Annotated in this window: 46 protein-coding genes, 1 tRNA gene, 1 pseudogene and 1 riboswitch (1 of these 49 running past the window's edge); of the genes and pseudogenes, 24 read left to right on the top strand and 24 right to left on the bottom strand. The window is 58.1% G+C overall.

Annotated elements, in window-relative coordinates; genetic code table 11:
* Nucleotides 1–287, bottom strand: partial view of a tRNA (adenosine(37)-N6)-dimethylallyltransferase MiaA gene (gene miaA, locus FYK55_RS22250; protein WP_150078825.1) — the 5' portion only. 694 nt of this gene lie to the left of the window's left edge; 287 of the gene's 981 nt are visible here — the first part of the coding sequence; the start codon lies at nt 285–287; its stop codon lies beyond the left edge, outside the window.
* A 110-nt stretch (nt 288–397) separates the two neighbouring features.
* On the opposite strand from miaA, the gene FYK55_RS22245 reads away from it, so the two are divergent.
* On the top strand, nt 398–976 hold the full coding sequence (locus FYK55_RS22245; RefSeq protein ID WP_150078824.1) for a GNAT family N-acetyltransferase: 579 nt from the start codon (nt 398–400) through the stop codon (nt 974–976).
* Nucleotides 977–1,054: 78 nt separating this feature from the next.
* Here the strand turns inward: FYK55_RS22245 and FYK55_RS22240 are convergent, their stop codons facing one another.
* The 4 genes from FYK55_RS22240 to FYK55_RS22225 all read right to left on the bottom strand — a co-directional run bounded on the left by FYK55_RS22240 (nt 1,055) and on the right by FYK55_RS22225 (nt 6,750).
* Complete coding sequence (locus tag FYK55_RS22240; protein WP_150078823.1) at nt 1,055–3,097, bottom strand: hypothetical protein; 2,043 nt, start codon at nt 3,095–3,097, stop codon at nt 1,055–1,057.
* Complete coding sequence (locus FYK55_RS22235; protein ID WP_235908895.1) at nt 3,094–3,585, bottom strand: RNA polymerase sigma factor; 492 nt, start codon at nt 3,583–3,585, stop codon at nt 3,094–3,096. The genes FYK55_RS22240 and FYK55_RS22235 overlap by 4 nt, the downstream gene beginning before the upstream one ends.
* A 209-nt stretch (nt 3,586–3,794) precedes the next feature.
* Nucleotides 3,795–5,069 carry a DUF1501 domain-containing protein gene (locus FYK55_RS22230; protein WP_235908894.1) on the bottom strand — a complete coding sequence of 425 codons (1,275 nt, stop codon included), beginning with the start codon at nt 5,067–5,069 and terminating at the stop codon, nt 3,795–3,797.
* A 106-nt stretch (nt 5,070–5,175) separates the two neighbouring features.
* Nucleotides 5,176–6,750 (bottom strand): DUF1549 domain-containing protein, encoded by a 1,575-nt coding sequence (locus tag FYK55_RS22225; RefSeq protein WP_235908911.1) that lies wholly within the window; start codon nt 6,748–6,750, stop codon nt 5,176–5,178.
* Between the two features lie 659 nt (nt 6,751–7,409).
* Between FYK55_RS22225 and FYK55_RS22220 the strand changes: the two genes are divergently transcribed.
* Nucleotides 7,410–7,886, top strand: a complete 477-nt coding sequence (locus FYK55_RS22220; RefSeq protein WP_150078821.1) for a hypothetical protein — start codon at nt 7,410–7,412, stop codon at nt 7,884–7,886.
* Nucleotides 7,887–8,232: 346 nt separating this feature from the next.
* Here the strand turns inward: FYK55_RS22220 and FYK55_RS22215 are convergent, their stop codons facing one another.
* The 3 genes from FYK55_RS22215 to thrS all read right to left on the bottom strand — a co-directional run bounded on the left by FYK55_RS22215 (nt 8,233) and on the right by thrS (nt 13,167).
* Nucleotides 8,233–10,095, bottom strand: coding sequence for a sulfatase-like hydrolase/transferase (locus FYK55_RS22215; protein ID WP_150078820.1), 1,863 nt, complete (start codon nt 10,093–10,095; stop codon nt 8,233–8,235).
* Between the two features lie 152 nt (nt 10,096–10,247).
* Complete coding sequence (locus tag FYK55_RS22210; RefSeq protein WP_161604682.1) at nt 10,248–10,913, bottom strand: hypothetical protein; 666 nt, start codon at nt 10,911–10,913, stop codon at nt 10,248–10,250.
* A gap of 22 nt (nt 10,914–10,935) precedes the next feature.
* Complete coding sequence (gene thrS / locus FYK55_RS22205; protein WP_150078818.1) at nt 10,936–13,167, bottom strand: threonine--tRNA ligase; 2,232 nt, start codon at nt 13,165–13,167, stop codon at nt 10,936–10,938.
* A 190-nt stretch (nt 13,168–13,357) separates the two neighbouring features.
* On the opposite strand from thrS, the gene FYK55_RS22200 reads away from it, so the two are divergent.
* Nucleotides 13,358–16,246: a serine/threonine-protein kinase gene (locus FYK55_RS22200; RefSeq protein WP_161604681.1), complete on the top strand. Its 2,889-nt coding sequence runs from the start codon at nt 13,358–13,360 to the stop codon at nt 16,244–16,246.
* 91 nt (nt 16,247–16,337) lie between these two features.
* Here FYK55_RS22200 and FYK55_RS22195 read toward each other — a convergent pair whose 3' ends face one another.
* Complete coding sequence (locus tag FYK55_RS22195) at nt 16,338–18,701, bottom strand: polysaccharide biosynthesis tyrosine autokinase (RefSeq protein WP_150078816.1); 2,364 nt, start codon at nt 18,699–18,701, stop codon at nt 16,338–16,340.
* A 385-nt stretch (nt 18,702–19,086) separates the two neighbouring features.
* Between FYK55_RS22195 and FYK55_RS22190 the strand changes: the two genes are divergently transcribed.
* From FYK55_RS22190 to FYK55_RS22175, 4 genes are all read left to right on the top strand, one after another.
* Complete coding sequence (locus tag FYK55_RS22190; protein ID WP_150078815.1) at nt 19,087–20,289, top strand: deoxyribonuclease; 1,203 nt, start codon at nt 19,087–19,089, stop codon at nt 20,287–20,289.
* Between the two features lie 516 nt (nt 20,290–20,805).
* Nucleotides 20,806–20,904, top strand: a riboswitch (cyclic di-GMP riboswitch).
* A 60-nt stretch (nt 20,905–20,964) separates the two neighbouring features.
* Nucleotides 20,965–21,612, top strand: a complete 648-nt coding sequence (locus tag FYK55_RS22185) for a hypothetical protein (RefSeq protein WP_150078814.1) — start codon at nt 20,965–20,967, stop codon at nt 21,610–21,612.
* A 47-nt stretch (nt 21,613–21,659) separates the two neighbouring features.
* Nucleotides 21,660–22,868, top strand: a complete 1,209-nt coding sequence (locus FYK55_RS22180) for a pilus assembly protein TadG-related protein (RefSeq protein WP_161604680.1) — start codon at nt 21,660–21,662, stop codon at nt 22,866–22,868.
* 36 nt (nt 22,869–22,904) lie between these two features.
* A complete protein-coding gene (locus tag FYK55_RS22175; protein WP_150078812.1) occupies nt 22,905–23,321 on the top strand; it encodes a TadE/TadG family type IV pilus assembly protein in 417 nt (138 codons plus the stop codon).
* A 345-nt stretch (nt 23,322–23,666) separates the two neighbouring features.
* Here the strand turns inward: FYK55_RS22175 and FYK55_RS22170 are convergent, their stop codons facing one another.
* The gene (locus FYK55_RS22170) at nt 23,667–25,100 is read right to left on the bottom strand and encodes a RecQ family ATP-dependent DNA helicase (RefSeq protein WP_150078811.1); all 1,434 of its coding nucleotides are present in this window, start codon (nt 25,098–25,100) and stop codon (nt 23,667–23,669) included.
* 126 nt (nt 25,101–25,226) lie between these two features.
* On the opposite strand from FYK55_RS22170, the gene FYK55_RS22165 reads away from it, so the two are divergent.
* Nucleotides 25,227–26,519, top strand: a complete 1,293-nt coding sequence (locus FYK55_RS22165) for a GspE/PulE family protein (protein ID WP_150078810.1) — start codon at nt 25,227–25,229, stop codon at nt 26,517–26,519.
* On the opposite strand, the gene FYK55_RS22160 is transcribed toward FYK55_RS22165, so the two are convergent.
* A complete protein-coding gene (locus tag FYK55_RS22160) occupies nt 26,493–27,611 on the bottom strand; it encodes a ThiF family adenylyltransferase (protein ID WP_150078809.1) in 1,119 nt (372 codons plus the stop codon). The genes FYK55_RS22165 and FYK55_RS22160 overlap by 27 nt on opposite strands.
* Here FYK55_RS22160 and epmA point away from each other — a divergent pair.
* Both epmA and FYK55_RS22150 read left to right on the top strand, forming a co-directional pair.
* Nucleotides 27,610–28,569 (top strand): EF-P lysine aminoacylase EpmA, encoded by a 960-nt coding sequence (gene epmA / locus FYK55_RS22155; RefSeq protein WP_235908893.1) that lies wholly within the window; start codon nt 27,610–27,612, stop codon nt 28,567–28,569. The two genes, FYK55_RS22160 and epmA, sit on opposite strands and share 2 nt — an antisense overlap.
* A 151-nt stretch (nt 28,570–28,720) precedes the next feature.
* Entirely contained in the window at nt 28,721–29,227 is a 507-nt protein-coding gene (locus tag FYK55_RS22150) for a hemerythrin domain-containing protein (protein ID WP_150078807.1), read from the top strand.
* A gap of 66 nt (nt 29,228–29,293) precedes the next feature.
* On the opposite strand, the gene FYK55_RS22145 is transcribed toward FYK55_RS22150, so the two are convergent.
* The 5 genes from FYK55_RS22145 to FYK55_RS22125 all read right to left on the bottom strand — a co-directional run bounded on the left by FYK55_RS22145 (nt 29,294) and on the right by FYK55_RS22125 (nt 31,569).
* Nucleotides 29,294–29,734 (bottom strand): ATP-binding protein, encoded by a 441-nt coding sequence (locus FYK55_RS22145; protein ID WP_161604679.1) that lies wholly within the window; start codon nt 29,732–29,734, stop codon nt 29,294–29,296.
* 240 nt (nt 29,735–29,974) lie between these two features.
* Nucleotides 29,975–30,343: an STAS domain-containing protein gene (locus FYK55_RS22140; RefSeq protein WP_150078805.1), complete on the bottom strand. Its 369-nt coding sequence runs from the start codon at nt 30,341–30,343 to the stop codon at nt 29,975–29,977.
* A 97-nt stretch (nt 30,344–30,440) separates the two neighbouring features.
* The gene (locus FYK55_RS22135; protein ID WP_150078804.1) at nt 30,441–30,692 is read right to left on the bottom strand and encodes a hypothetical protein; all 252 of its coding nucleotides are present in this window, start codon (nt 30,690–30,692) and stop codon (nt 30,441–30,443) included.
* Nucleotides 30,693–30,710: 18 nt separating this feature from the next.
* Complete coding sequence (locus FYK55_RS22130) at nt 30,711–31,151, bottom strand: hypothetical protein (protein WP_235908892.1); 441 nt, start codon at nt 31,149–31,151, stop codon at nt 30,711–30,713.
* A gap of 121 nt (nt 31,152–31,272) precedes the next feature.
* Nucleotides 31,273–31,569, bottom strand: a complete 297-nt coding sequence (locus FYK55_RS22125; RefSeq protein ID WP_150078802.1) for a hypothetical protein — start codon at nt 31,567–31,569, stop codon at nt 31,273–31,275.
* A gap of 387 nt (nt 31,570–31,956) precedes the next feature.
* On the opposite strand from FYK55_RS22125, the gene FYK55_RS22120 reads away from it, so the two are divergent.
* The 3 genes from FYK55_RS22120 to FYK55_RS22110 all read left to right on the top strand — a co-directional run bounded on the left by FYK55_RS22120 (nt 31,957) and on the right by FYK55_RS22110 (nt 34,626).
* Nucleotides 31,957–32,030: transfer RNA gene (locus FYK55_RS22120), tRNA-Val, on the top strand.
* 74 nt (nt 32,031–32,104) lie between these two features.
* Nucleotides 32,105–33,103, top strand: a complete 999-nt coding sequence (locus FYK55_RS22115) for a tyrosine-type recombinase/integrase (RefSeq protein ID WP_201743778.1) — start codon at nt 32,105–32,107, stop codon at nt 33,101–33,103.
* 701 nt (nt 33,104–33,804) lie between these two features.
* Complete coding sequence (locus FYK55_RS22110; RefSeq protein ID WP_150078801.1) at nt 33,805–34,626, top strand: alpha/beta fold hydrolase; 822 nt, start codon at nt 33,805–33,807, stop codon at nt 34,624–34,626.
* Between the two features lie 44 nt (nt 34,627–34,670).
* Here the strand turns inward: FYK55_RS22110 and FYK55_RS22105 are convergent, their stop codons facing one another.
* Both FYK55_RS22105 and FYK55_RS22100 read right to left on the bottom strand, forming a co-directional pair.
* Nucleotides 34,671–37,547: a protein kinase domain-containing protein gene (locus tag FYK55_RS22105; RefSeq protein WP_150078800.1), complete on the bottom strand. Its 2,877-nt coding sequence runs from the start codon at nt 37,545–37,547 to the stop codon at nt 34,671–34,673.
* Nucleotides 37,544–38,161, bottom strand: a complete 618-nt coding sequence (locus FYK55_RS22100; protein ID WP_150078799.1) for a sigma-70 family RNA polymerase sigma factor — start codon at nt 38,159–38,161, stop codon at nt 37,544–37,546. The genes FYK55_RS22105 and FYK55_RS22100 overlap by 4 nt, the downstream gene beginning before the upstream one ends.
* Before the next feature lie 109 nt (nt 38,162–38,270).
* Between FYK55_RS22100 and FYK55_RS22095 the strand changes: the two genes are divergently transcribed.
* The 10 genes and pseudogenes from FYK55_RS22095 to FYK55_RS22050 all read left to right on the top strand — a co-directional run bounded on the left by FYK55_RS22095 (nt 38,271) and on the right by FYK55_RS22050 (nt 52,208).
* Nucleotides 38,271–39,035: a hydrolase gene (locus FYK55_RS22095; protein ID WP_235908890.1), complete on the top strand. Its 765-nt coding sequence runs from the start codon at nt 38,271–38,273 to the stop codon at nt 39,033–39,035.
* Between the two features lie 32 nt (nt 39,036–39,067).
* A pseudogene (locus FYK55_RS30155) lies at nt 39,068–39,295 on the top strand (antibiotic biosynthesis monooxygenase); the annotation flags it as partial.
* Between the two features lie 335 nt (nt 39,296–39,630).
* Nucleotides 39,631–41,415, top strand: coding sequence for an amidohydrolase (locus FYK55_RS22085; RefSeq protein WP_150078796.1), 1,785 nt, complete (start codon nt 39,631–39,633; stop codon nt 41,413–41,415).
* A 178-nt stretch (nt 41,416–41,593) separates the two neighbouring features.
* Nucleotides 41,594–42,556, top strand: coding sequence for a zinc-dependent alcohol dehydrogenase family protein (locus FYK55_RS22080; protein WP_150078795.1), 963 nt, complete (start codon nt 41,594–41,596; stop codon nt 42,554–42,556).
* 934 nt (nt 42,557–43,490) lie between these two features.
* Nucleotides 43,491–44,489: a hypothetical protein gene (locus tag FYK55_RS22075; protein ID WP_150078794.1), complete on the top strand. Its 999-nt coding sequence runs from the start codon at nt 43,491–43,493 to the stop codon at nt 44,487–44,489.
* A gap of 12 nt (nt 44,490–44,501) precedes the next feature.
* Nucleotides 44,502–44,585, top strand: a complete 84-nt coding sequence (locus FYK55_RS30150) for a PEP-CTERM sorting domain-containing protein (RefSeq protein WP_150078886.1) — start codon at nt 44,502–44,504, stop codon at nt 44,583–44,585.
* Between the two features lie 652 nt (nt 44,586–45,237).
* Nucleotides 45,238–46,224, top strand: coding sequence for an AAA family ATPase (locus tag FYK55_RS22065; protein ID WP_150078793.1), 987 nt, complete (start codon nt 45,238–45,240; stop codon nt 46,222–46,224).
* A 30-nt stretch (nt 46,225–46,254) separates the two neighbouring features.
* Nucleotides 46,255–48,720 (top strand): S8 family peptidase, encoded by a 2,466-nt coding sequence (locus FYK55_RS22060; RefSeq protein ID WP_150078792.1) that lies wholly within the window; start codon nt 46,255–46,257, stop codon nt 48,718–48,720.
* Nucleotides 48,721–48,892: 172 nt separating this feature from the next.
* Entirely contained in the window at nt 48,893–51,772 is a 2,880-nt protein-coding gene (gene mobF, locus FYK55_RS22055; RefSeq protein ID WP_150078791.1) for a MobF family relaxase, read from the top strand.
* A 22-nt stretch (nt 51,773–51,794) separates the two neighbouring features.
* Entirely contained in the window at nt 51,795–52,208 is a 414-nt protein-coding gene (locus tag FYK55_RS22050; RefSeq protein WP_235908889.1) for a hypothetical protein, read from the top strand.
* A 297-nt stretch (nt 52,209–52,505) separates the two neighbouring features.
* Here the strand turns inward: FYK55_RS22050 and FYK55_RS22045 are convergent, their stop codons facing one another.
* The 6 genes from FYK55_RS22045 to FYK55_RS22020 form a co-directional block, all read right to left on the bottom strand.
* The gene (locus FYK55_RS22045; protein ID WP_150078790.1) at nt 52,506–52,838 is read right to left on the bottom strand and encodes a type II toxin-antitoxin system RelE/ParE family toxin; all 333 of its coding nucleotides are present in this window, start codon (nt 52,836–52,838) and stop codon (nt 52,506–52,508) included.
* Nucleotides 52,838–53,101: a hypothetical protein gene (locus FYK55_RS22040; RefSeq protein ID WP_150078789.1), complete on the bottom strand. Its 264-nt coding sequence runs from the start codon at nt 53,099–53,101 to the stop codon at nt 52,838–52,840. The genes FYK55_RS22045 and FYK55_RS22040 overlap by 1 nt, the downstream gene beginning before the upstream one ends.
* An 83-nt stretch (nt 53,102–53,184) precedes the next feature.
* Entirely contained in the window at nt 53,185–53,484 is a 300-nt protein-coding gene (locus tag FYK55_RS22035) for a hypothetical protein (RefSeq protein ID WP_150078788.1), read from the bottom strand.
* Between the two features lie 210 nt (nt 53,485–53,694).
* Nucleotides 53,695–54,504, bottom strand: a complete 810-nt coding sequence (locus tag FYK55_RS22030; RefSeq protein ID WP_150078787.1) for an N-6 DNA methylase — start codon at nt 54,502–54,504, stop codon at nt 53,695–53,697.
* A gap of 163 nt (nt 54,505–54,667) precedes the next feature.
* Nucleotides 54,668–55,372 (bottom strand): site-specific DNA-methyltransferase, encoded by a 705-nt coding sequence (locus FYK55_RS22025; RefSeq protein ID WP_161604678.1) that lies wholly within the window; start codon nt 55,370–55,372, stop codon nt 54,668–54,670.
* A gap of 273 nt (nt 55,373–55,645) precedes the next feature.
* The gene (locus FYK55_RS22020; protein WP_235908888.1) at nt 55,646–56,185 is read right to left on the bottom strand and encodes a JAB domain-containing protein; all 540 of its coding nucleotides are present in this window, start codon (nt 56,183–56,185) and stop codon (nt 55,646–55,648) included.
* A 745-nt stretch (nt 56,186–56,930) separates the two neighbouring features.
* Between FYK55_RS22020 and FYK55_RS22015 the strand changes: the two genes are divergently transcribed.
* Nucleotides 56,931–57,671: hypothetical protein (locus tag FYK55_RS22015; protein ID WP_150078785.1), on the top strand; the 741-nt coding region annotated here is incomplete at its 3' end.

Here is a 57,671-nt window from a genome sequence, read left to right as displayed (position 1 = left end):
ACGCAACGGTGCGCCGCCTGCAGGTAGCACGCGACGCTGAAATCCTGGTCGGGGGACGCCAGATCCAGCAGGTGGTGCGGCACGCGTCCACGCTGCTCCGGGGTCGGTTTTGCGGTGCCGATGTCCATGCCGCGGTAGACCGCGATCGAATCCAGTGACAGGATTTCCCCGTCGATCCGCTCTGCCAGTTCGATCGCCAGGGCACTTTTTCCCGACGCCGTCGGGCCGGTCACGACCACAGCCTGATCGACCAGGCTGGCAAACGTGGGAAACGAAGAATCGGTCATGCGGCGAAATGCAGCGGGTCGGTTGGTTTTGCGGGCTCGCCATCAGGATAGAAACTTGGAAAGTCGTCGGCGAGCGGGTGCAAAACCCGGGGCCGTGGTAGAATTCCGGTATGGGCATGACCTACTTCAAACGGTACCGGATGGAGTTCGATCTCCGCACCTGGTCCGGTGGCGCAAACGCACCTCCGGCAGGATACGAATTGGTGCCCTATCAGCCCGGTTTGCTTCACGAGCACGCGACCGCCAAGTACCACAGTTTTCGCGAGGAATTGGACGCCGACGTGTTTCCCTGCCTGTCGCGTCGCGAAGGCTGCTTGCGTCTGATGCGAGAGATCACCTCGCGGAAAGACTTCGTGCCGGAGGCCACGTGGCTGATCCGCTATCTCGCCGTGCACCCGCAAACCGGAGAACGTTTTTCGTTGGCCGTGGGCACCATTCAGGGGCTGGCCCAGGAGGGATGGGGAGCGATCCAGAACTTGGGCATCGCCCCCGAACATCGGGGCCGCGGCTTGGGGTCGATTTTACTGGCCCACGCCGCTGCCGGCTTCCGCCAGGCCGGCCTGCGGCAGATGCATTTGGAAGTGACCACCGAGAACACGGGGGCAATCCGGTTGTATGAACGTTTGGGCTTCAAACGTTCGACCGTCGTTTACAAGGCTTCCGAAGTGGCGGGAGCGCGGGGGGCGTGAAAAAGTTTTCCCGCGTCTCGGCTGGATCCTGATTGGTCCGTGCCGAGTGGCGAAAGTCGCCACGCGGCCCGACCGCCGCTACTTTCGCAAGATCCACCACAGCCGGCTGAGTGCCGATTCTCGTGATCCGGATTCTCTGAGTTGCTTGGCGATCGATGCGATGTCATCGGTCACTTTCTCGCCACCGCTGAGATACACCAGGTGCTGCACCTGATCATCGTAATCGTTGATCGATCGCAGCCACGAAACAGGCAACTCGGCGTCGTTGCCCGGGAAATCGGTGCTCAACAGTTGTTGAAAACTGGGGGCCGCATCCGAGGACAGTGATCCCGGAGTTCCGCTGGCGGAATCCTTCAACATGGGCTGCGCCAAAAGCGATCCCGTCCCGTCGTCCTGGAGCTTGCCACCGGTGCGACGCAGCGCCAATTCGATTCGCTGACGGCGCGACGAGTCCGGTGTGTCGACGGCGGCGGCGAACGCGTTGACACGCTCCAATGCCTCGGCCCTTTGTTGGTCCGTCGTGGTCAGCAAGTTCTCCGCGAGCAGCGCCTCGGGAACCGTGCGACGCACGGTCGGCGATGAAAGAATCAAAGCCAGCGTGCGAGTCACGTCGAAACGACTTGCCCGCAGGTCGTCGGACAATTGGTCGTGCAGTTCCTGCAAGCTTGCATTCATTGGTGGAGCAAACGCGTCCACCGGATTCGGGCTCAAAGGTCGCCCATGCACCAGTTCCCAAAGCGAATCGACGATGCTGTCGGCCAATTGGTCGCTGTTGCCCAAAGCGGCTGCCCAGGACTTCAGGTCGGTTTGGCCGGCCGAAGGTCCCGGCAGAAAACGTTCGCTGACGCCGGCGTGTGCCATTCTTTGACGGCCGTCCGGCAACTCAAAAAAGGTCGACGCTTGGCTCGGTTCGTCTTTGACCGTCCATCCGTTCTCACCGCGCTCGATCGAATTTCGGACCAACGCGACAAACGACCAATAATCGTCCTGCGTTCCGGCTCGCCCGATCATCGAATCGTGGCACCGCACGCATCGCATGTCGGCGTTCATCGAGACGCGGGCCAATCGCCGGGCAATCCGTTCTGGACCGCCCCGACCCACCGCTCGATACCAATCGTTCGAATGGGGATTCGAACCGTCGATCAGCGAAACAAGTTTGGTCTGCAGGGTTTCGCTTCCGGAAAACCCTTCGGCAACCTCGCCGACCAGACCACCGTACTGCTCCCCTTCAAAGACGGTCAGCGGAGTCTCGGTGACGGTGGCAAGCCAGCGTTTGGCGATTTCGGCCGCTTGATCCGACTTCGCCAGTTGCGATTGGATGTGTGTGGGGTCGTTCAGCCGGTCTTCGCTGAGGGACACACCGAGCCGGTCGGAGATTCGCTCAGCCACCTGGCTGGGCGGAGCTTCCGCGGTCGGTTCAATGCCCAACGTCGTCCAGTAGCGATTCGTCGCCGCTTGCAGCCGGGCGACCGATGCGTCCAACGGCACCAGTTCAAGCATGTTCGGATGATCGTTCGGATCGACTGCGATCAGATCCAGCCCGCTACGCTGGGGCGACACGGCCACGTTCGGATCATTCAGGGGAATTCCCTTGATCCGCTTGCGGGGCTGTTCCGGGGCCGGTTCTTCGTCGGCTCCGACTTCTCCGGAATCGGCGATCAAATCGTTGGTCGGGATCTCGGGCTCTGGCTGCGGTGCGACAGCTGGATCGGAGGGACCACCGGCCAAAAGCGGCTCGGAATCGTCCGAAGGTGTTGCGGAATCATTGCCCGCCAGCCAAACCGCCACCGCAAGGCAGGCGGCAATCGACACAATCAGCGTCGCAATGCGCGCGACCGCCGGACGCGAACCGGCCGAAATCGATGCGGGCGCGGGCTTCTCTGCCGGAGCGGGACGCGGGGCCGACGTGCGGGTCGACTTGCCCGCCGAAGCCGACCGCGTGGAGGCGGTGCGATGGGATTCTGAAATCGCCTCCAACTGCGTCATGATTTGCCGGGAGAGATCGGGCGGTGGTCTCCGCTGGTTGGGATCACTCGGCAGGAATTCGGCCAACAAAGCATCGATCATCGGATCGGCATCGCCGGGTTGGTTGGACGTTTCGCGTTTCGGGAAGCTAGTCATGATTCGTTTGCGATCTGCATCTTTTCGTCGACGCAACTGCGAAGCTGTTGCTTGGCGCGTTGCATCAGGTTGCGAGCTCCGTGGTCGGTGATCCCCAAGGCTTCACCGATTTCGACGCGGCTGGCATTCGAATCAAATCGCATTCGAAGCGCCAGTTGCGCCCGCTCGGTCAGTTTGCTAAAGCATTGCCGGAGGGCTTCGACCGCGGCGTCGCCGGTCAGGTCTTTGCCGGCCCAGCGGTCCCAAGTTTCATCCAGCAGGGTTGGTTCGGCGATGGTCTGGATTCGGCCCAGTTTTCGGTGGCGGGAAACCAGCAAGTTGTACGCGGTGCGGCGGAGGTACCCGGCCGTCGCGCTGTCGTTGTGTTGAACGAAATCGTCTCGCCGCAACACGCGCAAGAACGTCTCCTGCGTCAGGTCGTCGGCGGTGGCATCGTCACAGCCGAGCATCCGCAAGTAACGCCAAACGCCACGTTGATGGCGAAGCACCAGTCCTTCCGCGTCGCGCGCTTCCGCTTGGCAGTCCTTGGCCTGCGTCTCGCACCGCTGCCGGTCCGTTTGATTCTTCTCAGGCCGATCGCCAGCGGGCTCGTCACCGGCTGGTGACGAAGCGTCGTTGCGATGAGGTGACCGGGGCTGCGGACCGTCGTCCGGCCCGGCCGAGCTTGGCGATCGATCGCCGATTTTGTCTACCAAACTCAAGCCAAAAGTTCTTCTATCAGTTTTCCACCGTTTGCAATCTTCATCGGTCGTCGGTTCTTGCTCATGAACGTGGTCTCCGTGGAGATCCCCAGGCCTTTGCAGACCGTCGCCATCAGGTCCTCGCTGCTGAAGGGCTCCGATTCGACTGCGGTGCCGTCGCTGCTGGTTTCTCCGACGGCCAAGCCGCCTTTGATACCGGCCCCGCCGACCACGCAGGACCAGGCGCGAGCCCAGTGGTCGCGGCCGGCGTTTTGGTTGATCCGCGGTGTCCGACCAAACTCGCCCATCCAGATCACGGCGGTGTCCTGCAACAATCCCCGCTGCTGCAGGTCTTCGACCAGGGCGCTCATCGCCTGGTCCAGTTGCGGCAGCTTGGTGTCGGCAAGCGTTTGGTGGACGTTCTGGTGCAAATCCCAACCACCCAAATCGACTTCGATGAACGGAACGCCGGCTTCGACCAGGCGTCGCGCGAGCAGGCAACCCTGCCCGAATCCGTTGGTGCCGTAACGTTCCTTGGTCTTTTCGTCTTCGGTCTCGACCCGAAACGCTTCCATTTGCGAGCTGGTCATCAGGTCAAAGGTTTTCTTCAGGACCTTGCCGTGTTCCTCCGCCGGCAGCCCTCGCGTGCGCTTGGCGAACCCGGACTCGATCTCCCGCAGGGCGGCCATCCGCTGCATCAGTCGTGCATCGTCCAGCTGCATGTTCAAGTTGCGGATTCGCCCGCTGCTGGTGACCGCGAACGGTGACCAAGCCATGCCCAGGAAACCGGGTCCTTCACTGGCACCGCCGATGGTGACGAACGGAGGAATCTCCAGTTCGGGCCGTTGTCCGATCAATTCGTGGGCGATCACCGCGCCGTAGCTCGGGTGTTCGATATTCGGGTTCGGGACAAATCCCGTGTGCATGTAATAGCGTCCGCGGTCGTGATCGGCTTCCCGCGTGGACATGCTCCGCACGACCGACAGGTGCTGCATCTGCTCCGCGACCTTCGGCAGGTGCTCGCAGATTTGCATGTCGCCCGTGGTGGAAATCGGTCGGAAGGGGCCGCCCGTCGGCGCTCCCGGTTTCAAATCCCAAAGGTCAATGGTCGGCGGTCCACCACCCATCCACAGCATGATCGCCGACTTTCGGTTGCGGCGCATTTCTTCGGCATTGGCTTGGATCGCGCCACCGAGCGTCATCGCGGCCGAGACGGCAGCGGATGAACCGACCAGGTGATTCATGAAGTGCCGCCGCGTCATCCCGCGAGGCGTTTTCCAAGTTGAAATCATTGTGTTTGCCTTCCGAAGATAAGTCAGGACCGGTCAAAGTGTAGGACGCGATCCAGGGTTAGAACGCAGATGCAGACCGAATGAACCCATGGCCCGCCGGGGGGGGTCAGTGCTGCATGATGAATTCGTTGCTGTTGAGGATGGCCCACCACATGTCCTGCAACATCTCTTTTTCGTTTCCTTTTCGGGCACGATACAGTTCTCCCGCCAGACCAACTTCGCGTTTGCTGGGCTGCCGGGCCAAGCCGGCCAGGTACAGTCGCGTCAATCGTTCCCGCGTCGACTTTCCTGATTGCGAAAGCCGATCCAGGAAGCTGCCCGGCTTCAAACTGATCGCCCGCTGAGTCAATTCGCCGTTGAACAGCATCAACGCCTGCGGAATCGATCCGTCAAAGGTGGTTGCTTCGTCGCCCTCGTCGGTTCCGAACGTGACCACGAACTGCCGCAACCATTCCCGACGCTTTTGTTCTTGTTGCTCGTACGTGCCCTGGGCCGACGCACCGGACGCCGAAACCAATGATTGATACAACTGTTCGGCACTCATTTGACGCAAGTAAAACCGCGAGAACTTGGGAGTCTCCCCGATCGACGGGTCGTCGATCTCGTTCTGGCTGGTCATCACCGAAGCCAACGAGTAAGGCCGACTGAGGGTGATCCAGAAAATCAGTTCCTTCAGGTCATAGCTGGAACCGCGGAACGAGGACGCCAGGCTGTCCAGCAGTTGCGGGTGCGTGGGCAGGTTGTGAGGCCCCATGTCGTCGAGCGGTTTGGTAAATCCGTAACCCAGGAACATCGACCAATATCGGTTGACCGCCATGCGATCCAGTTGCGGACTGTCCAGCATCAAACGCCCCAACTCGTTTCGGCGATTGACTTCGTCGACGTACCCGCTTCGCGAGATTTCCGTTCCGTCGGTGAAGACGGGATACGCCACTCGCGTCAGCCCGTTTCTCATTTCGTAGAACACCAACGCGTCGTTGGGGTCACCCGCTTCGCCCGCGTAATCTTCGTTCACCAATTCGGCGTGGCTGATGTCGCGAGTTCCGTCAACGAAACGTCGCAGGGAGCGCGTTTGACGGAAGAAGGAATTGAATTCCCAAAACTTCTGTTGTTTCCAGTCGTTGAACGGGTGGTTGTGGCACTGCGTGCATTGGACTTGCTGGCCCAGAAAGATTCGCGACACGCTGCTTGCCGCCAGGACCGCTTTGTCGTCGTTGACTTTGCCGACCAAAAAGTTGACTGCGCCGTTGAAGCCCGGGGTGCCCGGCTTGGTCGATCCTTCGGCGGTGACCAACTCATACACCATCCGGTCGTAGGGGCGATTCTCCGCGAACGCGTCGCGCAGGTATTTCATCATGCCGTCGCGATCGGTCAGGTCGCGTCGGTCCATCCCGCCGCTACGCCCGATCAACAGGTTTGCCCAAACGGTTGCCCAGTGGTTGGCGTATTCTTCGGTGTATCGGTCGTCGTGCAGCAAACGGTCGACCAGCTTCGCCCGACGGTCGTTATCGCGATCCGCCAGAAACGTTTCCAACTCATCCAGGGTGGGGATGCGGCCGATCACGTCCAGGAAGACACGGCGACACCAAATGGCATCGTCGGCTTCCGGGGCCGGGCTGATTTCGTAGTCATGCCAACCCTGCTCAATCGCGTCATCGATCATCCGGATCTGAGGCGGCATGACCGGCTCGGATCTGGCAACGTCGCCAATGCCGAGGGCGAGCCACAACAGTGCCGCCAGGGGGGCGATCCGGCGCGTGGCGAGGAGTTGAATCGTTAGCATTTGGCGAACCATTTGCACGGAACACTTGCAGAAGAAGAGGGAGTGACGACGAGCGGTTTCCCGCGCCGTCTGTATCAGAAACGGAATCAATTCTCGATGGTACCTGACCGAATCCCGTGTTTGTGAATTCGCAGGCGGATTCCGTCACGGGCGTCGTTTCCGCCGCCCTTCGCCGAGCAGATTGATCACTTGAAGCGGTTAAAACCACCCTCATGGCGGAAAAATCGTTCCAATCGGGCTGCGTTGTCTGGCGGTTTCACGACGGGCCTGCAAATTCCGGCGGATCCATCGCTCGCGACGGGAACCGGTCGGAACAGTCGCGGCGCTCGCCAGAGCATGGCTTTCCGCCGCCAACGCCACCGCAGCTGCCGGGTTTTGCCAACGTTCAGACAGGGACTCGCGTGTCAGGCGTCTCTCAACCAACACCGGCCTCAGGATCGATCGCCCGGTCAACCGATCGCCCAGCCGGATGGTTTGACCAAACGTGTCCACGGGATCCAGCACGCTGAATGCTTCGTCAATCGAACTTTCAATGGCCTTTTCTACCAACGCGTAAAATGAACGAGCTATCCCGCACCGACGTGGCTGAGCGTTTGACGTGGACCGCGGCCCGCGCACACGGCACCACCCTGGATTCCCTCGGCCTGAATCCCCTCGGCCTGAATTCCCTCAGCCAGAATGCTCTCGGCCAACATCCACCGGTTCGTCACGATGCGAGCGGAAACCGACGAAGTCGCCGAGTTCCGTTGGCCCGGTCGCAGGGTGCTGCGGCCTCCCCGCCAGAGACCACGCCCGGATTGAAATTCGGCTGGTTGATCGCTCGGCCGATCCGTCCTCGCGATGTCCGCGTCGCTGTGGGCGTTTCTCCGTCAGGCCCTCGAATTGAATGTTTGCAGATCGCCACCGGTCAGTGGTGCCCGCCCGAGTACGCAACCTGGTTTCCGGTGCGAAGCGCCGCCGTGATGTACGCCCATGACATGGGCTATCAGCTGCGGCAAGACGTCCAGATCCTGTATCGAATCCGCGAACGCTAAAACCGGTTCAGTTCTCGCACCAACCCGGCTAGCGCGCGTTGGCTGGATCGGCTAGTGGCTCATCCAGCTCCCGCTTGGAGGTCGTGCAGCTTTCCGAGCCAGGAAAAAGCGTGCTTTTCTGAAACTCACCCTCCCTCCGGGAGGGTCAAAGGCGAGGCACGAACCTTTGGGGAGGGTGTGTTCGTGAACCCACTGAAATCAATCGGGCCGGACAACCCTCCCCGCGTCGTCGCGGGGCTCCTTCGCGACCCTCCCGCTCGCGGGAGGGTGAACCAGACGACGCCTGACATTGATCGCTAGATGGATCTCTGCGGAATTGACCCACAAATGCAGAGCAGTTGATCCGCTATTTGTCCTTGGTCATTTTGTCCAACAAGCGACCGACGTATTTGCCGACTCGTGCGGGCGGCTTGGGCAGCTGACGCGGCAATTCGCTCAGACGTTGACGCAACGCATCGTCCATCGGTGCCCGCATGTCCAACACGTTCAGCGCGGCGACGGCAACGAAGTGGCCGGCCGTTTCCACATTGGCCAATTGGATCAGGCGGTCGATCGCGTGCGGCTGCTGATCGTTTTGATCCGCCATCAGGATTCCGTCGCAGGCGGCAATCGCGACACTGGGGTTTTCATCCTCCATCAGATCCACCAGCGGCTGGGTTTCACCTCTCAATGCCAGCCCCCGTGCGGCCCAAAATCGGACGCGACTGTCATCGTCACCGGAAAGCTTTGCCAGCGAGTCGGTGGTCATCTTCCCGTTGACATCAGTCGCCGCAAAAGCCAACCGGACGAGCTTCGGGGCCGGATAGTCTTCGCTGGTCGCATAGGCTCGCGGTGCAATGTCTTGTGTGCGGGCATGCATCTCCGCTTCGGTCATCAGTCCGGTGTCGGCGGTATCGATCATCCACTGGGCCAGCACGGAACGCATTTTTGCCACTCGATCGGCCTGGGCCGGATCGTTCGCCAAGTTGTTGACTTCGTCGGGGTCCTGACTCAGGTCAAACAATTCTTCGGCCGGCTTGTTGTTCCAAAACTTTGCCTGAGCTTCGTTCAGCTTCCCGTCGTCGAACAGTTGTTTCCAGACGCGCGTCGTCGGCGTGATGAACATGTAGTCGACATGTTTCAGGTAGGGGCGATCCGGATAGAAGTGCCGCATGTAAATGAAGCGGCCGTCGGTGCAACTGCGGACCATGTCGATGCGTTCATCCATGCGGCCACGGAAACCGAACAGGTAGTCTTTCTTCGGACCCTCGTAGCGGCCCGCAAAGGCAACTCCCTGCATTTCAGCCGGGGGTTCGATCCCGGCCAGGCTGAGCGCCGTCGGCGCCAGATCCACGAACGAAACCAGACGGTCGGTCACTCCGCCGTCCTGATAATCTTCCGGAGCCAAGCTCTGGAACTTTTCGGGGATGGAAACCAGCAGCGGCACTCGCAGCCCCGAATCGAACGGTTGCCGTTTGCTCCGCGGCATTCCGCTGCCGTGATCACCGTAGTAGAAAACGATGGTGGAATCACGCAGTCCGGCGTCGTCAAGTTCCTTGAGAACCTTCCCGACCTCGCGGTCCATCTCCGTCACCTTGTCGTAGTACTGTGCCCAGTCGTGCCGCACTTCCGGCGTGTCCGGGTGGTACGCCGGCAATGGAGCCTCACTGGGATCGTGAACCAACGTGTGTGGACGCGTTCGGATTTTGCTCTCGTGACTGACGGTGATGTTGAACACCGCAAAGAACGGCGTGTCCTCCGTTGGGCGGTTCTTGTAGCTGGCTTTCCGGCTGGAGTCGTGCCAGCCGACATCGTTCCGCGTGAAGTTGTAGTCGGTCTTGGTGTGATTGGTGCAGTAGTAGCCGGCATCCCTCAGGATCTTGGGATACAGCTGCACGTCATCCGGCAATGCCACACCGCTTCGCATGTGTTGGCCACCGGTGCTGGTGGCGTACATCCCGGCGATGATCGTGGTCCGCGCCGGAGCGCACACCGGCGCATTGGACCAACAGGTGCGGTAACGCAGCGAGGTTTCGGCCAGTTTGTCCAGGTTCGGCGTGTCCGCGTAGGAGTCTCCGTAGCATCCCAGTTGCTGCCCGTTGTCTTCACTGGTGATCCACAAGATGTTCGGTCGCGTCGATTCAGCAGCGATCGACGTCACGCAAAACAGACTCAGCAACGCGATCACAAGGCCCGGTCGGAGGGTCACGGCCAATGGGGAAAACTTCATGGCGAGCAAGGGGAAAGCGGGGAGGGAAAAGATGGAGACGGTGCGTCATTCAATCGTTTCCCAGTCTACTCGCTCGCGTCGTCGCCCGCGCGGACGTCTCTTTCCCTCGCGGACAACCGTTGCCTGTCCAGACGCGCAAGGCGATCCAGCGATCAGGGGACCAGCCAACGCGACAGCGGGGACTTTCCGGCGTACACGGTCGCCATCCGCAGATGCCCCTGCGGCCGCAGGTACAACCAGTCACTGCGGTCGATCACCGTCCGGACGATTCGAAAGGACGCTCGTCCGCGTTCCGACGCTTCGTCGGACACGATCCGATCGTCGGTGCTGGGAGGAAGGACCGATGGAACCTCCGTGCCCGGGGTGGCGATCGACAGGTAGGAAGACCGGCTGGCCAACGGCGTGTCCTTCCAGGCGACGTCGGCGGAGGCGTCGTTGATCACCTGCGCCCTTCCCTGCAGTCGCAGCTGAATCTTTGCCGCCGGGTCGTAGAACAGCCAGGCAATTCTGGAGGGGAGATCCGACGGAGTTGGCGAGTGGCGGCAATCCTGGATCTGGTGGACCTTGCCGCTACGAACGTCCGTGTGGCACTCCAGGGTGCGGCGGGCGGTCACGACGTTGCGCAGCACGACCATGCGTCCATCAGGAACCGGCTGCCCCGTCGGTGATCCCGCGTCGGTCGTGATCAGCGTTCCGACGCTCCACGGGTGTTCGGGATCGGTCACGGCCAGCGTCAACTGCTGCCAGAGCACCGCATCCAGCCGGGAAATCGCGTGCGGCGTTTCCAGAACCGATTCGAATGCACGTTGCAGGCTCACGACCGTCCGCCTTCGATTGCCATCAGGTGACCGGCGAAGCGACTTGTCGAACAATTCTTTCGTCAACCTCGTTCCGCAACCGGGCGATCGCTTCGGCGACCGGCATCGATCCCAGGTCCCCGTCGATGCGATCACGGAGCGCGATCTGTCCGGTCTCGGCTTCCTTGGGACCGACCACGGCCATGTAGTTGACCAGGTCCAATTGCGCGTTGCGAATCTTGGCTTGGACTTTGCCACCGCTGGAATCGACAGTGACTTTCAAGCCAGCCTCGTCCAATTGCTTGGCAACCGCGACGGCATATTCCAGTGATTTGTCGCTGAGCGGTAGCACGCGGATTTGTTCCGGCGACAGCCACATCGGAAACGCGCCCGCGAAGTGTTCGATCAGCATCCCGGTGAACCGCTCCAGCGAGCCGAACGGTGCGCGGTGAATCATCACCGGGCGGTGGGCCGCATTGTCGCGACCGTTGTATTCCAACTGAAAACGCTCCGGCAGGTTGTAGTCCAACTGGACGGTTCCCAGTTGCCAGGATCGACCGATGCAATCGCGGACCATGAAGTCTGCCTTTGGACCGTAGAACGCCGCTTCGCCGGGTTCCTCGTTGAAATCCAGACCGCTCTGTTCCAGCACGCCACGCAACGCCGATTCGGCCGCATCCCATTGGCTTTCGCTGCCGACATACTTGCTGCTGTCGGGATCCCTCAGTGACAGCTGAATGCGGTAGTCATCCAGCCCGACGGACTTGAGCACAAATTTGGTCAGCTCGATGGTCGCGCGGAATTCCGCTTCGACCTGATCTTCGGTGCAGAAGATGTGGGCGTCATCCTGGGTCAGCCCGCGGACCCGCAACATGCCGTTCAGCTCGCCGGTTTGTTCGTGCCGATACACGGTTCCGAATTCGAACAGCCGCAACGGCAGCTGGCGATAAGATCGCGATTGGGCTTTGAAAATGTGGCAATGGTGGGGGCAGTTCATCGGCTTGAGCAGATAACGCTCGTGGGCCAATTGCCATTGATGGAGGACGTCGCGTTTGCGTTCGGCAGACATCGACGGCTTGTAGTCGGGCAGTTCGACACCGAGCACCTCGACGGCGGCCATCAGCTTGTCTTCGCCATCTTTGTCGATGGTGCCTTCTTCCAGTCGGCGGCTCCAGGAATCGAGCAGCCCGCCCACTTCGCTGCCGAACAGCGGGGGAAACTGGCTGTCGCGGTAGTACGGGAAGTGTCCGCTGGTCTCGTACAGTTCCACGCGTCCGATGTGGGGGCTGAAAACCGGATCGTAGCCTCGGCTGAGGAGTTCCCTGCGAAGGAAGTCTTCCAGGGTCACTCGGACGCGGGCGCCCTTCGGAAGCCACAGGCAAAGCCCCTGGCCGACTTCGGGATTGATCGCGAACAGTCCGTGTTGTTTCCCCAGCACGCGATGGTCCCTGCGCTTCGCCTCTTCGATCTGCGCCAGGAATGCCTTGAGTTCTTTTTTGTCGAAGAACGCGGTCCCGTACAAGCGTTGCAGCGGTCGGTTGGAGACGTCGCCTTTCCAGTGCGATCCGGCAACGCTCATCAGCTTGATCGCTTTGATCTTGCCTGCATCGGGGATGTGGGGGCCACGACACAAGTCGACGAATTCACCTTGGCGATAGAAGCTGACGGTCGACTGATCAGCCAACCCGGTGTCGATGTGTTCGACCTTCAGGTCCTGGTCCAGGTCGTCGCACAGTTTTCGGGCTTCCTGTCGGTCCAGGATGAACCGCTCGAACGGTTCCTTCTTCTTGATGATCTCCTTGATCTCGGCTTCGATCTTGGGGAAATCGTCTTCGCTGATCGGGACGTCCAAATCAAAGTCGTAGTAGAAGCCGCCCTCGGTGGTGGGGCCGAATGCCAGGGACACGCCGTCGTAGAGTCGCATCACGGCGCGGGCCATCACGTGCGCGGCGCTGTGCCGGAGGACGTCCAGGGCTTCGGTGTCGCGGCTGGTCAACAGGCGTAAGTCCAGCGGCTCGCCTTCGGCTTTGTCGGCAACCAACTCGCCCAACGGGCGACTGGAATCAACGATTCGTCCGTCCACTTCCGCGGCCACCACGCTGCGGGCCAAGCCCTCGCTGATCCCCGCGGCAATGTCCATCGCGGTGGTGTGTCCGGGATGACGGTGTTCGCTGCCGTCGGGCAGGCGGACCAGGACGGGGCTGAGCGGAGCGGCGTCGGACGCGGCGGCATCGGACGGGGCGGCCGAAGACGGGCCGGAGGCGGATTGGCTCATTTTGGTGCGATTGGATTCCAGGTAGGGGGGGCTGCCTCGAAACGAATGAGGGTGGCCTACTGCAAAGGATGATGGGGCCGGCGTCGAACCGTCAATCCCGTTTGAATCATCGATCCGTGATATACTGCCGATGGTGTCCGCGACACCCGTTTCGCGCTTCTCGTTCACTCCCGGCCACAGTTTTTCTTTGATGGCGCCGTCGAATCCCGAATACGAATTCCTGGATCCGCCGAAATCGGCATCCGAGGGCGGACAGGCTCTGGGCACCCTGGGCCATTACCGGGTCATCCGGGAACTCGGCAAGGGCGGCATGGGCTACGTCTTTTTGGCGATCGATTCGCGGCTCAAACGGGAAGTCGCGCTGAAGGTCATGAACCAGAAGATCGCGTCCACCCCCGGCAGCCGAAAACGTTTCATCAGCGAAGCTCGTGCGATGGCCGCGGTCCACCACGACAACGTGGCCACCATTTTTGAAGTGGGCGAACAGAAAGGGACGCCCTACATGGCCATGGAGCTGCTGCAGGGCGAGACGCTGGAATCTTTCAAGGACCAAGCCCAGCGGCCGGACTACCAAACGCTGATTCGATTCGCCCAACAGATGGCTCGCGGTTTGGCCGCTGCCCACGCCCAGGGCATCGTGCACCGCGACATCAAACCGGCCAACATCTGGCTGGACGCCAAGACCGGGCGGATCAAGATCTTGGACTTCGGGCTGGCCCTGGCGCAAACTCCGGTGGACCAGCTTTCCGGTCGCGGCGCCGTGATCGGTACGCCCGGCTACCTGTCGCCCGAGCAAGCTCGTAGCGAACCCCTGGATGATCGCAGCGATCTGTATTCGACCGGTGTCGTGTTGTACGAACTGGCGACCGGAAGATTGCCTTTGAAAGCCAAGACGGTCGCCGAGCAACTGATCGCGATTCTGGCCCATGATCCCAAGCCGATCGTCCAGCTTAACGACCAGATTCCCAAGCCGCTGGCAAATCTGATTCACCGCTTGTTGGCCAAAGAGCCGCGTGACCGAGTTGCCAGCGCCGCGGAATTGGATCGAATTCTGGATGACGTCGCGGTCGAATGTGAGTCGACGTCGGAGGTTGCTCAAGCGATCAACCAATTGCAAGCAGGTTTGCAGGAAGTCGTCGCCAAGAAGGAAACCGGCGCGGACTTCGATGAAGCACCGATGGGCGATTCTGGACCCAGCGTTTTTGATACGTTGCCCGACGCAATGCCGGTCTACGATCCGTTGTCCAGTTCGAATGCTTCCCTGCCAGCGATCCAAGTGCCCAACGCCGGCGGAAACGCCGTCCTGCAGAACTCCGCTCTGGGCGTCAGTAAACCGGGCGTCGGTAAACCGGGCATCGGAACACCCGCCGCCCAACCCGGTCCGAAGAAACCGGAGGCTGGCTCGTCCAGCCGGATCTGGATTTGGGGAGCCATCGGCGCCGTCGCGCTCATCATTCTGCTGTGGGTGCCACTGTACGTGTTTTGGAGCACTTCCAGCGAGTTGGGGCGGCAAGAGTCGATTTCCATCGAAGGTTCCGACATGAACCCCGGCAGTGGCTCTGAGGCTGGCGGCCCTGCCAGTCGTGATGACGGTTCGGCGGTGATGGCCAACCAGGGCCGTCCCGCCGTTTCGCCCGCTGCCCCGGAAGTGAATTCACGCAGGCCCGATCGAGAGACTTCGAATCAAGCGAACCAGACTCCCCCGTCGCAGACGGACGACACACCGGTTGAATCAGAACTGGTCAGCGGTCCGTTGGTGACCGCGGTCAACGCCAAGGCGGTGGAAAACCCCAACGTGAATGGAGCGACATGGCTTCTGAACGCCAATCAGGGCAATGGGTCGTTTGATGCCACCGAACCGGCCAAGTCCGAGGACCGCATTCCGGGATGGACCGTTCGCCGTTCGGGCAACCAGGCCGGATGGCAGCAGGCCAAGAATGCGAGCACGGGAAAGACGTCCACGTTTGCGTTCGCCGGCCCCAACAGCGAATTGGTTCTGACCGGTGATCCGCTCGATCACGTCACGCGGAAAGGCGATGTCTTTCGCGTCGGGATGGTCGTGGGCGGTGAAGGTCCCGGTCAAACCGACTATCGCGTCGTTCTCGGTTTTCGCTCCGATTCGGGACTGCCGGTTCGATACCAGTTGGACCAGTTCGCCGACGGGTCCGCCTGGAAGGGGCGAAACCGAAGCCGGCACGTGTATCAGTACACGGCCGACGAGAGCGTCGCCGGAAAACGACCCTTCGTGGAGTTGCTGGTTTCCAACGTCAACCGAAAACGGAAGCGGGGGATGTTGGATCAGGTCGTGATGACCGTGCAGGCGCCCGAGGCACCTCGCGTGGCCCAAGACAACACGGACACGCCGCCCAAGCCAGATGAGTCCATGGTGTCCGCCAATACGCCCGACCGGTCTCCGCAACCGGACCCGGAATCCGGCACCGATCAACCCGATCCAAAGACTCCCCCGGTTTCCTTGCGACAGGTCGTCTTGAGCACGGCCGACGAAGGGGGCGCCGATGCGACCGTCAAACGTGGGTTGGGGAGCAATGATCCGCTTGGCGAAAAACCGATCCTGGCGGTACAAACGCGTGGCGGAAAGCAAATCCAACACGTGTACTTGCGATTCATGCTGGATCCCCTGCGGCCCGCGGGAGCCAGGTCCAGCCAGCCGCGTCCATCCGGCGGCAACGCCCCGAAATCGCCTCCGCTGCCGATTGAAGAAGCCGCCTTGCAACTGGAACTGGCCATGCCAGAGCGACCGGCGGCCGGGGCCCTGCGTCTGTATGGTTTCAACGATCCAATCAGCGATGTTTGGTCGGAAGATCGGCTTTACTGGAGCAGATCCCTTTCAGAGAACGGCTTGGACGACTTGCCACTGCTGGCGGAGACTCGGTTGGGAAGTGGAGGACAGACCGTGACGATCTCCACCCCGCAGCTGGCCAAATTCCTCGCCGGCGTCGATCAAAAGTCGGTCACTTTTGTGCTTGTCGGTGTGAACGGTAACGAGCCCATCATTTTCTCCGCTAAGGAAGACAGTGATGGGGCACCGCCCAAGCTCAAAGTCGGATTGGCGGAATAGGTACCCGCACCTGTGACGTCCGACCTTCCTTGACTTCAATCGCGAAGCGACGGCCGCCGCCTGCCGTCGGCGCAAGCCGATAAAATCGGCGTCAGGAGTCCGTCTTGCGAGCAGAAAGCTGACGTCCCGCTTTAGCGCGGCCGTTGACCGCCTTGCCGTTTCGCGACGACTTGCGGGTGTAGTCGCTTTCGTAGTAGCCGCTGTATCCGCCGGCGCTGTCGAATTTGGTTCCGGCGCCCAACGAGTTCAGCATCCAGCCGACGAAGTTGCCTCCGGATTCGCGGATGCGACGCATCGTGTTGAGCACTTCGTCGCGTCGGGCCCGCGAGACGCGGATCACCAGCACGCTTCCATCAATTCGCGGCAGAACGACGACGGGATCGGAAACGGCCAGCACCGGCGGCAGGTCCAGCAGGATGACGTCGAACTCTTGTTTCAGCTCATCCAGGATCTCGTCCAGTCGCGAGGTCTGAAGCAGTTCCGCCGGCGTCTTGGTGCTGGACCCCGCCGTCATCACGGAAACGTTGTCGATCGCGGTGCTGCGAATCGTCTCTTCGATGCTGGTCTCATTCTCCAGCAGGTCCGACAGACCGAGTTCGTTTTCGACACTGAAGTATCGGTGCACGGTCGGTCGACGAAGATCGGCGTCGATCACAAGCACTTTCAGATTTACCTGCGCGAACGAGACGGCGAAGTTGGACATGATGGTCGATTTGCCATCGCCCTGCAGCGGACTGGTGAAGCCGATCGTCTTCAGCTTGCCGGCTTTGATGTCCATCAGCATCATGGTTCGGCCCAGGCGGAACGCTTCAGCGTCCGGCGAAAGCTCGGCCGAGATCAGACCGTTGACCCCTTGATTGATCGACATCATTTTGCCAACGCGGCCGAGGTTCGGCAGCCCGATCATCTCGTCCAGTTCCGCGGCGGAGCGGAATCGGCGGTCGCGGACATCGGTCCCAAACGCGAGGGCCAGGCCGCCACACAGGCCCAACGCCAATCCGCCGACGGCGCACAACGGCAACTTCGGCCACACCGGTTCGCCGACGCGTGGCACTTCCAGAAATTCGTACAGGTAGCCGCTGAGACTGCTGGCGGTGTCCAGTTCACGCAACTGCGTCACGATGCCGTCAAACAGGGCCTCCTGACGTTCGATGTTCTTTTGCAGGACCAAGTCGCGCAATTCATACTCGATCAATTCTTTGGCCTTCTTTTCGGCATCGGCGGTCAAGAAGCCCAGCTCTTTGCGGCGTTCGGCCAACGCCGCCAGATCGTTTTGCAGGAACCCGGTGTACGCATTCAGCAGGCCCTCGGGGGTCAGCATCGTGTCGGCCATCAGGCCATCGGGGTTGGTCAACTCTTCATTGTCTTGCAGGAATTGCTTGACCAGTTCGATCTCGCCCTCGATCTCCTGGACCTTGGGGTGCCCGGGGCCAAAGACGGCATTGAGGCGTTGTTTTTCACTGTTCAGCTGCAACAGGTGCGTGAATTGCGTGCGGGCTTCTTCGATTTTGGCCGGCATCGCTGCCTTGAATTCCGCCGTGTTCGACGAGTTCATCTGCAGCCCCGTGAACAGTCCCAGTCGTTCCAGCGACTCGCTGTCGATCAACGACAGCTTGTCCAGGTTGTCGACCGGGTCGTTGGACTCTTCCAGTTCCGCCAAGACGGCCTGAACGCGGTCCAATCGGGTGCGCAGGGTGGATTCCTGGATGTCCAGGTCCAGCATCTCGTCCTGCAGGCGACGAAAGCGGTCTTGATAGACGTTGCTGCTGCCCTCGCCTTGAAAGAACAGCGGTGCTTCCTGTCTCGCTTTCAACTGTTCCTGCTCGGCGGTGGCCAGTGACTCTTCGACGTCGCTCTTGGCCTTTTGGACCAGTTCGTTGGCGCGACCCATGACTTGTTCGACCTGGGCCACGATGAACTTTTCGTATTGCTTCATCACCGCGGTCAGAATCAGACGTGCGTCCTCCGGATCCGGGTGGGAAAAGGAAATGTTCAGCGTGCGGGCGGTCTTGGCACCGCCGCTGCCGCCTTTGACGATTTCCAAGTGTTCGATGACGTATTCGGCAGCGTCTGTTTCCGGCGACACTTGCGACTGCAAGGATTCGATTTCGGTCAAGCCGTTGGTCTTCAACGCCTCGTCGACGATCATCCGGCTGGAAATCAGTTCGATGTGGTTGGCGAGCGTGTCTTCCTCCACCATCCCCGTCCCGGTGCCGGTGCCTCCCAAGCCGGCTGTTCGTTCGGAAATCAGCAGCTTCGCACGCGATTCAAACCAGACGGTCGCGTTCAGGGCATACAGGATTCCCGCGGCCAGTCCCAGGACCGCCAGGAAGATGATCATCCAACGTTGCCGCCGGAAGATATCCAGCAGGTCCAACGAATCAGGTTCGGGAGCCACGGGGCGACGGGGGCGCGTCGAACTGGACTTGGCCGCTGGCATGGGAAGTTGTCTCATCACTGAGGTCGGTCTGGCGTACGATGGTCGGTGGGAACGCTGCAGGTAGGGAAAGCGCCGGGGATGGCCGTCGAAAGTCCTGCGAAAAAGGTTAGCCCGCCAACACTGCAACGCGGAAAAACAATTCGATTCCAGGACAGTTGACGCTGACGGTTGACGCTCGGGCTGGGACGCGGGCGGCCCAATCGGAGGGTCAGGGCTACCATATTAGTTGTCCGAACCGAGGCGTTCGTCAAGCGATTCCGCATTGGGGCTGCATTTCGTCCCGTCCAGGTCGGTTGGTGATGAATACGCCGACACCAGCGAACGGCGACGCCGCGGATTGCCACAAATCGGGCTCCCTGAGGCCGTTTTGTTTGGCCGTGTCGGATCAGGCTTGTCGGCCGTGTCAGAAATCTTCTATAGCCAACGCGGATTTCGGGAGTTGGTCCCGGACAACTCTCCCGCGGCCCGAGGCGATGCCGACGGTCGGTCAGCAGCCACGGAGATCGAGTTGGGCATCTTCTCCAAACGTCGTCGAAAAAGTGCGCTCGCCCCGAACCGTTCGGTGCTGCGCTGGCTGGGACCTGCGGCGACCCTGTTGGGCTTGCTCTACATCGTTTTTTTGATGCTGACCGGAGGCCTGGATTTTGCCGCACTGGATACGCTCCGCACGTCGGACGACCCGTCCGGGGGACGGCCGGTGTCTTTGGCGGCCGATCCGACTCGGCCCGCCGAGAGCCTCCGCATCGCTTCGTTTCGAATTCGCGAGTTTTCTGAAGAGGGCGTGGCGGCGCGGTCCCGCCAGTCCGGTGTCGACGTGATGGACGCCATCGCGGCGGCGGTCACCCGGTTTGACGTGATTGCGATTCAAGACGTCCGCGGGCCTTCCGGCGCCGCCGTGAAGCAATTGATCCAGCGCATCAACCAGGCAGGCGGCCAGTACGCCGCGACACTCAGCGATCCCATCGGCGAACAAGACCGTCCGGAGTCTTACGCCCTGCTGTGGGACCAGTCCCGCGTGGAACTGCTGCCGGGCAGCTCCTATGTTGTCCGTGACGACGCCGATCGGATGTACCGCGAGCCGATGGTTGCTTCGTTTCGGGCACGACTACCCAATGGTCATCCCGGACGCCCGTTTCGATTCACGATCATCAACGTGCGCACCGATCCACAACGTGTTGATCCGGACTCGGCGGATAATGAGATTCGCGTCTTGGCGGACGTCTTTCAACGCGTCCGGCAATACGAATCCGAGCAACACGGTGAGGATGACTTTCTGCTCGTCGGCAACTTGAACTCCGGCGCGGCCGCCATCGCGGACCTGCTGCAGATCCCCGGAGTGGTTTCACTGGTTGGGGTGACGGACTTGGACGCGTCTGGAGGCGAAGATTCACCGGACCACATCCTGATCGACCGCGGGGTGACCGCCGAGTACACCGAACGGACCGGTCAAATGGATCCGCAACGTGACTTGGGTCTGACGCCCGAACAGGCGACCGCGGTCAGCGATCGCTTTCCGGTTTGGGCGGAGTTTGGACGATATGAGATCCCGCCGATTCTGCACGCGCAATCGGCAGGCAAAATCCAGACGCGTCTGATTCGCTAAGCCCTGACTGGATACTCGCAAAACTCCGTGGCTGCCGTCACGTGGCTAAGCTCGCCAGAGCGTGGCTTTCCGTCGCGATACTCGTTTCCAGACAAAGCCTGTCAGTCAATGCCTTCCCGAGTGGCGACGGAGTGGATTCTGGTGCTCTCCGTGATCTCCATGACCTCGGTGGCTTTCTTTTCATCCTCCGAACTTGCCACGCCCACGACGCACTGAACTGACGCGGCCCGGGAACCTCCCGTGCGGCGTGTTCGGTAGGCCGCATAAGACTCGTTTCGTGAATCGAATCCCTTCCCTAGCTCGGAAATTGGTCGGTCCGGGCCGGTTCGATCCGCCTGTGCCGGATTTTCGGTCGCATCAATTCCGGGGGCCATCGCTACAGGCAGCACAATCGCTACAGGGCGTCGACTCGGTGGCCAGGTTGTTGAACCAATTGGATGGTTTTTGACCGTTCCCGGTCGGAATCGGACATAGGTTTGCAAAGTCCAATCCCAGTGCGAAGGGTTCCCCTCGAACCCTCGACAAAGGCAAACCGCGTGTGAGCGTGGGACGCAAAGTCATGGGTCCGGTCACTCTTGGGGGAGAGTGGCGACGCCGGATCGCCAGACTGCCGAAGGGGCCTAATCGTACCGATTGGCGTCGCATCAACTTTTGCATCACAGCTAGGGAACCGAAATGTTAAAAACCCAACTGCCGAGCGTTTTCACCCGCTCCAAGATTCTCTTCGGCGGAATCTGCTTCGCCGCAATGCTTTGTTCGTCCGCAACGGCTCAAGAAACATCACCCGTCTTCATGGTGGAAGAGAACTGGGAAATGGTCATCAATGAGCCTGACGTGGCGATCAACTCGCCCCAAGTCGCCTTCTTCCTTTACCCGGACGCGGACTGTTCGACCTGCTATTTCCAATTGCAGATGAACTATGCGGCCGAAGCCGGCTACTCCAGCGGCGGATTCCGCGTCGGTGCTTTCGTCGATGAACAACCCGTTGACGACGAACGCAGCCAAATTCAACAGTGCCTGGCGTGGGATGGCGACACGATCCGCTGGACCAGTGCTGTGGCCGTCTTTGACGGCAAGGTCATGATGGCTGTGAAGGACGGATTCGGATGGCAGTGGGGCGCATTCGGAGGCCCGGAATACCTGGTCGAAATGTCTGGACAAGACATTCACGACCTGAACCACTACACACCCGAGACGAGCGCCGCATCGGTGGACATCGGATTCGGAAAGAATCGTGTCGCATCGATTCATCTGAAGTCGGTGCGGATCACGCTGGCTGACGGAACCGTGCGAACGATCAACGTTGATCAGCAAGTGCACTGATCCGACGGACCGTTGAGAACAGACAATGAACATTTATGGGTGTGAATATGATTACCAATGAAACTTTCCGCCGCTCCGTCGGCAAATCGGGTCGCCGTCGTGCGACCACCTTGAATCAGAAGCGTCGGGGATCGGCTCTCGTGCTGAGCGTGTTCCTAATCGCGACTTTGTTGATGGTTGCCGCCGTGGCAATTGACTTCGGTCACATCAATGTTTCCCGATCGGAAGTCAAGCGAACGGCGGACGCCGCCGCGATGGCTGCCTGCTGGGAACTTTTTGACGGAGTGGTCGCCGGGACGCCAGCGTTGGAGCAACGACCGTTGATCGCCACCGCCGCTGATGACATCGCCGGTTTGAACCTGGTTTCGTCTCGGTCGCCGTCACTCAACAAGGACGACGACATCGAAATCGGTTACTACACGACCCGGGAACCCGGTGTGTTGAGCCCCGCCGGAAGCTTGGAACCCAACGCGGTTCGCGTGCACCTGCGTCAAACCGATGCCGTGAACTCCGCGATCCCACTGTTCTTCGGTGCAGTGACCGGACGGCACCAACAATCGCTGGAAACGCACTCGACCGCCGCCATGTTCAAGGCCGTTGCCGGGTTCCATGTTCCCGATGAAGAAGGGGAATGCCTGGACATCCTTCCCATCACCCTGGATCTAGCGACCTGGGAAAAGGTTTGTGCCAAGCAAACCGAAGATAAGTTGTCCTGGGATCCCCAGGCGAACGAAGGTCGAGGCGGTGTCGTCAATAAGGGCGATGGCTTCTGTGAATGCTCATTGTATCCCGAACCGACCGACGATGCCGCGGGCAACCGCGGGACCGTCGACATCGGCGGTGGGGCAAACTCCACCACCGATATTTCGAGACAGATCATGACTGGGATTTCCGCCGCCGACATGGCAGCGTTTCAAGCCGAAGGTGGCACGCTGGAGTTCGATAGCAATGGAGAATGTGTTCTCAATGGCGATACAGGGATCAGCGCGGCCATTAAGGATGAGCTACATAGTATCGTCGGCCAGACGCGAATCATTCCCATCTTTAAAGAGGTCGGTGGCAACGGGGATAACGCCCAATTCACCATCGTCGCGTGGGAAGGGGTGCGCATCCTGGGTGTCAAGCTGACCGGTCCGATGCATAAAAAGCACTTGACGATTCAGCCCGCCAGGATGGTTGCCAAGCATGCGATCTATAGCGAAGACGAGTTCGCCGAGACCGACTTTTTGTATACGCCGGTCATGCTGGTTGACTGAGCGACCATTTAACGCATTACCAATAGTATCAAGAACATGAGAAAGCATCGAAAAAGGCAACGGCAGCGTCGCGGAGCGGCGGTCGTCGAGTTTGCCTTGATCGTTCCCGTCATGCTGACGTTTACCTTTGGCATGATCGAACTCAGTCGCATGAGCATGGTCAAGGAATCCTTGACTCAGGCGACACGGGAAGGAGCCCGGGTCGGGGTTCGTCCCACCGCCGATTCCGCCGATGTGGTTGCCCGTGTCAACGAGGAACTGGACATCATGGGATTGAGCGGCGCGACGTTGACCATCACGCCGCAAGTGCTCGAACAAGCGGAACCAGGCGACTACATCCATGTCAAGCTGACCATTCCGATCAGCGAGACCAGTTGGATTCCTGACGTGTTCAGCTTTGAAGTCTTGGACATCGAAGCGGAAACCGTCATGCGACGCGAAAGTACTGGGTGATTGCACGAGGCAATCGATGCGATAAAGCTGACGATGAAAACGGGCTGCTCTTCCGGGAGCGGCCCGTTTTTTGTTTGAGACGCGCGTCTTTCAACGCACTTCCGTAGGTCAGGCCGTGCCTGACGACCGACCGTTCAGGTAGCCACGCTCGCCAGAGCATCGCTGTCCGCCACGCTTGCGGTGGCAGCGACGGGGGCTTGCGAGTTTTGAGATAGGGCGTCGCTGGACAGCGTCACTTTCAATCAAGAATACGGTGATCTGCAATGCAATGAGCGGCAAGACGCTAGCCGCCGGTTGAGGCGAGAAGACCCGCGGCTAACGCCATGCGGCTCACCCAAAGTGGCGTTAACCAGCCGCATCCATGAAGTACTGGTTCAGGAATTCCTTGCGGTCACCCGTTTCGGCAGCTAGCTGGACCATCGCGTACAGCCGCTGTTGGTCCCGCAGCTTTTTTGTCGACAGGATTGCCTCGTCCTGGAGTGCCACCGGCAAGTCATCGATGACGTGGAAACAATCCGGAGGACGCGGTCCGGCAACCACGCCATAGCGATCCAGCATTCCCAGTGCCGTTGCCAGACGATGGTCGTGCTTGCTGCGTCGTTGGAGTTGCCCGTTGACCCACTCCAGCCCATACGCTTCGCATTGCTCCCGACGTTCGACCAGCAGCCGGTACAGCCGCGTATAAAACGCCGCGTCGGGGTTGGACCATTCGATGAACTGCATTTGCGTCATCAAATCTTCCTGGGCGTACAGCCACAGACAGCGGCTGGGCAATCCGTCGCGTCCGGCCCGGCCGATCTCCTGGTAGTACGATTCGATCGAACCGGGGGTTTCGGCGTGCACGACAAGCCGGATGTCTTCTTTGTCGATCCCCATGCCGAACGCGCCGGTCGCCAACACCAGATCTGCCCGGCCGGACATGAAGGCGTCCTGCAATTCCCGCCGCCTCGTCCGTCCAAGGTCTCCGTGGTAGCAGACGTGATCGATCCCCCAACCCGTCAGCTGCTCACTGAAGCGTTCCAGCGTTTTGATCAGCGCGAAGTAGACGATCGCACTGCCGTGCTCCCAGGCGGGATCGCTCAACACCTCGCGGAGCCCTTCCAGCTTTTCTTCTTCGTCGTAGACCTGAAGTACGTCCAGCGTCAGATTGGGACGCTGGATTCCCCAGTGAAAGAGCCGGATGTCTGCTTCATCGATGCCAATCTGTTGGTAGATGTCTCGTCGACACTCTGCCGTGGCCGTCGCCGTCAAAGCGATCGTGGTGGGACGGTCCAGTTGTTCTCGGATCTCTGCGATGCGGGTGTAGTCGGGGCGGAAGTCGTGTCCCCATTGGCTGACGCAGTGGGCCTCGTCGATGGCCAGCAGTTGGACCTTTCGACGGGCGATGACCTGGCAGAATTCCTGCTTTCGAAATCGTTCCGGCGTGACAAACAGCAACTGGAACTTGCCGTCGGCGATTTGTTGATAGCGTTCGTTGCGGCTGGATCGGTCTAGCGAAGAATTGATGTAGGTCGCATCAATGCCCCGGCTTTGCAGGGCGTCAACTTGATCTTTCATCAGCGCAATCAGTGGCGAAAGCACCAGCACCAGCGCCCCGGTATCCGGCGGTTGCAGCAGGGCCGGAAGTTGGTAACAGAGTGATTTTCCCATCCCGGTGGGCATCACGACCATGCAGTGCCCCCCGTCCATCACCCGGGAAATGATCTCCGCCTGTCCGGGACGAAAATCGGCGAATCCGAAGTACTGGCGAAGCAAATTGCGGGCGCGATCGAGTCTCATGGGCACAATGTTTGCACGGCCCCCGGCCCATGGGAACCCGCTGATTTTTGCGTTGTTCCCTCCGATCGGCCATATTGGGGCTCGCCAAGATCCATCCCACCAAGCTTCACTCCCACTGGTTCCCACGTGAATAACGAGTCGACCATCGATTTCAAACAGCTCGAAACCGAGTCCGGCGAGACCGAATTGTCTCCCCCTGAAATGTTCGCGGCCCACCTGATTGAGTGGGCGCTCGAACGCCACGCCAGTGACCTGTTTGTGTCCGATGTCGACAACGCGGTGATGGTCTCCCTCCGCCGTCTGGGAAAAATCGAACCGGTTCGAAAGCTGGCCCGGGCCTACGGCCACCGCCTGCAAGGTCACCTCCGAGTGCTGGCCGGAGCCGACGCGGGAGAAACGGTGCGGCCGATCGAGGGCCGCGGCGTGATCACGACGCCCAGCGGATCGCAAGCACAGCTCCGGCTCAGCAGTGTGCCCACGCTGTTCGGACAGGACGTCGCGCTACGGCTTTTTGATCCCGCCCGCGGGGCCATGCGGTTGGACGAACTGGGCATCGATGAAGAAGACGTGCAAACGCTGCAGATGCTGCTGGAGCGACCGAGCGGGCTGATCCTGGTCACCGGGCCGGTGGTCAGCGGAAAAAGCTGCACGCTGTACGCCATGCTGGCGGCGCTCAATGACGGGACGCGAAAGATTCACACGATCGAGGATCCGATCGAATACTCCCTCTCGGGCGTCATGCAGTCTCAGATCAATAGCAGATTGAGTATCGACTTTCCCGATCTGCTATCCGCTGTTTTGCGACACAGTCCCGATGTGGTCATGATCGGCGAGGTTCGCGACCAGGAGACGGCGCGGACCGCCATTCGCGCGGGCGCCAGCGGCCAGTTGGTGCTGGCTACCGTGCATTCCAAGACCGCGGCCGAAGGCGTCGAAATGATGCTGCAGTACGAGGACAAGCACAAATTCCTTTCTACCGCCCTGATCGGAGTGATCAGCCAGCGGCTCGTCAAGCGGCTCTGTCCGGAATGCCGCCAGGAGGTCTCGCTCGGACAGCCGGTCGCCGTGCCCGATCGAGTCGCCCCGCGATTGCACGGTGCCGAGCCAAAGCTCTATCGTCCTGGCGGTTGTGAAGTCTGTCACGGCGACGGGTTCGATTCGTTGAAATGCATCCCCGAAATCATGGTGGTCGACCAGGCAATCCAGGACGCAATCACCAACCGCGCCGAGACCTCGCAGCTGGAAGCATTGGCCGTCCAAAACGGCATGCTCCGGCTGCCCGAAGTCGCACTTAGTTACGTGCTTCGCGGCTACACGACAGCCGAAGAGGCATTTCGGGTGGTCAACGATCCGGAGCTTGCCACGCTGGCGGGCCGGATTGCCGCAGCGGAATCACCTGCCGATGAATCGGTCAACTAGGCCCCGGGCACGCGACACTTCGTCGGTTCCGTGAACGATCACCCGCCCATCACGGAACAGCGTCAGCTGGATCCCATCGTCCAAATTCAGCCGAATGAAAAAACGGGTGCGTTGCGTCGGGCCAACCGGTTCCCAACGACGCTCCATCTCGCGGAGATCTACGTCGGCCCGTCCATCGGGCGGATTCACCTGGACGGCATCGCGACCACACAATGCGGCATCCGCCGATTGCATCGCTTCGCCATTCAGGTAGCGGAAATCGCGTCGCCCGCAAGCTCCGCAATCGAAGCGCGGTGTCAACCGGATTTGTCGAACCCGATTGTTCCAAAAGTCGATCGAAAGCACCGCGGGGTTGACGCTTTCCCGGTTCCCCGAAATCCACTTGATCGCTTCGGTCACTTGCCAGCTGGCGATCGCCGATGTGGCCGATCCCAAAACGCCGGCGGTGTCACAGGTCTCCACCAGCCCGGACGGCGGCGGCTCGGGAACCAGGCAACGAAAGCACGGTGACGACGCGCCATCGAACAAGCGGACCTGCCCACCGGCGCCGACGCACCCGCCGTGAACCCAGACGGATCGGGTCGCCAGTGCCCAATCGTTCAGAAGGAAACGAATGGGAAAGTTGTCGGTGGCGTCAATGACGAGATCAGTTCCCTCCAGCAGGCTCCGGATGTTGCCGGGGGACACGTCCACCACGTGGGGAATCAGTTCGACACCATCGTTGATCTCCGCCAGCCGTTTGACGGCTGCTTCGGCCTTGCTGTTGCCCCGCGCTGCGTCGTCGCCGTCGAACAGTGATTGCCGTTGCAGATTGGTCCACTCGACAATGTCCCGGTCGATGACTCGAATGCGTCCGACCCCCGCGCGGCACAGCAATTCAGCCGCAACCGTGCCGAGTGCGCCGCATCCCAGCACGCTCACATCCGACCGTTCGATGCTCGCCTGGCCGTCCGGTCCGATCGGGGTGAATTGGCGTTGACGGGCGTATCGGTCCGGGGCGGGTGCGGTCACAGATTCACGGCTGGTTGAGGGAACTCGGGGGTCGGCATCGACCGGGGCCCCAACGGAGAACCCGATGGAAAAGCGAACCATGATCAATTTAGACCATCTTTCCCAACGTGCCGAGTTGCTGCGAATGACGCGGCGGTACTTTGATCAGCAAGGCTTCTTGGAAGTCCAGCCACCTTGCCTGGCACGGGATTGCGTGGTGGATGCCTATTTGGATCCGGTGACGGTGGATGCCGAACGATTGGGCCTGTCGGTCCCGGATCTGCCGAAGCGATTCTATCTGCAAACCTCGCCCGAATCGGCCATGAAGCGGATGCTGGCCCAAGGTGCACCGTCGATCTACAGCATCGGTCCCGTCTTTCGAGCCGGTGAAGCAGGGACGCTGCACAACGTTGAGTTCACAATGTTGGAGTGGTATGAAGTTGGCGGCGACGCGGAGTCCGCGATCCGGCTGTTGGGAAACTATGTTGCCGACGTGTTGAAGGCACCGGGTTACGATCGCATGACCTACCGTGACGCCTTTTTGCAAGTCGTTCAGGTCGACCCCATCGACGCGCCGCTTTCGATCTTGCGAGAGCGGGTAAAAGACGTCGATTCATCGTTGGCGAAATCGTTGAAGGATGATCGCGACGGCTTGCTGGATGTAATGATGTCGGCGCGTGTCTCACCGGAATTGGGACGGGACTGTCCAGTGATCCTGACCGACTATCCCCTTTCACAAGCCGCGTTGGCGAAACCTTCGGCCAACGATCCCGCCTGCGCCGCACGATTTGAACTGTTCGCCCGTGGCATCGAAATCGCCAACGGTTATGACGAGTTGACTGATCCCGATGTGTTGACCGGCCGCGCCGCGGAGAACAATCGCAAACGCGAAGCCCGAGGCCTCGCGGCTTTGGAGGTGGACACCACGCTCGTGCGGGCGATGCGTCGCGGTTTACCCGAATGCAGCGGGGTGGCATTGGGGTTGGATCGATTGCTGATGGTCGCCACCGGTGCGGAGCGAATTGACCAGGTCATTCCGCTGCCGATCACCGTCGCCTGATCGGCATTTCTTTCCTAGCAAAGCCGACGAAAAAATATCGCTTCCAATGCGTCGCGGAGTCGCCAGCGAGGGTAAAATAGGGGCTCGCTCGCAACGGAGAACCACGCCGATGCCAAACTCGCTTCTCGCGGCTCACTCCCGGTCCCCTGCCATGTCTGGTAACACCGCCTCTGGCAACAGCACTCCCGTCAAATCGGTGACCGGCCGGCTGACAGTCAACGCGGCCTTTCTCAAAGAGATCAAGGACGACAATCGCCACCTCAAAGAGCTTTGGGATCGATTGATTCCGATGCTCTCCCATGGTGAGACGGCGAAGAACCACTGGTCGGAATTGATCGACGGCTTGGCATGTTTGCGTGACCAGTTGGCCCTGCATTTTTCCTTGGAAGAGGCCTACGGTTATTTCGAGGAAGCGATCGATGCCGCGCCACATTTAAGTCTCAAAGCGGAAGCGTTGCGGGGAGAACACGCGGATCTGTTTTCGCAGGTGCGTGACCTGGCCGACGCGATCGTCGATGTGGATTCCGAACGGATGGAAAAGCTGGAAAAGTTTCTCGCCCGTTTCGATCGATTCCGGCGTGGTTTCGAACGCCATGAAGAAGAAGAACTTCGGCTAATTCTGCAGTCCTTCGATGACGACATCGGAGTCGGCGACTGAACATCAGCGTGGGGCCACCGGCAGATCAACTCGAGGGTGCTGCCACGCAACGGTCAGCCGTTCCCGTCAATCTTCGATCTCGGGGTCATCCCCTTTGATTTTGACCATCGTGATCTGATTGCCGACGTCGTTGTAGGCGACTTCGCTCATGATCTCGTGGATCAGCAACACCCCGCGTCCGCCAGGGGTTTCCAACCGGTCTTCGTCCCGCGGGTCCGGCACCGACGCAGGGTCGAAGCCGTCGCCCTGGTCGGTGATGCGAATGAGCAGACGTTCCGCTTCGCAGGTCATCTCCACCAGGACCGTCTTGTCCGGATCGCACTGATTGCCGTGACGAATGGCGTTGACGATCGCTTCCTCGTAAGCCAATTGGGTACGAAACAGGTCCGCCGGCGGCCAATCGCGATCGGTCATCGCGTCGAGCAATCCGGCCACCAATTCGCTTCCGATCGAAGTATCGCTGGGGATTTCACGGCGAAATGTCCAGGGTGTACCAGTGGAAGACATGCAAACGACCATGACCGCGAGAACAGGAGAGAGCCGTGACGATCCGCCCAAGGTCGTACCGACCCGATCTTTCGGTACTCATCGTCGCCAGTAGTCTATCGGAAAAAGGTGCCGGGCGAACCAGTGCTTCAACCGCCCGGTTTGTGGCCCCATCACGTAGGTCAGGCTGTGCCTGACGGCGGCTTGGTGCTCCGAGAGATCTGCGACGTTCGAACCATCGCCATCCAGGCAAGGCCCGGCTCAGCGCGAACGCGACTCGACGACGTCAGCACTGCCTTCGTCCAACAGAAAGATGCGTTCCAGACGCGTGATTCGGAACACGTCGCGAACGGTCTCGTTGATGGAACTCAGATGCATCGAGACCCCCGACGCGGTCGAACAGCGTCGGATCCGAATCAGCGCGTTCAGCCCGGCGCTACTGATCCAGGAGACATTGGTCAAATCGACCACCAGATCCGTCAGAGGGCTAGAGTGTCGCCCCTCGATCGCCTTGTCGATTCGCGCAGTCAATTTTCGCGCTTCCTTGCTTCGATTGATGGTCCCAGAGGTGGGAAGAATGATCAGTTTGCGACCGTCGTGTCGAATATCGATCTGTTCAGCCTTCGTCATGGAATTGCCGAAGCCTCGCACGTAAGGGCGGATACACTCGCCATCCGGGCCGGCAGGGGTGGAGAGGGGGCAGTTCACCCGTCGCGCCGCGCGGACATCAAGATTTGAGTGGTGAAAACTCCGCCTCTTCGAACGTTTTCTCAATCAAAGCATAACATCGTGGCAACCCGGCCGCAACATTCTGACGTTCGATGGTTTCGCTGACGAAGGCGTTGGGCGTCGCGACGCTCGCGCACACCGGTCCGGCAAGCGCGATCGTCCACAACGCCGAAACGGCCGAGCGGCGCATCAGCGGCGAGAAGTTCGTGGGACTCTTTGCCCAGAACAGCAGCAAGGGAATCAAAAGCATAACGCAGGTTCAACTCGTTCAATCGCCACGGTGCTTGGGAATCGAGAACGCGTGAAAAGAGATCACACATCCGACGGCAATCATGGAAAGACCGAGCCATCGGGGTGGCGTCACTTTCTTGCGCGGCTTCGGAGTCACCGGCTCGAAGAACGATCCGACCGCCGTCGAGTTATCGACGATCGGCGTTTTGGTTACTTTCGCCATCAGTCGCGTCGTCGGCTCGTTGAGCACGAACGATTCGACGCGGCGGAACTGGAACCCAAGCAAGATCAGCAGGATCCCGCTCAGGAAATATCGGTTTCGGTAGAACGACATGGGACTCAACCCCTCGGAAACGCCCTGGGAGGAAGGCAACGCCGAATCCGTTATCGGCGCGAGAGACACCTGGATCACATCGGTCGGTCCGGCTGACGTCACGGACCCGGAAGTGATGTGATCGCACAGATGGGGATCGACCATCCGGAGCGGGTTGCTTGAAATCGCGAGAAGAAAAACCGCTCAGGAGAACTGGCCGGGTGACGCCGATCATGCCGGTGGCATCGAAGGCAAAGCCGGGTGACACGCTGCTTAGGAACCTTGTTTAGGAACCTTCGCCCAGAAATCCGTCGACAGCTTCCCGGACGGACTGACCAAAACTGCGTTGCGCCGAACCCTGGATCAAATCCGACTGGCTGCTCCGCATGATCGCGGCGGCCAGCGTTTTGTGCCGCTTCCAGTCGTCCAGTTCGAACGCGCGAATGTCGGTGTAGACGTCGCCCAGGTTGTTCGAGATCTTCGGCACCAGGACGACCCCGTTGTTTCCCCGGACGACGTGGTAGTGCATCGCCAGAAACAACAGCAGCGCTCCGCAAAACATTCCGGCAATGAAACGGCTCATGGGGAGGATGCGGTCGAGAGGGGAAAAGAAAAGCGTGCCGGCCGCCTGTGAACTGGACGAGGTTCCCGTGGCGCTGAGCAGATTCAAACGCGGCCCGGGAATATTTTTAGGCATCCGCCGTCAGCCGGGCAAGAGAGATCCGTCGGCGGGGACGTCATGCTCTGGCTTCGGGGGGGCACCGCACGAGATCTCGGGCACGCCCAGAAAAGCTTTGCCGGCAAACTCAAACCCGCTTGACGATTCGCCCTGACCACTACAGACTACGCGGTGCTGGGGGCAAGCCAATCAGATTGAAGTCGGGGCCATGAAGTCGCAGGCTCCGCCAGCCGATTGCAATGCATACCCAGCGGTCGTTCGAGCGGCACTCACGCCCACCGACCCACCCAAGGGCGATTAGCTCAGTTGGTTAGAGCGCTACGTTGACATCGTAGAGGTCACAGATTCGAATTCTGTATCGCCCACTTGGTTTTTCTCTTTTCTATTCGAATGATTTCCTGTTCGTACCCTTTTGTGTACCCTAAACAGGAACTGTTCGATGGCACGTCAGCCAAAGCCGTATTTCCGAAAGGCCCAAAAACGATGGGTCTGCACGATCGACGGAAAACGCATCACTCTCGGTGAAAACCGCGAGCAGGCGATGGATGAATTCCATCGCCTGATGCTTAACCGCAATCAAGTTGCTGCTGCCGTCACGACGGTTTACGAGCTCTCCCAGTGCTACTTATCTTGGGTCGAAGTCCACAGGAAGCCAGGGACGTACGAGAACCACAAGCGATACCTGGAGAGTTTCATCAACGCCGTTGGCCGAACGGTCAAAGTTTCCAGGTTGAAGCGACGACATGTCACCGACTGGTCAGAGAAATACGCTGCGACGACGACGCAAAACGACGCAATCTCCATCGTCAACCGAATGTTCAACTGGGCGATCGAGAAAGAGTATTTCGACTACAACCCGATTGCCAACATCAAGAAGCCGAGAAGACGACGGCGCGAAATTGTTTACACACCGGGGCAGTGGCAGGAAATCCGAAAACACGCGACCGGCCCATTGGTTCCGCTCCTGGACTTTCTTTGGCTTACTGGTTGCCGGCCACTTGAAGCAAGGGCCCTTGAACGTCGGCACGTCCATGACCACCTAATCATCTTCCCGCCAGACGAATCAAAAGGTGAAACTGACTCCAGGGTCATTTTCATCACGGATACTGTGCGCCGTATCTTGTTACCGCTACTGGAAAACGGCAAATCGGGCCCGCTGTTTCGAAACTCAAAGGGGCGTCCGTGGACAAAGGACGCTATCAAGTGTCGGCTCAATCGGATCAGCCAGAAAGTTGGGTTCAGAGTCATTGCATACGGCGCTCGTCATAGCTACGCGACGAACGCTCTAATTCGATCGGTGGATGCAGTTTCGCTCTCCCATCTGATGGGCCACAGAGACACCAGAATGATCAACAACTACGCCCACCTTGCACAGAACGTTGAGTTCCTGCGGAAACAAGCGAATCGAGCCTCCGGAGCAATCGGCGGCGTCACTTGACGCTCCGGCGTCGGCCACCGGAGCGCGCTTGCGGCATACCAAAACTCGCGTCGGTCTCCGCGACTGACGCGTCGAACGGCGACAGCTCCGAGCCGGCGGTGGGTCCAACCGAGTGGACTTAGCGGCGTCGAAAGAGATTTGGCCAGTGGCGTGGCAATTGCCGTTGGCCGAAAGAATGAGCTGCAGCACGCCGCTACATTCTCGGGAGCACCATGGGCGTTTTGGACACGACCGTTGGCGTTTGAAGGCGTCACGATTGAACGGCGATTTAACGACTTGCGAGATCTTCTGCTCATGCTCTAACGCGATACACGACAAAAAAATTTGCTGCCCGTTTCCCCCTCGCTGTCTAGTTCATCGGCGTGCTGACAGGAACCATTCCTGCGTAGCCCAAGGGTGAATAACATCATACGATTGCCACACTGAGGGAGGCGACATTTGCACGGATGTCCGATTGTAGTAGCCGCCTTAATAGCGATATCGGCCTAAGTGAAACGCAATGAAGTATCGCTAAGCAACTGCACGCCGACTGCCTTGTCCACAACTCCCGCTCAGAAGATGGGGCGCGGGGCCAACAACAAACTCTGGGACGGGACGATAATAAGCACCTATGTCCCGAGACCGGCATATTCTTAGTTGCAAGTCTGGTCCGGGACATTGGGTGCGGCCAACAATTCACCTACAGGAGAAATGAAAATACAATGCCTGACTTCACCACCAACGATGGAACTCGTATTTTTTTCAAGGATTGGGGCGTCGGTCAGCCCATCCTGTTTTCTCACGGATGGCCCTTGAATGGAGACGCATGGGACCCTCAGATGCTTTTCTTCGGTGAACACGACTTTCGAGTGATAGCCCACGACCGAAGAAGCCACGGGCGCTCTAGCCAGACATGGCACGGCAATGACATGAATACGTACGCCGATGATCTCGCCGGGCTCATTGATTCGCTGGATCTTCAAGACTTAATTCTGATCGGGCACTCGACCGGCGGCGGAGAGATCACGCGCTATCTCGGACGGCATGGCACGTCACGCGTGGCCAAGGCGGTGCTCGTTGGCGCTGTGCCGCCGCTGATGTTGAAAACGAGGGACAACCCGGGCGGCTTGCCGCTGAGCGTCTTCGACGAGATTCGTCAGGGCACTCGGAAGAATCGCTCCCAGTTCTTCCGGGAGATCACAGCCCCATTCTACGGTTACAACCGTGAAGGAAGTTCTCCATCCGAAGGAGTGTGCGAGGCCTTCTGGCTCCAGGGAATGCAGGGAGGTATCAAAGGGCAGTACGACTGTATTGCCCAGTTCTCCGAAACCGACTTCACACAGGATCTGAAACAGATCGATATTCCGGTATTGATCGTGCACGGTGACGACGACCAGATCGTCCCCATCGGGGCATCCGCACACCGAGCCGACGAACTGCTTCGAAATTCAACTCTGAAAGTCTATCCCGGCAGCGGGCACGGCCTCACCCAAACCGATCAGGACCGTTTCAACCAGGATATTCTGGAATTCGTCCAAGGTTGAACGGAGTTGCTTGCGTTCGCGGGACGTGTACCTGGCGAACCTACCTACTCATGATATCGAGCGAGTGTGGCGTCGAGTTCACGGCGCAGAGTCAGCGCTTCGAGCCAATTGTGCAAATGAATCTCCTCTGGCTTAGTTTTGCTCTGATCCAGCCATTTAGTGACTTTTCCGAGCCACTCACGCGAGGCATCTTCTTCTCCAAGGCTCAGGTGCGCCCGAGACAGCCAACCCCAGGTGATGATGCAGTCTTTTGGACGCGAGTTGGAGCGGAGGCTCTGCTCAAGAACAGTAATTGCCTCCCGGTGCTTTTTCTGTCGACAGAGCAATGCGCCCCGCTGTGTCAACGACCAGTAGGTATGGGCGTGCAGATCCAATTCCGGCATTGCCAATTCGGCAGCGCGTGCCAGTTCCTGATCTGACCCTCTGACGAGCGTGCTTGCCCGCGCGACCAGGAATCTGCGCAAGTTGTCTTTCTCGAACCGCTCAAGTATCGACGTGCAGACCTCACGATAGCCCGGGGCGTCACCTGCCAGAATACGAACCGCAGCGTACTCAAACCACACGTGGCCATTGTCCGAGTAGTCTCCATCGATGGCCTTGGCATAGGACTCCGCTGCAATTCGCCACTCACGCTTGGAAGCCGAAGACCTGGCGCGGCACAGGTGAAGCACGGCAACCGTTCCCTTGGGCATCGTGATTGTGGGGATTGCTGTCACGGCATCACGCTCTGTGGCAAGGGCCTCGTCCCAGCGCTCCGATGCAGCGAGTGTGACAATGAGAATTTGCCAACTTGTCGGATACTCGGGTCGGAGCGATATCGCCTTGCGTAGTGACACAATCGCAGCCTCCGCGTTCCCGTTTGCGAGCTGCGCGCGTCCCATCGCGGTCCAGACGACATAATGCGTTGGCTTAAGGGCAACAGCCGCCCGAATATACTGGATCGCTTCGGCGCTTCGATTCTGACGTGCGAGAACAAGACCAAGCTCAAGATTCACCCAGAAGTCTGCGGGCTCACGCAGATGGGCCTCACGCAAAATCTCGATCGCTGTTTGGTTGTGATCCAGCGAACTGATCAGAGATCCAACCATGACCATCTGGTGGCTCGGCGGAGGCGGTTCGGCGTTTGAAGCATCACTCGCAAGTCGCTTAAGCCCGGCGACATCTCCCCAGGTGGCGGGATCCCGAAAGCGATCCTGCCAGGAGCTCGGCGCTGCCGTGCGAGCCACGGCCAAATGCCTCCTAAGTTTCGAGGCATCAACATTATGTTTATCGGTGAAGGCAGCATAGTCCAAAGCCATCAGGAGCTCTTCGCGAAGCGGCGACTCTCTGACGCGTTTTGCAGCTGTCTCTACCCCAGTATCATTTCCAATTCCAATGCGTTGGAAGACTCTTGCATAAGCGTCGCTGGCGGGTTCATAGGTGTAGCCCGCCTCGTCGGGCTCGGGGAAGCTCTGACGGATGCGATCGAGTTCCTCGGCAACTTCAAGTTGCTCTCTCGCTCTCGCCAGTCGAACCTTGAGTTCGGACGACCGAGCATCGTCCAACCGCACTTGAGCGGTGCGTAGCACGCCATCTGCATCCGACCATTGTTTGCGTTGCACGAACTCTGAAAGCAACGGTAACGCGGTTTCGATTGATGTACGCGCACGTTCACGCCGAACAACCTCTTCGAGATGCCGCGAGTGTTCCACCCGATTCAGCCGCATGACACCGCTAACGGCTCCTATACTCGCCACCACGGAAACAACGATGGCCAAGGTCAAAGCGGGATGGCGCCGGCACCACTTGAATGTTCGTTCTCCAACACCGACAGGTCGCGCGTGAATCGGTTCGCCGTGAATGAATCGTTCGAGGTCGTCCCCGAGATCAGCCGCACTTCCGTAGCGTCGCGTCGGGTCCTTTTGAAGGCATTTGAGACAGATGGTTTGCAGATCATGCGGCACGCGGGAGTTCAGCCGTGAGGGCGGAACGGGCTCCTCATCGATGACCTGCCGTCGAGTTTCGGCTGATGACTCAGCCGTGAATGGAGGACGTCCCGTGAGTAATTCATATAGGACGGCACCCAGTGAATAGATGTCGACCGCTGGTTGGATTGCATTGACCTTACCCGCTGCCTGTTCGGGCGCCATGTAGCTCGGGGTGCCACACTGTCGCGCATTCGTCCTGATCGTGGTGTCGCTCTCGAGCCTACTCGCAAGGCTGAAGTCTCCGATCTTCGGAGTTGCGTCAGAGCTGAGCAGGACATTCCCCGGCTTCAGGTCGCGATGAACAATCCCACCAAGATGTGCGGCATGAACCGCGAATGCCAAAACTCGGATCAGTTCCGCCGCCTCACGTGCTGCGCGTGGTTTCCCCTCAAGTTTCTGCGCGAGATCGCCGCCTTCGAGAAATTCCATCGCGTAGTAAGGGAAACCTTCGTGCTCGGCGACATCATACACCTGCACGATGTTCGGATGACGAAGGGTCGCAACATCCTGAGCCTCGCGTAGCAAACTTTCCAGTTCCTCACGTGACGCGTACGCTCCGAGCAGCACCATCTTGATCGCAACCCAACGATCGAGCTTGATGTGCCTCGCTCGATAGACGACGCCCATGCCGCCCGTTCCGATGACACTTTGGACCTCATACCCAGGAATTTGGGGAAGCCGCTCGTCCGTTCGCCGACGTTCGAGCAGCGCGCGACGTGTCGAGTCTGCGCCCGCGTCCGGGGTGGGAAACATCGCTTCCATCTGCGCTTCGACGTCTCGGGCTCGGCGGAGTCGCTTTCGGAGCACTCGTTCGAGATTCTGATCTCCTCCGCTGACTTGTTCGGGCGACTTGCCGGTCTCGAGCATTTCTTCAAGTAAGGCGAGGATCCGCGCCTCGTCGTCAGAGGATGAAATGTCGGGGATTTCGTTCGGATGCTGCGCCTTCTCATTCATTGAGGCTTCTGCTCATCGTCGGGAGGACAAAGATCGCTGAGCTGCTCGCTCAGGATCAGCAGACCACGGTTCAGCCGTCGCTGCACAGTCTTCTGCGACACATCAAGAAGCTCGGACGCCTCTCGCTGCGTGATGCCCTGGATACGAATCAACTCAAATACCTCGCGTTCCTCTTCCGGGAGATTCTCGATCGCTTCGAGTATCCGGATCGCGTCGGGGCCAAGCACAGATCCGGAGGTTTCGGCGGACGGAATGACATCCTCGCATAGCTGCGGCTCGTGATTCTGTTGATCTAAGCGTCGGGCCAGGTCATTGAGTTCCCAGCGTATGTGGCGATTCGCCAGGGCGAAGAACTGCCTAGGGGTTTCCGGATGCACACTCCGCATCGCCTTCAGCAACCTCTCCACGATCGCGCCGAGAATCTCCTCGGACTGAAGATTCATGGGGGGACGCATGAGGCGAGGATACTGACGAACCAGCATCGATGAGCACAACACGTGCAGTCGAGCTGCCGACCGCTCGAGCAGGGCCCGCACAACGGGTTCGGATGGAGAATCTCCACCAAGTTCCTGAAGATACCTCTCAACCTCGATCGTAGTGTGTTCGATGCCCATCCCTCAATTATATGCCCCGCAATGTCCGGAACTGAAGTCATTAATCGAGCCCTGTCCATACCCCACGCTCAGTACAGGTAGGCGGGGTTTCGCGACAGCACAAAACTCCGTGATCAACGGGCAATTGGACCACTCGTGGGTCAAATTGGCCGTCACTCAGCTCATCGAATCAACTTCAACACCGAACACAGAGTACAAAATTATGGCAAATATCCTTTCTCACACCGACGGTGGCCTGCTTACGAAAGACAACTGCGCGCTCGCATTCATCGATTTGCAGCCTCAAATGTCATTTGGTGTCGCCAGCGGTATCGACCGTCAGTTGTTAGTCAACAACGTTCTGATGCTGGCTAAGGGAGCAAAGGAGTTTGGTGTTCCGACGATCATTACCACCGTCGAAACGGAGTCGTTTAGCGGTCCAACTTGGCCGCAACTATTGGACGTCTTTCCGGACCATGCGCCGATTGAGCGAACCGGCATGAACTCTTGGGACACGCAAGCGTTTCGCGATGCGGTCAAGGCCACCGGAAAGAAGAATATCATCCTTTCCGGGCTCTGGACGGAGGTCTGCATCACTTGGCCAACCCTCAATATGCTGGCAGAAGGGTACAACATCTATGTCGTGGACGATGCTTGTGCCGGTACGTCCACGGCCTCACATGAGGCTGCATTATCGCGAATGGTCCAGGCGGGAGCAGTGCGGATGACTACGGTCGCGACCGTACTTGAGTTCCAGCGCGACTGGGTCGACAAAACACATTACAGCGCGCTGATGGACATCTTCCGCGAGCATGGCGGTGGGTACGGCGTCGGAATCGAGTACGCCTACACGATGGTCCACAAAGCTCCTCCGGCCCGCAGGGTTCTAACGTAACTGCTGCGTTCAGTCAGTTCTCGGAGAAAAGAATGAGCGTGGTCCACGTTGCTGTCACCCGAAAAGTTCAACCGGGGCGTGAAGCGAAATTCGAACAGGCTTTACGCGAGTTTGCTCGTGAGCCGCTGCGCGAACCAGGAACCACAGGCGTGCATCTGATCGCGCCGGTTGCGGGGACCAATGGGTGCGAATACGGCATCCTGCGGTCGTTCGAAAGCGAGGAAGCAAGTCGCCGATTCTATGATTCGGAGGTCTTTCATCAGTGGCAGCGGCAGTCCTCGCATCTCGTGACCGGGGATTCCGTCGTTCGCCGACTGCATGGATTAGAAGCCTTCTTCCGCGACTCGAAACACGAACCTCCCCGCTGGAAGATGGCGGTCGTCACCTGGCTAGGCGTCTATCCATCGGTATTGCTCTGGTCGTCAACGCTGCCGCAGTACCTTGATGGCGCTCCCCAGCTGTTTGTCGTGGCCTTCGTCAACGTTTTTGTCGTCGTCACACTCGCCTGGGCTGTAATGCCCCTGCTTACCACGCTCTTCGCCGGATGGCTTCAAGCGTCGAACAAGAAATAGAAAAGCCCAAAGAGGATAGAACCATGGCTACAGAACTCATTTTACATCACGGGAAAATCACAACTCAGGTCGCCGAAAACCCCGAGGTGGAAGCGATTGCGATTGAAAACGGAAATGTGTCGGCGATTGGCACAAACGAACAGATTCTCGCTCTCGCCGGCAAGTCGACACGGACGATCGATCTCAAACATCGTCGAGTCATTCCCGGTCTGAACGATTCTCACCTACACGTGATTCGAGCAGGGCTCTTTTTTAACCTGGAACTTCGTTGGGACGGCGTGCCGAGTCTCTCACTTGCACTGGAACAGCTGAAGCAGCAGGCCGACAGGACGCCGCCGCCGCAGTGGGTGCGTGTCATAGGAGGCTGGAACGAGTTTCAGTTTAAAGAGGGTCGGATGCCATCGCTTGATGAGATTAACAAGGCCGCCCCAAATACTCCTGTATTCCTATTGCACTTATACGACTCTGCGCTGCTGAATCGAACGGCGCTTCATGTGCTCGGTTTTGATCGCAATACGCCAAACCCTCCCGGTGGACTGATTGCCCGCGATTCCAAAGGCAATCCCACGGGTATGTTGATCGCCGAACCGAGCGCTCTGATTCTCTACTCGACAATCGCAAATGCCCCAAAACTCTCGACCGAAGATCAGCTCAACTCCACGCGGCACTACATGCGAGAGTTGAATCGCTTTGGCGTGACAAGCGTTTCGGATGCCGGGGGCGGCGGGCAAAATTATCCCGAAGACTACTCGGTCGTGAAGAAGCTCGATGAAGACGGGCATCTTACAGTCCGAATGGCATACAGCTTGTTCGCGCAGAAGCCTGGTGAAGAGTTGGCCGATTACACGCGCTGGCTGGGCATGACCCACCCCGGAGACGGAAATGATTTGCTCCGCGTCAATGGCGCCGGCGAAAACTTGGTCTGGAGTGCTGCCGACTTCGAGAACTTCCTGCAGCCCCGTCCGGATTTGCGGCCCGTGATGGAGCAAGAACTTGAGGCAGTCATTAGCAAGCTCGCTGAGGCCCGTTGGCCATGGCGCATCCATGCGACCTATGATGAGTCGATTGGTCGTTTCCTCGATATCTTCGAACGAGTCCATCGCGAAAACCCGATCGACCAGCTCGGCTGGTTCATTGACCACGCTGAAACCGTTTCGGAGAGGAACCTGGAACGTATTCGGGCGATGGGGGGTGGCATTGCCACGCAACACCGCATGGCCTATCAGGGCGAATACTACATTCGTCGATACGGAGTAGACGCCGCCAAGCGTCGCCCTCCACTGCGGAAGATGTTGAAGATGGGCTTGCCGGTAGGAGCCGGTACCGATGGTACTCGCGTGGCCAGTTATCACCCATGGACTTGTTTGTGGTGGATGGTTACGTCAAAGACGGTCGGGGGAACTGTGTTGCACGATGAAGCAGACAGGCTCTCGCGCGAAGAAGCACTTCGGCTTTATACGTACGGCAGCGCCTGGTTCAGCCATGAAGACGACAGAAAAGGAACGCTCAATGTCGGCTGTTTCGCGGATTTGGCCGTACTGAGTGATGACTACTTTGCCGTTGAAGCCGACGCTATTCGCGGAATCGAAAGCGTCCTAACCATCGTTGGCGGACGCGTGGTGCACGGAAAAGACGAGTATTCAAATCTCGCCCCTGAACTGCCGCCAGTCAGCCCCAGGTGGTCTCCCGTTGCCACCGTCGGTGGCTACGACAACACGGAGCCGAAGCCGCCAGCTACTCAAGGTCACTCGCACGTAATGGCTGCTGATGGCCGCGTCTGGGAAGCCGGTTGTGGCTGTGGAATCTAACGGTCAGAGTAATCGGTAATCTAAGTATTTGGGTGTCCAAGCTCTATTCAATTCCGACTTGCAGATCGAGGTGGAAATGAGCGATCGAGTTCCTGCATGACCAAACGAGCGACACGAGGTTGGCCAACAGAAGCCGTGTGTCTTCATTGCACGACAAACCTACACAAGAAGGCAATTCATGAGAGCAATGGTAATAAAGACCTTTGGAGGCACGGAAGTCTTCGAGCAAAGAGACGTTCCCAAACCGGTTCCTGAACCGAAACAGGTCTTAATCAGAGTCTTCGCAACCTCCGTTAATCCTCTCGACTATCAAACTCGCCGAGGTGATTACGCGGCATCTGTTCGATTGCCAGCGATCCTCGGCTCTGACGTATCAGGGGTTGTCGAGGATGTTGGCGGAGCCGTCACAGATTTCAAGGTCGGAGATGAGGTCTATTACACGCCACAGATTTTTGGCGGTGATGGGAGCTATGCCGAATATCATGTCGCAGACGAATCGATCATTGCGCGCAAACCTCGAAATATCTCGCATTCGGAAGCGGCAAGTCTCAGCCTGACCGGAGGCACGGCTTGGGAGGCGTTAGTGACACGCGGCAGACTGCAAGTTGGCGAATCCATACTTATCCATGCTGGAGCCGGCGGTGTCGGCTCAATCGCCATCCAGCTTGCGAAAGCGATCGGAGCCAACGTGTTTGCCACTTGCAGCGGGCAGAACGCCGATTTCGTCAGGAGCTTGGGAGCGGACTACGTTATTGATTACCAGTCGGAAGATTACGTTGAAGTGGTTCGACGAGAAACGAGCCGCAAAGGAGTTGATTTTATTTTCGACACCATTGGGGGCGACACAATTGAGCGAAGCCCTCTAGCAATGAGCGAGTCTGGTCGGTTGGCAACGATAGTGGACATCCCGAAGCCGCAATCTCTGCTCGAACACTGGGGGAAGAACACAACAATTCACTTTGTATTCACGCAACAGAACCGGGCAAAGTTAGATGCTCTCCGAGCGTTAATCGAAAGAGGACAGATTAGACCACTCGTTGATTCGATAATCCCGATTGGCCAAGTGGCCAAAGCACACGCGCGAGTTGAGCAGGGCGGCGTGCGAGGCAAAGTCGTTCTCGATGTGAACACATTCTCTTGACGGTGAGTGTTGCTCTCAGAACTTCCCACGACACTCCATGACTCCTGTTCCAATGTCGCCTAATCATGGCCTGCAGCGAACCCGGCATAAGCGTCGCTGATGCAATCCGTGCGACCCGTGGGTCAGGTCGCTGAACTTGGATCGTTCCGGGCAAAGTGGGCTCAGCAACTGGACAGACCTTTGACAAGCCTATGGCGTGGTGCCGGTCCTTGATGCGTTAACGCAAGTGCGGATTTCAGCGCCGAGGTTGCATCGACCGAACGCTCGAAGCTCACGGCTGAACTAGCATCGGTGTCGCGAGGATCCGGACACCGACGCGCCGTAGCGATCATCCCCAGCCTGCTCCGGTTTCATCGACCGGATGATCTAACGAAGAGCAACCCGGAGTCGGCCACCGGAGCGTCGTCGGTGTTCGGGACCGAAGGCAATTTGCCCGTCTTCCACGAGATCTCAGCTTATCCAACTTCGGCGTGGGAAGATCATTCGGATCGGTCTGATAGGAAGTGGCTGAGGGATCGAAGCAGCGAGAAAAGACAGCTCGCCAAAGAGCATCTCCTCGTCAGCAGCGATCGCGTCAGCTGTTTCGGTTACGATAAAAACGGTCCCAACTGCCATCGGCCATTCGCTCCACCCAACAATGTGTCAGTACCTTGCTAGACGACTCTGATTTCTTTGGCGATGTAAGTGGTCCCAACAATTCTATTGGCTGTGGAGGACTAATGATCATGTTCGCCATCGCTGCGCTCCTCTTCTTTCTCTTTATGGCGTTGACGTCGTGAGAGCGATTTCGCCTTGCTGAGGTTTCATGTTCCGAGGCGGATTCAAGTCTGCCGGTAGTCGGGTCGGTCATTCAGACCTCGTCGGAGAAAGACGTCCCTATTTGGATGCTCCGTCTTCATCGACCGGGAACGGTGCATTATTCCAATCCAGTGACATGGTGATCGGTTACGAATCCACATCGTCCGGGTTCGTTTCCGTCGATGGAAAGGTCAGTCGGTTGAGCGTCGACGGCGGAGTCACCGTTGGAGAAGACAACGTCTTGGGAATCAATGGAGACGGCGAGATTCGCGTGAGTAATGGAGGTAACGTGAATGCACGCAACATTCGGGTCAATCGACGTCTCGCCGGAGACGGCACCATTGCGACCATAACTGCTGGGCCGGGTTTAAAGGTTTCGTCATCCGGGGAGATTGCGTCATCATCAGGAGAGAACCTCTCGTTCACTGGCGGAATCGTAACCAACCTGGGACGAATCGAATCCATTGGCACAACTTCGTCCCATTCCGAACTGACGTTCGGTTCTCAGGTCTCCAGCAACGGGCAGATCATTTCACGCAACGCAGTGATGCGATTCGACGGGGGATTGACCAATGAAGGCGATCTGCTGACCAGCTTCGGAACTTCCGACTTCCTTGGTGACATCGATAACACGGGACGAATGATCGTCACGGGCGGCGCTCAAGCAACGTTCTACGACGACATCATCCAAAACGGGACACTGCGAGTCAGCGCGACGGATAGCACGTCTAGTGTCGCCGTCTTCGCCGGAGACTTCAGCGGAAGTGGCGGCGCGACCGGTGGCGGTGACATCTTTTTCGAGGGTGGATTCAGTCCCGGGAACAGCCCGGCGTTGGTCGAATGGGATACCGACCTTTTCTTCGCGCCCTCGTCCATGCTGGAGTTCGAACTCGCCGGTCTCGAACCGGGACTGGAGTATGACCGGATACTGGTCAACGGAGACGTCGTGCTCGATGGAACTTTAGATGTCGTCTTACTCGACGGATACGACCCGTCAGCCGGGTCGGTTTTCGACATCATCATTGCCGATTCCATCCAAGACAATGGGACCAATTTCCTGTTTCCCACCTTGGACAGCGGTCGATTCTTCACTTCATCGATTTTCAGCAGCGGAACCAGCAGCACGCTGCGATGAACCGTAACCGCCATTCCTGAACCCAGTACTGTTGGCGTCCTGTTCATACTCAGCGGAGTTGTTTTTGTCACCCGACGGCAGAGGAACGGCCGCTGAGTTCCACACTGAGTGATCGCCGCCATGCGCGAGGAAGAGTCAAATACTGTTGAAGATCGAGGCCAAAATATCATTTCCAAGCACAGTCCATGGCAAAGGTGTCACCGACCTTCTTGATGTTGCACTTGTGATCGAAGTGAGACCGTCGGGATGTTTGATCGTACTGAGAGGGAGGAGGCCGAATCTTTGTGAATTCTGGAGAACACGGGCGACAACAGGCGTTCGGGCGATGCGCGATGTGTCTTCGATCGCCAAATTGTGATCGAACCTTCGGTCCATACTCTGGTCCTCTTGATTAGGTAAGCTGCTGCCGATCGAGCCTTCGATCCTTTTGGCCGGTTCGACTCCACGACGCTCGAAAGGCTCTTTGCTCAAGATTTAGTTCGTGTTTCTTTATCTCGCGTTCCGCAATCCCGTGTACTGACGTCGATCGTTTTCCCTGCCAGGAAGCCACGATCAGCTTTTCTGCGGCGAATTGACCTTTTGTGTCCGTAGAATCCGGATCTTTGGGACAGAGATGGCCCTTCAGCGTCAGAATGTCGATCCCCGATGATGGCAGTCCGTTTCAACTGGGTGACTGCCTCACCAGCCGGTTGGTCAGTCAGGATAAACTGTAGGGGGTTGGTTCTTTTCGTCGTGTTTCCGTGTTGTCGTGGCTACTGCACAGCAAATCAAATCGTTGGTACGAAGTTTCACTGCCGGTGATGATGAGCATTTCATCACGGTGGCCCTGCAAATTGCTGCGCACTCGGCAAAAAAAGGAAACGGGAAGCTCGCTCAGGAACTACGAGACCTCGTTGATGAAACCAAACGTCGGCGAAATCAGGATGCTCATCGGGGCACAGTCCCGATCGCTCGCACGACCGGCGAGTTGGCGGGACTTGTTGCGACCAGCTATCCCAAAACTCGTTTCTCTGAAATGGTGTTGTCGCAAGAGGCACAATCGCCACTGACCCGAGTGATCCACGAGTATCGACACCAGGATAAACTTCGAAGCCACGGATTATCCGCCCGTCGAAAACTGCTGCTGGTTGGTCCACCAGGCTGTGGGAAAACCATGACCGCTTCGGCATTGGCGGGTGAGCTGCATTTGCCGCTTTTCTCCGTGCAGTTGCACGGCCTGATTTCAAAGTTCATGGGGGAAACGTCTGCCAAACTACACACGCTTTTTGAGTCGATGAACGTTACGCGTGGCGTCTATTTTTTCGATGAGTTTGATGCCATCGGGGCCGACCGTGGCGTTGGGAATGATGTCGGGGAAGTTCGGCGGGTTCTCAATTCGTTTTTGCAGTTTTTGGAGCAAGACAACTCAGATAGCCTGATCTTGGCTGCCACCAATTTTGTTGGAATGCTGGACAATGCTCTGTTTCGACGCTTTGACGATGTCGTCCGCTACACGCTTCCCTCAGCACAGGAAGCTGAGATGCTCATTCGCAATCGCCTTCATGCGTTTCTCCCCTCTCGTGTAGGGTGGAAAAAGGTACAATCAGCGGCAAAGGGGCTGAGTCATGCCGAGATTGCTCGGGCATGTGACGACGCCGCGAAGCAATGTGTGATTGAGGACTGCGAAAAGGTTTCGTCGGCACAGCTCGCTGATTTTTTGAGCGAACGCCAAGCTGCCAGATCACACGAAGACTGACATTCACCGTGATCAATCGACAGCATCAAAATGGCAGACCTACCGCACCTGTTCCCTCGGGGGACGGCTCAAAGGGAAGACTATAAATTCCCGTACAAGCCTCGGTTTGGAACTTTCCCTACCCCACCTCGTGATCGCAGACCACATGCGACACAACTGGCTGATGATATCGGAGAGGTAGTAAAAGCCGAGGAGGCGGTGCTCGCGCTCCCCGACGACCAGAAGCCGAAAGGACGCGTAATTGAATTCCTGAGTGAACCAGATTTCCCGCTGAAACTGGAAAGCCTGGACTACCGGCCAAGTGGAATAGAAATTCGGGCGGTGAAAGTCGACAATGACAAAAGAATGAGAGCGGCTGTGTTTGTTCCCGATGGCAAACTTACACACTTCATTGGCCGACTAGAAAAATACGCGACGCAGAATACCAAATCGGGAAGCCCTAAGAACCAAGCCCTCATCGAAAGCATTAGTCGTATCCGGATTGCAACGCTTGAAACTTTCTGGAATGACGCCGGTGTTCTCCCAACGGATTTGGAAAGCGAGCTTTGGTGGGAGATTTGGCTTTCGCAGACTGGGCCAGAAGATGTCGTATCGGATTTTCGCCAACGCGCAAGTCAATCTGGAGTCGTCGTAGCCGATGCTGAAATCCGATTTCCGGAGCGATGTGTCGTACTTGTGCGTGCTTCCTTTCGTCAGCTTTCTAGCATCAAGAATCTCTTCGATGTTTTGGCTGAGCTGCGCTTAGGAAAACTGCTTGCTGGGGAGGTGCTTGCTTTGCCCCCAAGCGATCAAGCCGACATCGTCGATGACGCTCTATCACAAATCGAGTTCGCGACCCCGTCAGCACCAACGGTATGCCACCTCGACACTGGTGTGAATCGATCCCATCCATTGCTACGCGACGCACTCGCTGAATCGAACACGATTTCAGTCGACCCATCATGGAATTCTGCAGACCGTCACGGCCATGGCACCGAGATGGCAGGCATTGCTTTGTACGGTTGTCTAACGAGCATTCTCAAACATTCTGGAATTCTCACTCTGGAGCACAATTTGGAATCGGTCAAAATGTTCCGACACTCCTACTCAACGGAAGAAGAACTTTGGGGAGCATTGACAGCCCAAGCCGTCTCGCGAATTGAGATTGCAAATCCAGATCAAATTCAAAGGGTCTATTGCTTAACTCTCGCCGCGTCGGCGCGAGACGAAGGATTTCCATCATCGTGGTCCGCGTCAATTGACCAACTAGCGGCTGGCGTTTTCTACGATGACGATGGTAGCTTCCACGGTGATGACTCAAGACGCTTGATTGTAGCTTCAGCTGGCAATCTTCCGCTTGCGGGTCGTTCGCAATATCCCGATCGAAATCTAGTGTCCGGAATAGAAGATCCTGGACAGAGCTGGAACGCACTGACTATTGGCGGCATGACCGATCTTCACTCGATCATCACCGATGACATTGCAGGCTGGCAACCGCTTGCTAGGCCAGGCGGCTTATCGCCTGCAAGTCGAACCTCCGTCAGTTGGGATGACAAATCATGGCCGGTGAAGCCGGATGTTGTCTTCGAAGCTGGCAATATGGCTAGGCACCCAGAATCGGGCGATGTCGACTTCGTGGACGATTTGTCACTTCTTACCACCAGGATCAGCCCAGACGGTGCGTTGTTCACCACAACAGGTGATACAAGCGGGGCTACCGCAATGGCAGCCCGTTTCATGGCACGTCTGTGGTCCAGGTATCCAAATTTGAGACCCGAGACAATTCGGGCACTCACCGTCCATTCGGCACGTCATAGTCCCGAAATGCTCCGAATGACATGTGAAGGAAACCGTGAAGCAATACTTCGTTGTTTCGGGTGGGGGGCACCGAATTTTGCCAAAGCATCGGCTAGCACTCTCAATGCGGCCACCATGGTGATTGAGTCTCAACTGCAACCATTCCAGATTAGGGAGGATAAGACGGATGCGACCAAGGATATGCATCTCCATCATCTTCCTTGGCCGAAAGATGTTCTGCTTTCGCTTGGAGATACTCAGGTGGCGATGAGGATTACCCTATCGTATTTCGTTGAACCAAGCCCCGGACGCGTTGGATGGAAACGCAAACATCGATATCAGTCGCATGGACTTCGATTTGACGTCAAAAGACCAACCGACAACGACGCTGAGTTCCTCAGGCGGATCACAGCAGCAAGTGACAACGATGAAGAGTATCCTTCCGAATCGGACGATCGAGACTGGCGGTGGGGCCGGCAACTTCGCTGCAAGGGATCAATTCATTGTGATGTCTGGTCTGGAATCGCTGCTGATCTCGCAGCCTCCGGAGTGATTGCTGTCTACCCTGTCACTGGCTGGTGGCGCGAAAGAAAGCATCTCGGCCAAACAAATCGAATCGCAAAGTACTCGATGGTAGTCTCGATTGAAACCGAACGAACAGATGTCGATCTTTATACGCCAATTGAGCAGGCGATAGCGATTACCAATCCGTCTACGTGATGCTGCGGTTGAACCATCGGTTGTGGATGGATTTCGAATGTCGCGTTTGGCTCGTTGATTGACCGGCGCGAATCTGGCTCACTGAACTTGCCTATGCAGTGCATAGGAGACAAGCCTATCTAAAATCTGACCCTCCGTTTGCTTCTTCTCTGGGTCGTTTATATGGTTCAGTATGCTCATCGCGACACAGGGAAAAAGCGTCTCAGGGACGCAGCAATACTTTGAACAGGTTCTGACCCAGGGCGACTACTACCTCGGTCAGGAAGTCAGCGGTCAATGGCGAGGTCAGGGTGCCGAACTGCTTGGCCTGGGGCATGGAAGCGATGTTACGAAACAGCAGTTCAATGATCTTCTTCAAGGCAATCATCCACTTACCGGCGAAAGACTGACGCAGCGGGACCGGAAGGACCGCCGGCCCGGGATGGACTTGACCTTTTCGGTGCCGAAAAGCGTCTCGCTCGCCTGGGCCATCAACCATGACGATAGGATTTCGCAGGCACTTTGCGATGCCGTCCACGAAACAATGAGCCGAGATGTCGAACCGCTCATGCAGCGACGGGTCAGAAACGGAGAAAACGCGAACTCGAAACAGAAAACGGCAACGGGAAAACTGGTCTACGCCGACTTTCTCCACAAGACGTCGCGGCCGGTCGATGGCAAGCCGGATCCCCATTTGCACGTTCATGCGTTTGTCATCAATTGGACCGAACACAACGGAAAGCACTACGCTGGCGAATTTGAAGAAATCGTGCGACAGCGTCCGAGTCTGCAGGCGAAGTTCGAGGCTAGGCTGGCCAACAAGCTGAAAAATGAACTCGGTTATGACGTGAAGCATACCCGCTACTTGCAGTCCGGCAGGATCAAAGCCGGTTGGGAGATCGATGGCGTCGATCGCAAAACGATCGAGAAATTCAGCCGACGCACCGAACAGGTCGAAGAGTACGCACTCAAGAACGGAGTCTCGGCGGCTTCCGAAAAGGCGAAGCTCGGTCAGAAGACCCGTGAGAAGAAGGACAAAGGCACTTCAGTTGAAACGCTGCGTGAGGAATGGAGGTCACGCCTGTCGCCCGAGGAGAGTGAAGCGTTTAAGAAGCTGGAAAGTCGAGAGCGGTCCGAAGATGCGGGTCGCGAGGATGCCGCCGCCTCCGTCAAATATGCCCTGGATCATCACCTGTATCGTGAATCGACGGTGGAGCGTCACCAGGTCGTTGCGACCGCCCTGGAGCATGGGCTGACGATGACACCGGAACGCATCGAGAAAGCCCTTAGCGCGACCGAGGTGATTGAGCGATCGATAAATGCTGATGGAACGCAGAGGCATCTGATCACGACACGCGAAGTCCTGGCAGCCGAAAAACGGATGATCGACTTCGCACGCGAAGGTCGTGGTACTCGAAAATCGATCGGTGAGGATCACTATGAGTGTTCCCGTGATTGGCTCAACGCCGAGCAGAAGGCCGCCGTGAACTTCGTTCTAGAATGCCGAGACACGGTCATGGCAGTCACCGGCGGGGCGGGTACCGGAAAATCGTCACTCATGCAGGAAGCTGCCGAGGCGATCAAAAAGTCCGGCAAGGAGCTGTTTACGTTTGCTCCGAGCACCGGCGCGGTCGAAGTGCTGAGGGAGAAGGGATTTGGCCAGACGGAAACCGTGGAGCACTTGATACGAAACGATCGCTTGCACCCACAACTTGACGGTCAGGTGATCTGGATCGATGAGGCAGGGCTGCTCGACGTCCGCTCGATGAATGCGGTCTTTGGCATCGCCAAGTCGCAGAATGCACGCGTGGTCCTTTCTGGTGACACACGCCAGCATGCTTCGCCGCGTCGCGGGGAAGCGATGCGATTGCTTGAGCAGGAAGCGGGATTGAACATTGCCCGCGTCGACGCTATTCAGCGACAGCGAGGATTGTACAGGGATGCCGTCGAAATGATCAGCAAGGGCCATGAAGTCCAGGAATCGGGGAAGACGGGTTTGCTGGAAGGTTTCGATCGGCTCGATGCGATGGGCAAAGTTAGGGAGATCGGCGACGGCGATCGTGAAGCCATCCTGGCCGATACCTATCTCTCTCACGCAAAGAACGGGAATTCCACGCTTGTGGTGGCACCGACCCACGCGGAAGCAAAATCCGTGACGGATCGAATCCGATCATCGCTCAGGGAAATGGGATCGCTGTCCGCTGAAGAGCATCCGATCGTGCAGCTCAAGTCGCTCAACCTGTCCGAAGCACAAAAGCGTGAAGCGGCGAATTACTCCGACCAGGAAGGGGCGGTCATCCAGTTTCACCAAAACGCAAAAGGTGGTTTCAAAAAAAGCGAACGCTACCGCGTCGCGGGGGCAGTAGGAAACGAAGTCGAAGTCATCTCGATCGTCGGAGGTCAGAAAAAGTCGCTTCCACTAGATGCTGCGGATCGTTTCGAAGTCTACACGGAACAGGCATTGCAGTTGTCGGCCGGGGACAAAGTCCGGTTTAGCCTCGGTGGAAAGGCGATCGACGGCAAGAAACGCATTAGCAACGGCCGGCTCGATGCGGTGAAGGGATTTGACCGATTAGGCAACATCGTGTTGGAGCGTGGCACGGTGATCGACAAGGACTATGGCCATCTGGATCTCGGCTACGTCGTGACGAGCCATGCGAGCCAAGGAAAGGATCGTCAAGTCGCATTGGCGGCGATGAGCTCCGAATCGTTGCCGGCGGTCAATGCAAAGCAATTCTACGTCACGGTCTCGCGAGGCAGCGAAGACGTGACGCTGTTTGTCGATGACAAGGCTCGTATGCGGCGGGCGATCCAGAAGTCCGGGGAGCAGTTGTCAGCGACGGAGTTGGTGCGATCCGGAGCCGAACGGTCTGAACAAAACAAATCTCACGAGGATCAAGGCTATCTGCGGCACGGTCAGCATCTGGTGCGATCGTTTCGTGATCGCGTATTGCATTGGTGGAATCGCGAGGCGGCTACAAGAGATGCGTCCGAGCCGGTCGGACGTCATCGACAGGCTGATACGGGGCGATCGATGGGCGATGATTTTGGTCGGTCCATAGGATTGGCCTGACGCAAGAAAGGAGAATTCTCAAATGGCAGATGCATCCCGAGCATTTCGTGAAAACCATGGCGGCCCGCTGTTTCGGAGCATCGATGGCGACTCGATTGAGATTGACCGCACGCAGCTTCCCTGGCGAATTGTCGGTGAGGGGCAGCTGCCCCCGATGATGTTTCAGCTGCGACTGCATGACGGAACCCAGGAGAGTTTTCCCTATGGCGATATTCGCCGCATCCGCTGTCGCGATGCGGGATCGATCCAGCTGGAGACTTTTTCCAGCCCGAGAACCGTGGTAACGATCGAAGGTCGTCACCTCCAAGAATTGGCCGCTCATCTCGGTAATGCCCTGATCCTGTGGATCGAGGAAACGGACCCTCGCACGGTCGATCGGCCGGAACAGATGCCGACCGTGACACGGATCCGCGTTGAATTGCTGCCGAAGGACTAAGGGGCGTTGCCTTTTTCCCAAACTTGGGAAAGCGGTTGCCGCCCCATCTTAAAGCCGCCGGCATCTCGCGATTTGCGTTTTCCCAAATTTGGGAAAACTGATTCTCGTCGGCTCGATGCCAAATGGCTCCAATCATGACCGCATCAGAGTTTCCCAGATTTGGGAAAAACGGCGACGCTTGTTTCCCAATGCCCCGCGATCGGTGCACCGCAGCTTCATTACGATCCATCGTAGCGACGACGATGCGCCGCTGCCGGATTCAATCGATCAGTTGCGATGGACCGGCACGCTCGGATATCAGCTGAGGCCCTCGGCGTCCGTAATGGGTATTTGTGACGTGTGCCGGATACGAAGGATCTGAACGTTCTTGGGGGCGACGCCGAAGTAGATGCAATGGGTCACCTTTCGGCCACCGACGCCGAACAGCAGCGTCCGCACCTCGCGGCCGAAGTCGGCTCCCTCGACGAGTGGGCAACGGTACGGGAACACCGCCAGACTATCGATCGCTTGGGAAATCTCGTCGAACCATTTCTCGGCTTGCTTGGGCGAGCGATGCGTCGTCCACCAATCGACGATGGCAAACAGGTCGGTCCTGGCGGATGGGGTGATGACAACGTCAAACCTGTCCATCAAGACTTCGGGCCAAATCCGAAGTGGCTTCGGATTTCTAGGTCGACTTCTTCGAACGGCTGCACCTTTCCGGCATCCGCCTCCTCGATACCCCGCCGGACGGCCGCGATGTCTTCCGCGGGAATACCATCGCCGGTGAGCGCAATTAGAAGCCCCCGGTCCCTGGAGACGCGTTCGAAAATGCGATTGATCGTCTCCGGATCGGCCGTGCCGATGGCGGCTTCGATCCGTTTTGTTGCTTCGTTTGAGAGTTCAATGTGCATGGCGTTCTCCTTCGTCTCTGGATCTTAGCATGGAACAGCCCGAAGCTTCAAAACAAATCTGCTTCGGGCCGTTGGGGTGGGGCCTACTGGCCCCACCCCTCCGCTTCGTCATCCTCGTCATCGCGGGCGGCCTGGCGATCGGCAGCTTTGAGTTCGGCGATGCGGGTGGCCACTTTCACCCGGACGATCTCCAACTTCAGATTGTCAATCTCCGAAAGTGAAGACGTGTCGTGGTAGTTGCCATCTTCGTCGCGGTAGGTGCGACCATACTGAACCGAGTAGCGATCCGGCTTGCCGTCCTTTCCGTCGTTTCTCCAGATAACGCCTTTCACGCCCAGGTAGCGAATTGTATCGGCAGATTTGTTGGATTGTGTTTGTGTCATGGCTCTGTTCCTTTCGTTGTTGGTTGACCATGGTCCGCGATCACGCCGCCACTGGACTGCACGCCAAAGCTGAAAATTGGGGGAGACCTTTAGGGGGAACCGATTTTCTGCTTGGCAAGCGGGCAGGACAGTCGTGGCAGCGTGTCCATTCGGTCATCCAATGACGAAATGGGTCGGCGCCCTGCCTCACGTGCATCCATGCCATAGCCGTCAAAACAAATCAAGTTGCGATGGCGGCAAAGTGTCATCCGAAACGATTGCAGCGTCGTGAGCCGTATCGGATTCGGTCTCTGATTGCTTCGCAGCGGAAGGCGAATGCTTGGCAGCACCACGGACGGATTCTCCCGCCGAGTGATAGTCAAATGGAGATAGGTCGACGGGCACTTCGGTGATCACACCGCCGGTCGACCAATTCATGCCGATTCGATAGACGCGATGACACTCCAGTGTGAGCGTATTTTGCCAAACGGCCCAGCCCCGAAGCCCGTGAAGCCCAAGATTGATGGCCGTCATCTGAGCCGCCCGGTGATCGACATCCTGCCCCGTGAACTCCCAATGGGGTTGATGCTTCGCCACGCCCAGCAGCATGCGTCCCGATCCGCACGCCGGATCACACACAGTCTTGCGATCAGGGGTTCGTTCCCTGGGAACGCTCATCGAAGCCATGACATCGCAAACGCTGCCCGGCGTGAAGAACTGGCCACGCTCGCCGTAGGTGATCGCACCGGTGAAAATATCGCCCAGGATGTCCTGGCCGGTGCCGGTCATCCCATCGACCAGTGCATGGAAGGCAGTCTTGAGCGTATCGGCACCGCGGTTCGGCATCTTGCCCTTATTGTAGCCCTTGGCGATCACGGTCAAGTATTCCTCTTCAGCGGTTTGACCGGACAATGAACACCGCGTCAAAGTCAGAAAGTCCTCAAAGACCTGACCGCGGCTGAGACCGGTTTGATTGCTGGCTTTGTCGAACAGTTCGACAATACCCCTGCTCGCGGCAATGACGAATTGTTCTTTCGCCATGCCGCCTCAATTTCCGGCGGCGGATATCGCTTCACTTCGAAGCTGTACATGCCAATGACCATTTTTTCTCCGCATAACGTGGATGAAAGCACGGTAGACGTCGGGGCGTCAACAAAATTCGTCGACGCCCCACCCTAGATGTCAAACAGGAACATATTCGGCTCTAACCTTCTTCGAAGATCATGCACGTATCGTGCACACCCGGAATAAAGCTGCGGTTGTACGACCGCCGGGATGAGGTGTTGCCGTGCTGGAATCGAATGATTTCGGTGGTTGCTGGCCACAGCCCCTGCTCGATTGCCCGGGTCATGACTAGCTGCGCTAGCGGCTGGTATCGCCCGCGAATACTGAAGCCGCCGATCAGTACGGCGATTTTGCCGTTCGGAGTAAGCACAGACCGGCAGTTATGAAAAACCGCGTCCATGCGTCCCAAGAAGTCTTCCAGCGTGGGTGCGTTGGATAGACAGTCGGGGTCTTCGTTGTAGCGGATCATCGACCAGTACGGCGGGTGCATCCAGACGAAGTCAACTTTGCCGAATCCGGTGTAGCAATGCGGATCAGCAGCGTCATCGCCCTCTTTGATGTCCATGCTGGTGCAGGTGATGTGCAATTCGCGGCAGACGTCCTGGCAGGTCCCACTGCCCCGCATCGGGTCGAGGACATGCTTCGGCTTGTAGTACTGAATGAGATCGCGGATTAGGTAGCCGCCGCAGTTTCCGCGATAGCGGTTCGATCCGTACGGACCACGCTTGGGGTTGGCGTGGATGCTCGTCAGATGCGGGACTGGACTGGTTGTCGCAGGGGCGATGGGAAGTGGAACAAGTGTTTGCTGTGGCATGGTTCTGTCCTTTCTTTGCTGATTGACCATGCAAGCGAACAGGCCGACTGGATCACCGGCGGGGTTGCAAGGGTTTTCGCAAAGCGACCGGCCGAAGGCTAGCGAACGCGACGCGCTGCAGGCCGGCCCTTGCCAACCTGGGCGGTAAGGCGGCAAGCTGCAGGAAGAGTCAATCAGATGTCAAAGAAAGGGCGAGAAACGTTTCGCCAAACAACATCAGACAACACTTCTTGCGCGCCTTCGATGAAGCATTGTCCCCAGCAGCACCACGACCGGCTCGACCGGGGAACCATGAGACGCCGGTCACGTGATTTCCCGAATGCTGACGCAGTCCTCCCGCGCCAGGATGATGTGATCCAGGACGTTGATGCCCACGATGTTGCCTGCTTCGGTCAACTTCTTGGTGACCTGATGATCTTCCCGGCTGGGAGTTGGGTCACCCGAGGGATGATTGTGGGCCAGCAGAATGCAGCTTGACGCGTCCTTGATCGCCGGGCGGAAGACCTCGCGAGGGTGTACTAATGATGCGTCGAGCGTTCCGACGGTGATCCGATGCGAGTTAATCATCCGATGTTTGGTGTCGAGTGTGACGATATGAAATTCCTCCGGAAGGCCTTCAGCGATCAATCGCGCAAAGTGCGATTTGCAGAACGCGACCGACGCAGCCGTCGAGGTGAGACGCTCGGCGTAGTTGGCTTTGACCTCCGCGACGCGTTTGCCGAGCTCGATGCCTGCCATCAGGCGGTCATAGGCGATGTCAGTCAGCCGTAGTTCCCTTTTCGCTGCCTGCACGATCTCTTTGATGTCTTTGCCGGCGACTCGCGCAAACTGCGATCGAAGCACGAGAGCTAGTAATTCCGTGTCACTTTTCTCCTTCACAGATCAAAATTGCCACGAGTCGCGATGGCAGATCAAGCGCCCGCGAGCCGGATTGTGAATGAATCCACATGGGCATGTTTTCGTCTGCTTGATTGAAGAGATCAGCCAAAGCAAATATTTAGAGCGTCAGCAAATCTGTTGGCGCTTCGAAACGATCTTGCGCTGAAGATCAGGAGTGGTGCAAATTCAACGCACGGGCGATCCGTCAGGCCTGCAAAAGTTTTCGCTTTAGCGACCCACCGAAGCGGGGCAAAGCCTGTAGCTTCAGGCCGGCCCTTGTCACGACTGGCGGAAAGGTTGCCCTTGCAGAGACAATCAATCGGGGGAAAAAGCACCCAAGCGATTGCAACTCGTTGAAGATCATGCTCCTGGCATGCCGCATTGTGCAGAAGCGATTAGTGAGGCTCCACGGCGGCGTGAATACAGACGGATTGTGCCCCAATCGCCGTGCGGAGCCAAACGTTTATCGGACGTTTCAGAAATGATTCTCGCGATCCTCTTGGCCTGACACCGGGTCTATTATCTTAGGAACCTGTTAGAGATCGCACTCATTGGTTGTTGGAATTGTCACAGCGTGTCCAAGACGGCCGCTACACCGAAAATGGTAGCCAGAGGATCTTCAGTGAATGATCAATCGATTTCGGGATACACAGTACGAATCAGATTCCGAATCCCAACGCGAGATGGAGTAGGAAGCGAACGCACGGAGTTGGATCTGTCTCAAGAGAGCGGCCCGGCAATCGTTCTGAAATCTGCAGAATCCGACAATAATACGGGCTCGACGCCAATTAAAAATTCGGGGTGGCTCTTACTTGAGAGCCATGGCTGGGAGACTGCCACTGAAGCCGAAAAGGCATCTGGGCGAATCATCGACGCGTTAAGACGTAGCTTGGCGTATCATCACATGGGTGCCGATTTGGGTGATCGTGGTCCAAAATCTGGGTTCTCACAAGTGTTTCTTAGCGATTGCTCCAATGCCACCGGAGAATCGATTGCAAACGACATCCCGGGTTGGATGATCTTTCCAACGTCCAGTCGACCGAAGATCGTGCGAATAGGAGATATAGGCGCATACAGGACGGTGACCGAAGAGCGATTTAAAACGACTTTTGCGGCTGCGTTTGATTGTGAGAAACCGATGAGCGCTACCGAACGCACTGCCTTTGAACTCTACACATGTGCGCACTCTGTGGGCACCGTCCAAGAAGCTCGATTCGCGTTACTCTTTGCAACGCTCGAAGTATTAATTGAAACGCTTCCCCGGTCCGAATCGGCTCGTAATCATGTTGATCAATTAATCAAGTTAACAGAGGACAATGTGGATATCGAACCCAGCGATAGACGCTCACTCGTCGGAACTCTGGAATGGATGCGCAATCACTCTATTCGACAAAGTGGTCGGCGGCTTGTTGAAGCAAGGCTACCCGGATGGATGCACAATGGAAAAACT

This window comes from Roseiconus nitratireducens, from assembly GCF_008629675.1.
Lineage (GTDB): Bacteria > Planctomycetota > Planctomycetia > Pirellulales > Pirellulaceae > Stieleria > Stieleria nitratireducens.
The sequence above is the reverse complement of the archived record's forward strand: the minus strand, read 5'-3'. Positions and strand labels throughout refer to the sequence as shown.

Bases quoted from the DNA above. Each gene is read 5' to 3' on its own strand.
- FYK55_RS22245 (WP_150078824.1), top strand. From the start codon at position 398: ATGGGCATGACCTACTTCAAACGGTACCGGATGGAGTTCGATCTCCGC.
- FYK55_RS22240 (WP_150078823.1), bottom strand. From the start codon at position 3,097: ATGACTAGCTTCCCGAAACGCGAAACGTCCAACCAACCCGGCGATGCC.
- FYK55_RS22230 (WP_235908894.1), bottom strand. From the start codon at position 5,069: ATGATTTCAACTTGGAAAACGCCTCGCGGGATGACGCGGCGGCACTTC.
- FYK55_RS22225 (WP_235908911.1), bottom strand. From the start codon at position 6,750: ATGCCGCCTCAGATCCGGATGATCGATGACGCGATTGAGCAGGGTTGG.
- FYK55_RS22220 (WP_150078821.1), top strand. From the start codon at position 7,410: ATGAACGAGCTATCCCGCACCGACGTGGCTGAGCGTTTGACGTGGACC.
- FYK55_RS22215 (WP_150078820.1), bottom strand. From the start codon at position 10,095: ATGAAGTTTTCCCCATTGGCCGTGACCCTCCGACCGGGCCTTGTGATC.
- thrS (WP_150078818.1), bottom strand. From the start codon at position 13,167: ATGAGCCAATCCGCCTCCGGCCCGTCTTCGGCCGCCCCGTCCGATGCC.
- FYK55_RS22200 (WP_161604681.1), top strand. From the start codon at position 13,358: ATGGCGCCGTCGAATCCCGAATACGAATTCCTGGATCCGCCGAAATCG.
- FYK55_RS22195 (WP_150078816.1), bottom strand. From the start codon at position 18,701: ATGAGACAACTTCCCATGCCAGCGGCCAAGTCCAGTTCGACGCGCCCC.
- FYK55_RS22185 (WP_150078814.1), top strand. From the start codon at position 20,965: ATGTTAAAAACCCAACTGCCGAGCGTTTTCACCCGCTCCAAGATTCTC.
- FYK55_RS22180 (WP_161604680.1), top strand. From the start codon at position 21,660: ATGATTACCAATGAAACTTTCCGCCGCTCCGTCGGCAAATCGGGTCGC.
- FYK55_RS22175 (WP_150078812.1), top strand. From the start codon at position 22,905: ATGAGAAAGCATCGAAAAAGGCAACGGCAGCGTCGCGGAGCGGCGGTC.
- FYK55_RS22170 (WP_150078811.1), bottom strand. From the start codon at position 25,100: ATGAGACTCGATCGCGCCCGCAATTTGCTTCGCCAGTACTTCGGATTC.
- epmA (WP_235908893.1), top strand. From the start codon at position 27,610: ATGATCAATTTAGACCATCTTTCCCAACGTGCCGAGTTGCTGCGAATG.
- FYK55_RS22160 (WP_150078809.1), bottom strand. From the start codon at position 27,611: ATGGTTCGCTTTTCCATCGGGTTCTCCGTTGGGGCCCCGGTCGATGCC.
- FYK55_RS22150 (WP_150078807.1), top strand. From the start codon at position 28,721: ATGTCTGGTAACACCGCCTCTGGCAACAGCACTCCCGTCAAATCGGTG.
- FYK55_RS22145 (WP_161604679.1), bottom strand. From the start codon at position 29,734: ATGTCTTCCACTGGTACACCCTGGACATTTCGCCGTGAAATCCCCAGC.
- FYK55_RS22140 (WP_150078805.1), bottom strand. From the start codon at position 30,343: ATGACGAAGGCTGAACAGATCGATATTCGACACGACGGTCGCAAACTG.
- FYK55_RS22135 (WP_150078804.1), bottom strand. From the start codon at position 30,692: ATGCTTTTGATTCCCTTGCTGCTGTTCTGGGCAAAGAGTCCCACGAAC.
- FYK55_RS22130 (WP_235908892.1), bottom strand. From the start codon at position 31,151: ATGGTCGATCCCCATCTGTGCGATCACATCACTTCCGGGTCCGTGACG.
- FYK55_RS22125 (WP_150078802.1), bottom strand. From the start codon at position 31,569: ATGAGCCGTTTCATTGCCGGAATGTTTTGCGGAGCGCTGCTGTTGTTT.
- FYK55_RS22115 (WP_201743778.1), top strand. From the start codon at position 32,105: ATGGCACGTCAGCCAAAGCCGTATTTCCGAAAGGCCCAAAAACGATGG.
- FYK55_RS22110 (WP_150078801.1), top strand. From the start codon at position 33,805: ATGCCTGACTTCACCACCAACGATGGAACTCGTATTTTTTTCAAGGAT.
- FYK55_RS22105 (WP_150078800.1), bottom strand. From the start codon at position 37,547: ATGAATGAGAAGGCGCAGCATCCGAACGAAATCCCCGACATTTCATCC.
- FYK55_RS22100 (WP_150078799.1), bottom strand. From the start codon at position 38,161: ATGGGCATCGAACACACTACGATCGAGGTTGAGAGGTATCTTCAGGAA.
- FYK55_RS22085 (WP_150078796.1), top strand. From the start codon at position 39,631: ATGGCTACAGAACTCATTTTACATCACGGGAAAATCACAACTCAGGTC.
- FYK55_RS22080 (WP_150078795.1), top strand. From the start codon at position 41,594: ATGAGAGCAATGGTAATAAAGACCTTTGGAGGCACGGAAGTCTTCGAG.
- FYK55_RS22075 (WP_150078794.1), top strand. From the start codon at position 43,491: ATGGTGATCGGTTACGAATCCACATCGTCCGGGTTCGTTTCCGTCGAT.
- FYK55_RS22060 (WP_150078792.1), top strand. From the start codon at position 46,255: ATGGCAGACCTACCGCACCTGTTCCCTCGGGGGACGGCTCAAAGGGAA.
- mobF (WP_150078791.1), top strand. From the start codon at position 48,893: ATGCTCATCGCGACACAGGGAAAAAGCGTCTCAGGGACGCAGCAATAC.
- FYK55_RS22050 (WP_235908889.1), top strand. From the start codon at position 51,795: ATGGCAGATGCATCCCGAGCATTTCGTGAAAACCATGGCGGCCCGCTG.
- FYK55_RS22045 (WP_150078790.1), bottom strand. From the start codon at position 52,838: ATGGACAGGTTTGACGTTGTCATCACCCCATCCGCCAGGACCGACCTG.
- FYK55_RS22040 (WP_150078789.1), bottom strand. From the start codon at position 53,101: ATGCACATTGAACTCTCAAACGAAGCAACAAAACGGATCGAAGCCGCC.
- FYK55_RS22035 (WP_150078788.1), bottom strand. From the start codon at position 53,484: ATGACACAAACACAATCCAACAAATCTGCCGATACAATTCGCTACCTG.
- FYK55_RS22030 (WP_150078787.1), bottom strand. From the start codon at position 54,504: ATGGCGAAAGAACAATTCGTCATTGCCGCGAGCAGGGGTATTGTCGAA.
- FYK55_RS22025 (WP_161604678.1), bottom strand. From the start codon at position 55,372: ATGGTCAATCAGCAAAGAAAGGACAGAACCATGCCACAGCAAACACTT.